The organism is Kitasatospora sp. NPDC096140 (assembly GCF_040303045.1).
In the GTDB taxonomy this organism is placed as follows: Bacteria; Actinomycetota; Actinomycetes; order Streptomycetales; family Streptomycetaceae; genus Kitasatospora.
This window is the reverse complement of sequence record NZ_JBEOUW010000001.1, coordinates 227,309-283,469: the sequence shown is the minus strand read 5'-3', so window position 1 is coordinate 283,469 and position 56,161 is coordinate 227,309. Positions and strand designations below refer to the sequence as shown.

Annotated in this window: 52 protein-coding genes (2 of these 52 cut by a window edge); 31 read left to right on the top strand and 21 right to left on the bottom strand. The window is 73.7% G+C overall.

The genetic code is table 11. From position 1 onward, the window contains the following. A protein-coding gene (locus ABT048_RS01215) for an FAD-binding oxidoreductase (RefSeq protein ID WP_350519178.1) crosses the window boundary here: on the bottom strand, window positions 1-23 show its start. It extends 1,546 nt beyond the left edge of the window; the window shows 23 of its 1,569 coding nt (coding positions 1-23); it begins with the start codon at window positions 21-23; its stop codon lies off the left edge, out of view. 74 nt (window positions 24-97) lie between these two features. Here ABT048_RS01215 and ABT048_RS01210 point away from each other — a divergent pair, with 74 nt between their 5' ends. Together ABT048_RS01210 and ABT048_RS01205 are read left to right on the top strand one after the other, a co-directional pair. Beyond that, window positions 98-772 carry a TetR/AcrR family transcriptional regulator gene (locus ABT048_RS01210; RefSeq protein WP_350519177.1) on the top strand — a complete coding sequence of 225 codons (675 nt, stop codon included), beginning with the start codon at window positions 98-100 and terminating at the stop codon, window positions 770-772. After that, window positions 769-2,325 (top strand): glycerol-3-phosphate dehydrogenase/oxidase, encoded by a 1,557-nt coding sequence (locus ABT048_RS01205; protein ID WP_350519176.1) that lies wholly within the window; start codon window positions 769-771, stop codon window positions 2,323-2,325. The genes ABT048_RS01210 and ABT048_RS01205 overlap by 4 nt, the downstream gene beginning before the upstream one ends. Here the strand turns inward: ABT048_RS01205 and ABT048_RS01200 are convergent. The 3 genes from ABT048_RS01200 to ABT048_RS01190 all read right to left on the bottom strand — a co-directional run bounded on the left by ABT048_RS01200 (window position 2,313) and on the right by ABT048_RS01190 (window position 3,620). Then, complete coding sequence (locus tag ABT048_RS01200; RefSeq protein ID WP_350519175.1) at window positions 2,313-2,744, bottom strand: hypothetical protein; 432 nt, start codon at window positions 2,742-2,744, stop codon at window positions 2,313-2,315. The two genes, ABT048_RS01205 and ABT048_RS01200, sit on opposite strands and share 13 nt — an antisense overlap. An 86-nt stretch (window positions 2,745-2,830) precedes the next feature. Continuing rightward, complete coding sequence (locus ABT048_RS01195; protein WP_350519174.1) at window positions 2,831-3,268, bottom strand: MarR family winged helix-turn-helix transcriptional regulator; 438 nt, start codon at window positions 3,266-3,268, stop codon at window positions 2,831-2,833. A 58-nt stretch (window positions 3,269-3,326) separates the two neighbouring features. Then, window positions 3,327-3,620, bottom strand: coding sequence for a hypothetical protein (locus ABT048_RS01190; protein ID WP_350519173.1), 294 nt, complete (start codon window positions 3,618-3,620; stop codon window positions 3,327-3,329). Window positions 3,621-4,151: 531 nt separating this feature from the next. On the opposite strand from ABT048_RS01190, the gene ABT048_RS01185 reads away from it, so the two are divergent. After that, complete coding sequence (locus tag ABT048_RS01185) at window positions 4,152-4,727, top strand: TerD family protein (protein WP_350519172.1); 576 nt, start codon at window positions 4,152-4,154, stop codon at window positions 4,725-4,727. Window positions 4,728-4,784: 57 nt separating this feature from the next. On the opposite strand, the gene ABT048_RS01180 is transcribed toward ABT048_RS01185, so the two are convergent. Further along, the gene (locus ABT048_RS01180) at window positions 4,785-6,086 is read right to left on the bottom strand and encodes an FAD binding domain-containing protein (protein WP_350519171.1); all 1,302 of its coding nucleotides are present in this window, start codon (window positions 6,084-6,086) and stop codon (window positions 4,785-4,787) included. A 157-nt stretch (window positions 6,087-6,243) separates the two neighbouring features. Between ABT048_RS01180 and ABT048_RS01175 the strand changes: the two genes are divergently transcribed. The 3 genes from ABT048_RS01175 (at window position 6,244) to ABT048_RS01165 (ending at window position 10,098) form a co-directional block, all read left to right on the top strand. Beyond that, entirely contained in the window at window positions 6,244-8,286 is a 2,043-nt protein-coding gene (locus tag ABT048_RS01175; protein ID WP_350519170.1) for an oxidoreductase, read from the top strand. A gap of 318 nt (window positions 8,287-8,604) precedes the next feature. Further along, entirely contained in the window at window positions 8,605-9,144 is a 540-nt protein-coding gene (locus ABT048_RS01170; protein ID WP_350519169.1) for a PadR family transcriptional regulator, read from the top strand. Between the two features lie 201 nt (window positions 9,145-9,345). Beyond that, window positions 9,346-10,098, top strand: a complete 753-nt coding sequence (locus tag ABT048_RS01165) for a hypothetical protein (RefSeq protein WP_350519168.1) — start codon at window positions 9,346-9,348, stop codon at window positions 10,096-10,098. 492 nt (window positions 10,099-10,590) lie between these two features. Here ABT048_RS01165 and ABT048_RS01160 read toward each other — a convergent pair whose 3' ends face one another. Beyond that, on the bottom strand, window positions 10,591-10,989 hold the full coding sequence (locus tag ABT048_RS01160) for a YybH family protein (protein WP_350519167.1): 399 nt from the start codon (window positions 10,987-10,989) through the stop codon (window positions 10,591-10,593). 138 nt (window positions 10,990-11,127) lie between these two features. Between ABT048_RS01160 and ABT048_RS01155 the strand changes: the two genes are divergently transcribed. After that, on the top strand, window positions 11,128-11,421 hold the full coding sequence (locus ABT048_RS01155) for a winged helix-turn-helix transcriptional regulator (protein WP_350519166.1): 294 nt from the start codon (window positions 11,128-11,130) through the stop codon (window positions 11,419-11,421). Between the two features lie 109 nt (window positions 11,422-11,530). Here the strand turns inward: ABT048_RS01155 and ABT048_RS01150 are convergent, their stop codons facing one another. After that, a complete protein-coding gene (locus ABT048_RS01150; protein WP_350519165.1) occupies window positions 11,531-12,823 on the bottom strand; it encodes an alpha/beta hydrolase family protein in 1,293 nt (430 codons plus the stop codon). A gap of 154 nt (window positions 12,824-12,977) precedes the next feature. After that, window positions 12,978-13,937, bottom strand: coding sequence for a phosphatidylinositol-specific phospholipase C (locus ABT048_RS01145; RefSeq protein ID WP_350519164.1), 960 nt, complete (start codon window positions 13,935-13,937; stop codon window positions 12,978-12,980). Between the two features lie 488 nt (window positions 13,938-14,425). Here ABT048_RS01145 and ABT048_RS01140 point away from each other — a divergent pair, with 488 nt between their 5' ends. Further along, complete coding sequence (locus tag ABT048_RS01140; RefSeq protein ID WP_350519163.1) at window positions 14,426-15,154, top strand: hypothetical protein; 729 nt, start codon at window positions 14,426-14,428, stop codon at window positions 15,152-15,154. 66 nt (window positions 15,155-15,220) lie between these two features. Here the strand turns inward: ABT048_RS01140 and ABT048_RS01135 are convergent, their stop codons facing one another. Beyond that, the gene (locus tag ABT048_RS01135) at window positions 15,221-15,748 is read right to left on the bottom strand and encodes a peptidylprolyl isomerase (protein WP_350519162.1); all 528 of its coding nucleotides are present in this window, start codon (window positions 15,746-15,748) and stop codon (window positions 15,221-15,223) included. 345 nt (window positions 15,749-16,093) lie between these two features. Here ABT048_RS01135 and ABT048_RS01130 point away from each other — a divergent pair, with 345 nt between their 5' ends. Beyond that, window positions 16,094-17,905, top strand: a complete 1,812-nt coding sequence (locus ABT048_RS01130) for a CocE/NonD family hydrolase C-terminal non-catalytic domain-containing protein (RefSeq protein ID WP_350519161.1) — start codon at window positions 16,094-16,096, stop codon at window positions 17,903-17,905. A gap of 242 nt (window positions 17,906-18,147) precedes the next feature. After that, entirely contained in the window at window positions 18,148-19,146 is a 999-nt protein-coding gene (locus ABT048_RS01125) for a ScbA/BarX family gamma-butyrolactone biosynthesis protein (protein WP_350519160.1), read from the top strand. A gap of 139 nt (window positions 19,147-19,285) precedes the next feature. Here the strand turns inward: ABT048_RS01125 and ABT048_RS01120 are convergent, their stop codons facing one another. Together ABT048_RS01120 and ABT048_RS01115 are read right to left on the bottom strand one after the other, a co-directional pair. Continuing rightward, a complete protein-coding gene (locus ABT048_RS01120) occupies window positions 19,286-19,522 on the bottom strand; it encodes a helix-turn-helix domain-containing protein (RefSeq protein WP_350519159.1) in 237 nt (78 codons plus the stop codon). A 328-nt stretch (window positions 19,523-19,850) separates the two neighbouring features. Further along, complete coding sequence (locus tag ABT048_RS01115; protein ID WP_350519158.1) at window positions 19,851-23,018, bottom strand: putative bifunctional diguanylate cyclase/phosphodiesterase; 3,168 nt, start codon at window positions 23,016-23,018, stop codon at window positions 19,851-19,853. Between the two features lie 327 nt (window positions 23,019-23,345). Here ABT048_RS01115 and ABT048_RS01110 point away from each other — a divergent pair, with 327 nt between their 5' ends. The 8 genes from ABT048_RS01110 to ABT048_RS01075 all read left to right on the top strand — a co-directional run bounded on the left by ABT048_RS01110 (window position 23,346) and on the right by ABT048_RS01075 (window position 34,423). After that, window positions 23,346-26,819 (top strand): amino acid adenylation domain-containing protein, encoded by a 3,474-nt coding sequence (locus tag ABT048_RS01110; protein WP_350519157.1) that lies wholly within the window; start codon window positions 23,346-23,348, stop codon window positions 26,817-26,819. After that, complete coding sequence (locus ABT048_RS01105) at window positions 26,816-27,820, top strand: leucyl/phenylalanyl-tRNA--protein transferase (protein WP_350519156.1); 1,005 nt, start codon at window positions 26,816-26,818, stop codon at window positions 27,818-27,820. The genes ABT048_RS01110 and ABT048_RS01105 overlap by 4 nt, the downstream gene beginning before the upstream one ends. 78 nt (window positions 27,821-27,898) lie before the next feature. Further along, window positions 27,899-29,491 carry a hypothetical protein gene (locus tag ABT048_RS01100; RefSeq protein WP_350519155.1) on the top strand — a complete coding sequence of 531 codons (1,593 nt, stop codon included), beginning with the start codon at window positions 27,899-27,901 and terminating at the stop codon, window positions 29,489-29,491. 532 nt (window positions 29,492-30,023) lie between these two features. Then, on the top strand, window positions 30,024-31,166 hold the full coding sequence (locus ABT048_RS01095) for a hypothetical protein (protein ID WP_350519154.1): 1,143 nt from the start codon (window positions 30,024-30,026) through the stop codon (window positions 31,164-31,166). 136 nt (window positions 31,167-31,302) lie between these two features. After that, window positions 31,303-31,725, top strand: a complete 423-nt coding sequence (locus ABT048_RS01090) for a hypothetical protein (protein WP_350519153.1) — start codon at window positions 31,303-31,305, stop codon at window positions 31,723-31,725. Window positions 31,726-31,861: 136 nt separating this feature from the next. Then, on the top strand, window positions 31,862-32,557 hold the full coding sequence (locus ABT048_RS01085) for a DUF1707 SHOCT-like domain-containing protein (RefSeq protein ID WP_350519152.1): 696 nt from the start codon (window positions 31,862-31,864) through the stop codon (window positions 32,555-32,557). Between the two features lie 71 nt (window positions 32,558-32,628). Then, a complete protein-coding gene (locus ABT048_RS01080) occupies window positions 32,629-33,441 on the top strand; it encodes an HAD hydrolase family protein (RefSeq protein ID WP_350519151.1) in 813 nt (270 codons plus the stop codon). Between the two features lie 208 nt (window positions 33,442-33,649). Beyond that, on the top strand, window positions 33,650-34,423 hold the full coding sequence (locus tag ABT048_RS01075) for a serine hydrolase (RefSeq protein WP_350519150.1): 774 nt from the start codon (window positions 33,650-33,652) through the stop codon (window positions 34,421-34,423). Window positions 34,424-34,430: 7 nt separating this feature from the next. Here the strand turns inward: ABT048_RS01075 and ABT048_RS01070 are convergent, their stop codons facing one another. Then, window positions 34,431-34,898, bottom strand: a complete 468-nt coding sequence (locus ABT048_RS01070) for a nuclear transport factor 2 family protein (RefSeq protein WP_350519149.1) — start codon at window positions 34,896-34,898, stop codon at window positions 34,431-34,433. Window positions 34,899-35,145: 247 nt separating this feature from the next. Here ABT048_RS01070 and ABT048_RS01065 point away from each other — a divergent pair, with 247 nt between their 5' ends. The 3 genes from ABT048_RS01065 to ABT048_RS01055 all read left to right on the top strand — a co-directional run bounded on the left by ABT048_RS01065 (window position 35,146) and on the right by ABT048_RS01055 (window position 36,985). Continuing rightward, window positions 35,146-35,553: a VOC family protein gene (locus ABT048_RS01065; protein ID WP_350519148.1), complete on the top strand. Its 408-nt coding sequence runs from the start codon at window positions 35,146-35,148 to the stop codon at window positions 35,551-35,553. Window positions 35,554-35,792: 239 nt separating this feature from the next. Next, window positions 35,793-36,191 (top strand): hypothetical protein, encoded by a 399-nt coding sequence (locus ABT048_RS01060; protein WP_350519147.1) that lies wholly within the window; start codon window positions 35,793-35,795, stop codon window positions 36,189-36,191. Beyond that, entirely contained in the window at window positions 36,188-36,985 is a 798-nt protein-coding gene (locus ABT048_RS01055) for a hypothetical protein (protein ID WP_350519146.1), read from the top strand. The genes ABT048_RS01060 and ABT048_RS01055 overlap by 4 nt, the downstream gene beginning before the upstream one ends. A 1-nt stretch (window position 36,986) precedes the next feature. Here ABT048_RS01055 and ABT048_RS01050 read toward each other — a convergent pair whose 3' ends face one another. From ABT048_RS01050 to ABT048_RS01025, 6 genes are all read right to left on the bottom strand, one after another. Then, window positions 36,987-38,120, bottom strand: a complete 1,134-nt coding sequence (locus tag ABT048_RS01050) for an FAD-dependent monooxygenase (protein WP_350519145.1) — start codon at window positions 38,118-38,120, stop codon at window positions 36,987-36,989. 132 nt (window positions 38,121-38,252) lie between these two features. Next, a complete protein-coding gene (locus ABT048_RS01045) occupies window positions 38,253-38,858 on the bottom strand; it encodes a GTP-binding protein (protein ID WP_350519144.1) in 606 nt (201 codons plus the stop codon). 2 nt (window positions 38,859-38,860) lie between these two features. Then, window positions 38,861-39,226: a DUF742 domain-containing protein gene (locus ABT048_RS01040; RefSeq protein WP_350519283.1), complete on the bottom strand. Its 366-nt coding sequence runs from the start codon at window positions 39,224-39,226 to the stop codon at window positions 38,861-38,863. Window positions 39,227-39,348: 122 nt separating this feature from the next. Next, the gene (locus tag ABT048_RS01035) at window positions 39,349-39,813 is read right to left on the bottom strand and encodes a roadblock/LC7 domain-containing protein (protein ID WP_350519143.1); all 465 of its coding nucleotides are present in this window, start codon (window positions 39,811-39,813) and stop codon (window positions 39,349-39,351) included. Further along, on the bottom strand, window positions 39,813-42,836 hold the full coding sequence (locus ABT048_RS01030; protein ID WP_350519142.1) for a sensor histidine kinase: 3,024 nt from the start codon (window positions 42,834-42,836) through the stop codon (window positions 39,813-39,815). The genes ABT048_RS01035 and ABT048_RS01030 overlap by 1 nt, the downstream gene beginning before the upstream one ends. A 258-nt stretch (window positions 42,837-43,094) precedes the next feature. After that, window positions 43,095-43,778: a FadR/GntR family transcriptional regulator gene (locus tag ABT048_RS01025; RefSeq protein ID WP_350519141.1), complete on the bottom strand. Its 684-nt coding sequence runs from the start codon at window positions 43,776-43,778 to the stop codon at window positions 43,095-43,097. Between the two features lie 180 nt (window positions 43,779-43,958). On the opposite strand from ABT048_RS01025, the gene ABT048_RS01020 reads away from it, so the two are divergent. Both ABT048_RS01020 and ABT048_RS01015 read left to right on the top strand, forming a co-directional pair. Next, window positions 43,959-45,755 carry a 2-isopropylmalate synthase gene (locus tag ABT048_RS01020; protein ID WP_350519140.1) on the top strand — a complete coding sequence of 599 codons (1,797 nt, stop codon included), beginning with the start codon at window positions 43,959-43,961 and terminating at the stop codon, window positions 45,753-45,755. A 210-nt stretch (window positions 45,756-45,965) separates the two neighbouring features. Beyond that, a complete protein-coding gene (locus tag ABT048_RS01015; RefSeq protein ID WP_350519139.1) occupies window positions 45,966-46,448 on the top strand; it encodes a YbaK/EbsC family protein in 483 nt (160 codons plus the stop codon). Window positions 46,449-46,537: 89 nt separating this feature from the next. Here the strand turns inward: ABT048_RS01015 and ABT048_RS01010 are convergent, their stop codons facing one another. Then, on the bottom strand, window positions 46,538-47,350 hold the full coding sequence (locus ABT048_RS01010; RefSeq protein ID WP_350519138.1) for a DUF4037 domain-containing protein: 813 nt from the start codon (window positions 47,348-47,350) through the stop codon (window positions 46,538-46,540). 213 nt (window positions 47,351-47,563) lie between these two features. Here ABT048_RS01010 and ABT048_RS01005 point away from each other — a divergent pair, with 213 nt between their 5' ends. Next, a complete protein-coding gene (locus ABT048_RS01005; protein WP_350519137.1) occupies window positions 47,564-48,781 on the top strand; it encodes a glycosyltransferase in 1,218 nt (405 codons plus the stop codon). Between the two features lie 158 nt (window positions 48,782-48,939). Here the strand turns inward: ABT048_RS01005 and ABT048_RS01000 are convergent, their stop codons facing one another. Together ABT048_RS01000 and ABT048_RS00995 are read right to left on the bottom strand one after the other, a co-directional pair. Next, entirely contained in the window at window positions 48,940-49,842 is a 903-nt protein-coding gene (locus ABT048_RS01000; RefSeq protein WP_350519136.1) for a hypothetical protein, read from the bottom strand. Continuing rightward, window positions 49,839-50,372 carry a SigE family RNA polymerase sigma factor gene (locus ABT048_RS00995; RefSeq protein ID WP_350519135.1) on the bottom strand — a complete coding sequence of 178 codons (534 nt, stop codon included), beginning with the start codon at window positions 50,370-50,372 and terminating at the stop codon, window positions 49,839-49,841. The genes ABT048_RS01000 and ABT048_RS00995 overlap by 4 nt, the downstream gene beginning before the upstream one ends. Window positions 50,373-50,752: 380 nt before the next feature. On the opposite strand from ABT048_RS00995, the gene ABT048_RS00990 reads away from it, so the two are divergent. The 7 genes from ABT048_RS00990 to ureC all read left to right on the top strand — a co-directional run. Continuing rightward, window positions 50,753-51,511 (top strand): alpha/beta fold hydrolase, encoded by a 759-nt coding sequence (locus tag ABT048_RS00990; RefSeq protein ID WP_350519134.1) that lies wholly within the window; start codon window positions 50,753-50,755, stop codon window positions 51,509-51,511. Window positions 51,512-51,731: 220 nt separating this feature from the next. Further along, window positions 51,732-52,466 (top strand): dienelactone hydrolase family protein, encoded by a 735-nt coding sequence (locus ABT048_RS00985; RefSeq protein ID WP_350519133.1) that lies wholly within the window; start codon window positions 51,732-51,734, stop codon window positions 52,464-52,466. 209 nt (window positions 52,467-52,675) lie between these two features. Continuing rightward, on the top strand, window positions 52,676-53,647 hold the full coding sequence (locus ABT048_RS00980; RefSeq protein WP_502893949.1) for an urea transporter: 972 nt from the start codon (window positions 52,676-52,678) through the stop codon (window positions 53,645-53,647). A gap of 57 nt (window positions 53,648-53,704) precedes the next feature. Further along, window positions 53,705-54,010 (top strand): urease subunit gamma, encoded by a 306-nt coding sequence (locus ABT048_RS00975; RefSeq protein ID WP_350519132.1) that lies wholly within the window; start codon window positions 53,705-53,707, stop codon window positions 54,008-54,010. A 3-nt stretch (window positions 54,011-54,013) separates the two neighbouring features. Beyond that, window positions 54,014-54,973, top strand: coding sequence for a sirohydrochlorin chelatase (locus ABT048_RS00970; RefSeq protein WP_350519131.1), 960 nt, complete (start codon window positions 54,014-54,016; stop codon window positions 54,971-54,973). 23 nt (window positions 54,974-54,996) lie between these two features. Then, window positions 54,997-55,554, top strand: coding sequence for an urease subunit beta (locus tag ABT048_RS00965; RefSeq protein ID WP_350519130.1), 558 nt, complete (start codon window positions 54,997-54,999; stop codon window positions 55,552-55,554). After that, window positions 55,554-56,161 carry the 5' portion of an urease subunit alpha gene (gene ureC, locus ABT048_RS00960; RefSeq protein WP_350519129.1) on the top strand. 1,117 nt of this gene lie beyond the right edge of the window, so the window shows 608 of its 1,725 coding nt (coding positions 1-608); the start codon lies at window positions 55,554-55,556; the stop codon falls past the right edge of the window. The genes ABT048_RS00965 and ureC overlap by 1 nt, the downstream gene beginning before the upstream one ends.

The window sequence follows — 56,161 nt, the reverse complement described above, 5'->3', positions numbered from 1 at the left end:
TCGCCCCAGGCGTTCCACTTCATCGGGGGGAGCGGAAGCGCGGCGCCCGCCGGTTCCGCTTGCGTCTCAGGTGCCATGCGTTACAGTTTCACACATCATGTCAAGTAGTAACGCCGAGTCGGCGACCCCAGGCGAGCAGCCCCGCAGCGCGGAAACCACGCAGCCCGGCAGCACGGAGGCCGTGCCGTCGCGCAGTGCGGAAGCCGGGCAGCCCCGCAGCACCGACGACGCGATCCTGGACGCCGCCGCCGACCTGCTGGTCCACCTCGGCATGCGCCGCACGCAACTGGCCGAGATCGCGCGCCGCGCCGGGGTCAGCCGGCCGACGGTCTACCGGCGCTGGCCGGACGTCCGGGCGGTGATCGGCGCGCTGCTCACCCGGGAGATCCTGGCCACCCTGCAGGACACCACGCTGGACGTGGCGGACCGGGAGACCTTCGTGGACCGGGTCGTCGAGGTCTCCGTCCGGCTGCGCGACCACCGGGTGCTCGGCGCGCTGCTCCGCTCCGACGACTCCGACCTCCTGCTCGAATACGTCGTCGAGCGGCTCGGTGCCAGCCAGCGAGGACTGCTGGAAGCACTGCGCAACGGCATCGAGCAGGGCCAGGCGCACGGCTCGATCCGGGCCGGGGAGCCGCTCGAACTGGCCGCCATGGTCCTGCTGATCGCCCAGTCCACCGTCCAGTCGCACCGCATGGTCGCCGCCCTGCTCCCCGAGGCGGCCTGGCGGCGCGAACTGGCCAGAGCGTTGAACGGATACCTCGCACCATGACGACGCCCGCCGGCCCCTTCGCGGGGACGAGCCGACTCAACGCCGTACGCCGCCAGCTGGAGTTCGAGGCGCTCGGCGACGACCCGCACATCGACCTGCTGGTGATCGGCGGCGGTGTCACCGGCGCGGGGGTGGCCCTGGACGCCGCCTCGCGCGGCCTGCGCACCGTGCTGGTCGAGTCCCGCGACCTGGCCTTCGGCACCAGCCGCTGGAGCTCCAAGCTGGTGCACGGCGGACTGCGCTACCTCGCCTCCGGCCGGATCAAGGTGGCCCGGGAGAGCGCGGTCGAGCGCGGCGTGCTGATGACCAGCACCGCCCCGCACCTGATCCGCGCACTGCCCCAACTGGTGCCGCTGCTCCCGGACCTGCTGCGCCCCGGGCAGGGCGCGCTGATCCGCGCCGGCTTCCACGCCGGCGACGCGCTGCGGGTCAGCGCCGGCACCCCGGGCACGCTGCTGCCCCGGGTGCGCCGGATCGACGCCGCCCGCACCCGGCAGCTGGTGCCGGGCGTCCGCACCGCCGGCCTGCGCGGCGCGCTCGTCGCACACGACGGCCAACTCGTCGACGACGCCAGGCTGGTGGTCGCCCTGGCGCGCACCGCCGCGCAGTACGGTGCGACCGTGCTGACCAGGGCGCGGGCCGAGGCGGTGACCGGCTCCTCCGCCCGGCTGGTCGACACGCTGACCGGGCAGGCGCTGGACGTCCGGGCGGGCGCGGTCGTCAACGCCACCGGCGTGTGGGCGGGCGAGGTGGACACCTCGATCACGCTGCGTCCCAGCCGCGGCACCCATGTCCTGGTGGACGCGGCGGCGCTGGGGAACCCGACCGCGGCGCTGACCGTGCCGGTGCCCGGCTCGACCAGCCGCTTCGTCTTCGCGCTGCCGCAGCAGCTCGGCAGGGTCGCGATCGGCCTGACCGACGAGGACGCCCCGGGCCCGGTCCCGGACGAGCCGCAGCCCACCGAGGCCGAGCTGACCTTCCTCCTCGACACCGTCAACGCCGCCCTCGCCACCGCTCTGACCAGGGCGGACGTGCGCGGCGCGTACGCCGGGCTGCGTCCGCTGATCGACACCGGGGGCGGCAGCACCGCCGACATCTCGCGCGAGCACGCGGTGCTGGAGTCCCCGTCCGGGATGGTCACCGTGGTCGGCGGCAAGCTCACCACCTACCGCCGGATGGCCGAGGACGCGGTGGACGCCGCCGTCCGGCTGCGCGGCCTGCCCGCCCGCACCTGCTGGACCACCCGGTTGCCGCTGGTCGGCGCCCCCGGGCACCGGGACAGCCGGCCGCTGCCCGCGCGGGGGGCGCCCGCCTCGCTGCTGGCCCGCCACGGCGGTGCCGCCCACGAGGTGCTGGCCGCGGGCGAGTCGGCGCCGGTGGCCGAGGGCCTGGACGTGACGCGCGCCGAGATCGCGTACGCGGTCACCCACGAGGGCGCGCTGGACGTCGCCGACGTGCTCGACCGCCGCACCCGGATCGGGCTGGTCGCCCAGGACGCCGAGCGGGCGCGGAAGGCGGTCGAGGAGATCCTGACGGAGTGTCAGGAGCGCTGATCGGCCTGCGGGATGGGCGCCAGGTCCGGTTCCACCCAGGTGGTCCGGGCCTGCGTGCCCGCGAGCGTCCCGGGCCGGTAGTGGCGGGCGAGCAGCTCCTTGTCGAGCAGCTCCGGGTGGCGGGCTGCGAACTCCTCGAAGTCCGTTGCGTCATCCGCGTGGTGGGCCACCAGCTCGACCCAGGCCCGGGTCATGGTGACGTGGAACTTCTGCGGGGCCCCTGCGTCGGTGGCGGTGCGCCGGATGCCGTCGGCGATCAGGTCGAGGGCGGCGGTGGCGCCGTGCCGGCGTACGGCGAGCCAGGTGAGCCGGACGTGCTGGCGGTGGCCGAAGCGCTCGGCGCCGGTCATCGCCTCGCGCAGCAACGCGCCGAACGGGTCGGGTTCGGTGGTGCCGGTGGTGCCGGTTGTGCTGTTCATGCCGTTCGTTCCGGTCGTGTCGGTCCCGCCGGTCGTGCCGGTCATGCTGTTCGCGTCGTTCGTTCCGGGGGCGGGGATGGGGGGCGTCATGCGGGAGCCTTCGTCAGGGCCTGCAGCACGGCGTGGAAGCCGTCCAGCTGGGCGGGGGAGAGGTCACCGAGTGCTCGGCGTTCGAGGTCGGTCATGGTTCGCCGGATGGTGTCGGCGGTGAGCCGGCCGGTGGCGGTGAGTTCGATCAGCACCGAGCGGCGGTCCCCGGCGCGGACGCCGCGGGTGATGTGGCCGCGGCGCTCCAGCCGGTCCAGGATGCCGGTCAGCGTGGTCGGCCGGGTGCCGACGGCGGCGCCGAGCTCGGAGACCGTCCGGCCGCGTCCGTCGGCGAGGTTGGCCAGCGCGTTGATCTCGGAGGCGGTCAGGTCGAGGTCGACCAGCTCGGCGGCGAGCAGCTGCAGCGTGGCGTGCGTCGCACGCTGGAGGGCCAGCAGGGCGGACCGGTCGGGGGTGGCTGCGTTCTCGGGTGTCACGCATTCGGACAATACGGTTTCGTAGTATCCGTGGGCAAACCGGTCCCCGCGAGGGGCTTCAGCGGGCCGTGCGCTCCGGCATCGGGAGCTCGGCGCCGGCGAGCGCCAGGACGCAGGAGAGCGGGTGCTCGGCCTTGCCGGTGCGGTCCAGGGTGACCGCGAGCGGCCGGGGCGGTTCATCGGCGAGCTGGGAGGAGAGGGTCAGCGGGTAGCTGCCGTGCCCGTGGACGCGGTGGAAGGCGCACTCCTTGCCGTCCACCAGCAGCTCGGTCTCGGTGATCCAGCCGGAGCGGACGTTGACGGTGACGGAGTGCCCGCCCTGGTCGACGTGGAAGCTGTGCCGCTGGCGCATGGATACCTCCCGCGGGGGCGCCGCAGCCGGGGCCGGGGTGGGGCCCGGGGGCCCGGAACCCGGAACCGGCGGTCCACCGTCAGTCTAGGTCGGCGGCACCACCCGGGCGCCCCGGCCGCTCCCGACCCGGCCCGGCTCGGCCTGGCGCGGCCCGTCCCGTCCCGTCCGGCGTGGCCGGCGGTACGGTTTCCGGGGTGCGGAGGGGAGGGGTGCGGGATGCGTCCGTACGAGTACGGGGACGATCTGGCGGGCGAGGAGTGCGTCCTGGCGCTGCACCGGGTGGCGGTGAGGGCCAGGACCGGGCGTCGCGCGGGCCCGGCGGCGGCGCCCGGGCCGAGGGCGGCGGCGTGCGGATCTCGATCGAGGGGCCGGTGTGACGCCGACGGAATCTCGGGCGGGGGTGATCGGTTCCCGTCGGGGCCCTGGAACGACCCCTGAGGAATTCCCGGGGTGGAGCCCGCCTTCAGACGGATTCTCGTGATCTCTACAGTGTTGTAGATTCGTCCGCAGGGAGAGATCGAGGAGGGCATTGTGGGAGTTTCGCTGGCCAAGGGCGGCAACGTCTCGCTGAGCAAGGAGGCGCCCGGTCTGAGCGCCGTGATCGTGGGCCTCGGCTGGGACGTTCGCACCACCACCGGGGCCGACTACGACCTGGACGCCAGTGCGCTGTTGTGCAACGCGCTCGGCAAGGTGATCTCGGACCAGCACTTCGTGTTCTTCAACAACCTTCGCAGTCCCGAGGGTTCGGTCGAGCACAGCGGTGACAACCTGACCGGTGGCGGCGACGGCGACGACGAGCAGATCAAGGTCGACCTGGACCGGGTGCCGGCCGACGTGGCCAAGGTGGTCTTCCCGGTGTCGATCTACGACGCCGACGCCCGGCTGCAGAACTTCGGCCAGGTCCGCAACGCGTTCATCCGGATCGTCAACCAGGCCAACGGCCAGGAGGTCGCGCGCTACGACCTGACCGAGGACGCCTCCACCGAGACCGCGATGGTCTTCGGTGAGCTGTACCGCAACGGCGCCGAGTGGAAGTTCCGCGCCATCGGCCAGGGTTACGCCTCCGGTCTGCGCGGCATCGCGACCGACTACGGCGTCAACGTCTGATCCTCGCAGCGGAGTCGGCGGTTCCGGCGGCTTCGGTGGAGTCGGCGGTCTCGGCGGTCACGGGGAAGGCTCGGTCCGACCGAGCGCGTGGCCGCCGAAGCCGCCGCTCCCGGTGAGTTGGTGCTGCCACCACGCGGTCATCGCGGGCTCGTCCATCGTCGACCAGTCCGGCGCCGCGGTGACCTGTGCCCGGCCGAGCGTCCGGCCCAGGTCCACCAACTCCCGCCCGACCGCGCTCCGTTCGCGGTCGTACGCGGCCAGCAGGGAGGACCAGGAGCCGGCGGCCCGGCCGGCCTGCTCGAAGGCGTGCGCATCCTGCAGGGCCTTCACCGCGCCGCTGGTGTTGTGCGGCCGGACCACCGTGGCCGCGTCCCCGCCGATCAGCAACCGTCCGGCCGTGCGGCGCGGGGCCGCCAGGTCGTAGACGGGCTGCAGAAAGGTCCGTTCGGGCGGGGTGAGGGTGACCAGCCCGGCCCAGTACGGCGGCAGGTGCCGCTCGGCGAGCTGTCGCAGCTCGTCCAGCCGCCCGTCGGTGAGCGCGCCGGCCGGGATGCTGGTCGGGCCGTCCAGGCGCAGCCAGTCCGGGGTCGGCGCGTAGAAGACCCAGTTGACCTGGGTGCGGCCGGGCTCCAGTCCGGGGATGCGGTAGATCACGACCTGCCCGCCGTGGTAGCAGACGGTGATGCACTCCTCCTCCGGCCAGACCGCCGCCCCGCCGGGCAGCTCGTCCAGCAGCGCGCTGTCGTAGCTGCCGCGCCAGCACACGTACCCGGCGTACTCGGGCGCGGCCTGCGGGCAGACGGCCTCGCGGACCACCGAGCGGTAGCCGTCCGCGCCGATCACCAGGTCGTGGGACTGGCGGCCGCCGTCGGCGTCCTCGGTCCAGGCAGCCTGCTCGTCGCCGCCGACCGCGGTGACGGTGGTGCCCAGCCGGTACTCGACCCGTTCGGGCGTCCGCTCGCGCAGGGCCTGCCACAGGACGGCCCAGTGGTGGGAGTGGAAGGGGAACGGCTGGTCCCAGAGCACCCGGCCGCGCCCGTGCGGGCCGTCGCCCTCGCCGGCCGGTCCGCGGGTGGTCCAGCGGCGGACGGTGAGGCGGTGGCGGCGGGTGTCCGCGGCGAGGTGCCCGGCGCGGACCAGCTCGTCGAAGCGGTCGTTGTGGGTGCAGATGCCCACACCGCGGTCCTCCAGTCGGCCCGGGCTGCGCTCCAGCACCACGACCCGTTCCGCGCCCAGCCGGGCGGCCGCCCCGGCGAACGCGCTCCCGGCGATGCTGCCCCCGACCACGGCCACCGAGCCACCGCGCACGGCTGCCCCCTCTCCCGAGCCTGCGACGTCCGGGACGTCCGCGACCTCCACGACACGACGATACGCGGGCGCCCCGCCGTCCGCCCGGCGTTCGGCCGCTTCGGGTGCGGGGCGCCGCCCTCGCTTTATGCAACTAGTTGCATAGTGCTCGACCCGTCCCCTACCCTGCGGTAACCACGACACCCAGCCCGCGCCCCAGGAGACGTCGATGAGCGCCACCCCCGGCAGCAGCCGCTACCCGCACCTGCTCAGCCCGCTCGACCTCGGCTTCACCACCCTGCCCAACCGCGTGATCATGGGCTCGATGCACGTCGGCCTCGAAGAAGCCCCCGACGGCTACCAGCGGATGGCCGCCTTCTACGCCGAACGCGCCCGCGGCGGCGTCGGGCTCATCGTCACCGGCGGCATCGCCCCCAACGAGGCCGGACGCCCCTGGGAGGGCGGCGCGATGCTGACCACCGAGGAGGAGGCCGACAAGCACCGCGAGGTCACCGACGCGGTGCACGCCGCCGGCGGGAAGATCGCCCTGCAGATCCTGCACTTCGGCCGCTACGCCTACCACCGCGACCTGGTCGCCCCCAGCGCGATCCAGGCCCCGATCAGCCCCTTCGTCCCCAACGAACTCACCGCCGAGCAGGTCGAGCAGACCGTCGAGGACTTCGCCCGCTGCGCCGAACTCGCCCGCCGCGCCGGGTACGACGGCGTCGAGATCATGGGCTCCGAGGGCTACCTGATCAACGAGTTCATCGTCGCCGCGACCAACCACCGCGAGGACGAGTGGGGCGGCTCCTACGAGCGGCGGATGCGCTTCCCGGTGGAGATCGTCCGCCGGGTCCGCGAGCGGGTCGGCGAGGACTTCATCATCGTCTACCGCCTCTCCATGCTCGACCTGGTACCGGGCGGCTCCACCCTGGACGAGGTCGTGGAGCTCGCGCAGGCCGTCGAGGCCGCCGGGGCGAGCATCATCAACACCGGCATCGGCTGGCACGAGGCCCGCATCCCGACCATCGCCACCTCGGTGCCGCGCGGCGCCTTCGCCTGGGTGACGAAGAAGGTCATGGGCAAGGTCGGCATCCCGCTGGTCACCACCAACCGCATCAACACCCCCGAGATCGCCGAGCGCCTGCTCGCCGAGGGCAACGCCGACCTGGTCTCGATGGCCCGCCCGCTGCTCGCCGACGCCGACTTCGTCGCCAAGGCGCGCGACGACCGCGCCGACGCCATCAACACCTGCATCGGCTGCAACCAGGCCTGCCTGGACCACACCTTCAACCTCCAGATCACCTCCTGCCTGGTCAACCCGCGCGCCTGCCACGAGACCGAACTCGTCCTCGCACCGACCCGGCTGCGCAAGCGCGTCGGCGTCGTCGGCGCCGGCCCGGCCGGCCTCGCCTTCGCCGTCTCCGCCGCCGAGCGCGGCCACGACGTCACGCTCTACGACGCCGCCGAGGCGGTCGGCGGACAGCTCGACGTGGCCCGGCGCATCCCCGGCAAGGAGGAGTTCGAGGAGACCCTGCGCTACTACCGCACCCGCCTCGCCGAGCTGGACGTCACGCTGCGCCTCGGGGCCACCGCCACCGCCGGGCAACTGGCCGAGGAAGGCTACGACGAACTCGTCATCGCCACCGGCGTCACCCCGCGGACCCCCGCCGACATCCCCGGGATCGACCACCCCAGCGTGGTCGGCTACCTCGACGTGCTGCGCGACGGCGCGCCCGTCGGCGAGCGGGTCGCCATCCTCGGTGCGGGCGGCATCGGCTTCGACGTGGCCGAGTTCCTCACCGACCAGGGCGACCAGGCCAGCCTCAACCCGCCGGTGTTCCAGGCCAAGTGGGGCATCGACGCGGAGTACCGCGAGCGCGGCGGCCTGCGCGCCCCCGAGCGTCCCAAGCCCCCGCGCAGCGTCCACCTGCTGCAGCGCAAGACCACCAAGGTCGGCGCCGGACTCGGCAAGACCACCGGCTGGATCCACCGCACCGAGCTCAAGCACCGCGGCGTCGTGATGGTCCCCGGCGTGACGTACGACCTGATCGACGACGCCGGCCTGCACATCACCGTGGACGGCGAGCGCCAGCTGCTGCCCGTCGACACCGTGGTGCTCTGCACCGGGCAGGAGCCGCGCCGCGACCTGTACGAGGCGCTGCGCGAGCGCGGCCTGGCGATGCACCTGATCGGCGGCGCCGACGTCGCCGCCGAGCTGGACGCCAAGCGGGCCATCAAGCAGGGCACCGAGCTGGCCGCCTCGCTCTGAGCGGCTGCACTCCACGGGGTCGCGCGCATGAGACCTGCTCATGCGCGCGGCCTTGCGGTCTGCTCATGGGATCGGCCATGAGGCCTGCTCATGCGTGCGGCCATGAGAGCTGCTCATGGGCGCGCCCATGAGACTTGTTCATGCGTGCGGCCATGAGACCTTCTCATGAGGGGTGGGTCATGAGACCTGCTCATGACTTCGCCCCATGAGGCCCGCTCATGGCCTGGGCTCCATGAGACCCGCTCATGGGCCTCGCTTCATGAGGCCCGCTCATGGCCTGGCCATCCGACCTGCTCATGCGCCTCTAGGATCGTCGGCATGTCGCTTCCGCACGCCATCCTCACCGCCCTGCTGGAGAAGCCGTCCTCGGGGCTGGAGCTGACCAGGCGGTTCGACAAGTCGATCGGCTTCTTCTGGCCCGCCACCCACCAGCAGATCTACCGCGAGCTGGGCCGGCTGGAGGCCTCCGGTCACATCCGGGCCCTCCAGCCGGACGGGCCGGTGCGCGGGCAGAAGAAGGAGTACGAGGTCCTGCCGGAGGGCCGTGCCGAACTGGCCCGCTGGACGGCCGAGGGCGCCCCGCCGCGCGCCGTCCGGGAGCCGCTGCTGCTGCGTCTCCGGGCCGCGGCGGTGGTCGGCACGGACGGTCTGGCGGCCGAGCTGGAACGCCACCTGGCGCTTCACCGCGCGCAGTTGGCCGACTACCTGGAGATCGAACGGCGCGACTTCCCGGCTGAGAAGGAGAACGGCGAGAACCGGCTCCAGCACGCGGTGCTGCGGGCCGGGATCGGGCTGGAGACCTTCTGGGTGGAGTGGCTCGCCGAGACCCTCGAATCCCTCTCCCCGAACCACGCCTGAGCCGCGCCCGAGCCGGTCCCGTAGCAAGCCCGAACCGTGCCCGAGCCGGTCCCGGACCGCCCCCGGCTGAGGTCGGCGCAGCGCCGTTCCTGCGCTCGCGCCCGTCCTGACCTGCGGCGATGCCCTCCCCGCGCGCCGCTCCCGACCCCCGGTGGGACACTGGTTGCCTGTCCCTGCCCGAACTCTCGACCGGGGGCCTGCATGTCTCTTCCCAGGCCGCTCCACGCCGTCATCGCCGCAGCCGTCGTCGCGGCGGTCGCACTCGGCCCGACGCAGCTGGCGTCGGCCGCGCCCGCCCAGGACCTGCCCTCCGCCGATCAGCTGAAGTCGGCCCTGCTCACCGCGGCCGACCTCGGTCCCGACTTCACCGAGGTGCCCGCCACCGAGAGCCCCAGTCCGGGTGAGAACCCGAGCCCGGTCAGCGGCTGTGACGCGCTCAGCGCCCTGATCAACATGCACGCCACCCAGCCCGGCCTCGCGAACTCGCGCGCCGAGACCGAACTCGACGGCCCGGACGGCAACCCGATGGTCACCGAGGCCCTTGCCGCAGAGGCGTCCGACCAGCTCACCTCGGACTTCAACTCGGCGGCCGACGCCCTCCGGAGCTGTCACACCATCACCTTCAACGCCGGCACCGAGGACACCGTGACCTTCACCGTCACCCCGGTCACGCTCGGCGACCGGCAGGATGCCCCGGCGGTCCGCCTCGACGGCACCCTGGCCGGTGTCCAACTCAACGCCTTCGTCGGCATCGAGCGCTTCGGCACGGTCGCCATGGCCTTCGGCTACTTCCAGCGTGACGGAGCTGACGCGCAGACGGCCTCGATGCAGTACCGCACCGCCGTCTCCAAGGTCGAGCGCACGCTCGGCACCACCGCCGGCAGCACCACCCCGCCCACCGCCGTCGCCACCACGACCGCCACCGCCACCGCCACCCAGAACATGCGGGTCTGAACCAAGGTCAGAACCGAGGCCAAGGCCAGGGCCAGGACCAAGGCCGGATCCTCGGCGGCGGCGCCGTTCGCCGGCACCTGGCGGCACGGTTCGGTCGAGGACGCCGGGTACGGCGTGTTCGTCCGGCTGTCCTCCGCGGACGGCGCCCTGAGGTGCGGGAAGTACTTCCAGTACGGCAGGACGCCGACCCGTTGCAGCGCCGCTTCCCGGAGCTGGGCGAGCTGCCGGCGGCGCGGTGGATCGGTGCCACCCCGGGGAGCCCCGATCCCCGCCCGGCGGGACCGGCACCTGGAAGGAGGAGCGCATCGGCTGCCGCGTCCCGTCGGCGCTCGCGGACGAGCTGGGTGAGCCCAGGGGCTGACTGCACAGCGAGGTGTTCGACCGGTCGGTCACCGGGGACCACTACCAGGGCGGTTTCTCCTTCGGCCGGCGGGCCGGCCTGGTCTGCTTCTGCACGGTCAACCCGAAGGAGCGGGCCGGCTGATCCCGCGCTCAGGGCCCCGCCGTGCCGAACGGGTTGTCGATCACGTAGCGCCAGTGGCCGGAGGCGTCACGCCGGGCGACGTCGGTGGCGGTGCCGGTGAGGTGGACGGCGGTGCCGTCCGGGGCGGTGCCGGTGATCTCCCAGTCGACGATGAGCAGGGCGATGTCGTCGGCGACGTAGGTGTGCCGGGGGCGGACGGTGATCGGCAGCCCGAGGGTGAGGAACTCCGCGTTGGCGCGGTGGAGTTCGGCTCCGGTGGTCGCGCTCCCCGGGGACGGGACGAAGACGGCGCCGGGTTCGTAGACCTGCGCGAGGAGGGCAGGGTCACCGGAGTTGAAGGCAGCGGCGAAGACGGCCGGGTGTTGTGCCGGGTCGGTGCTCACGGGGAGGCTGGTGGGGTGAGTCATGTGAGCAGTGAAGACGGGTGCGCCGTAGGTCACCAAACGGGAAGTGACGGTGACGGACGGGTCGAAGGCCGCGACTGGGACGGGGAGTTGGTACCGGATGAGCGCGGCCGTACCGCGCGGCCCGAGACGGACTGTCCGGTGGAGGTGGCGCTGGCCGCGGTGGCGGGCCGGTGGACGACGCTGGTACTGAGGGAGCTGATGCACGGCCCCGCCTCGTACGGGGAGCTGCGGGCGCGGCTTCCGGAGATCAGCTCGAAGGTGCTCGCCGAGCGCCTGCAGGCCCTGGTCGAGCGGGAGTTGGCGGTCCGCGAACGGTTGGCGGGCTTCCCGGTGCGGACCTCGTACCGGTTGACGCCCGCCGGGCGGGCGCTCCGCCCGCTGCTGGTCGAGCTGTACCGCACGGGTGCGCGACTGGTGGACGCACGCAGGTGAGCGGGGCGGCCGGACCCCTGTCATGACAGTGCCGTCGCTCCCACCCTCCCGCTGCACCCCGTTCCGTCCCCCGCGTCCGGGTTTCGGCCGCCCGCCGCCGTACCGGGCCCTACGGGTGGAAGACGACCTCCGGGAAGGCCTTCGACGGCCCGTCGAGCAGGTGGCGGCCGCGGTGGCGCAGGTGGAGGTCGAAGAAGGCGAGAGGGTAGGCCTGCTGGATGAGGATGCCGCGGTCGGGGTCGAGGGTGCCGACCTGGGACTGGATCTGCTCCTCGGTCATGCCGAGGAGCTTGCCCGCCTGCGGGATCAGCGTCATGTTGTCGCCGTACGAGCCGTGGACGGCGCCGGTGGCCTGGACGTCGAGGCGCCAGCCGCGCAGGTGGCCCCAGAATGTCTCGGCGGCGGGGTTGCCGGCCCGGGCCCAGACGGCGGTCATCAGCATGAAGGGCCGGTCGAGGTCGGCGCTCGGGGGCGGGTTGGAGATCATCGGCCCGTCGAGGGCGAGCCCGGCGCGGATGCGCCGGTCGGCGGCCATGGCGAGGGCGGTGGCGGTGCCGCCCTTCGACCAGCCGAACGCGCCGACGGTGTTGGGGTCGAGGCCGCCGAGCAGGCCGGCCGGCAGGGTGCGGCGGTCGACGTCGGGGTTGCGGCCGGCGGCGAGGTCGTCGACGCGGTCGAGCAGGAAGCGCAGGTCGGCGGCGTAGTCCCTGGGGTATGCCGCGACGCGGTCGTCCGGCGTGAGGACGGTGCCGTCGGGGAACTCGGTGAACCCGTCGTGCGTGTGGTCGACGGTGACGACGGCGTAGCCGTGGCTGGCGAGCTCCTGGCAGACGACCGTGTGGTCGGCGCGGTGGCTTCCCGAGCCGTGCGAGAAGACGACGACGGGCAGCCGGTGGCCGGTCCGGTGGACGGGCGCGCCCTGGTGGCCGGACGTGAGCGGGGCGAGGGAGAGGTCGAGCGGGAAGCCGGCATCGTCGAGGAAGGCCTTCAGGGCGCCCGCGGTCATCCAGGGGGCGAGCGGGTACGCGTCGGCGTCGGCGCTCCGGGCCGGGTACCAGACGGTGGCCATCAGTTCGCGGAAGCGGCCCGGCCCGGCGATCGGGTCCGGGCGGGCGGTGTCGCGCAGGTGGAGCGGCACCGTGCCCACCGGGCAGGGTCCGGTGGGCACGGGCAGGGTGAGCCGTGAGGGCGCGGCGGGGCCCGTGCCGGTGGCGCCCGCGGATCGGCCCGGGGCGCCCCAGGCGGTGCCGGCGAGACCGATCGGCGCGGCGGCGCCCATCGCCAGCGCGGCGCCCAGGATGCGGCGGCGGGTCGGTCCGGGAGAGCTTCCGGAAGCTCCGCCAGCGGGGCCGGCGGAGCTTCCGGTGGGTCCGCTGGGGCTTGCGAACGGCGTGGTGTCCATGCCCCGAACGCTGTCACGCGGGGCGGGCGGGCGGCATTGGCCTGCCGACTGATCTACCGTCACCCGGAACTGGCCCACGGGTTTACGCCTCGGGGCTGATGCGCACCGCGCGGCGGTGGCCCCGGCCGGGAGCGAGGAGGAGGGCGCTGGGCCGCTAGACGACGTTCTTGTCGATCAGCATCTGCAGCACGTTGACGTGGAAGTCCGGGAAGTCCATCGGCACGATGCCGAAGCGGGCGCGCTGCTGGGTGCGGGCGTTCAGGTACGGGTAGACGGAGCGGTCCATGATGCTCTGCGAGCTGGTCTTGGGCCAGTAACCACCGGCGTAGCTGAGGAAGTTGACGAACATCTTCGGGTAGCTCGGGTTGCCGAAGGCCTTGTCGAACTGGGCGACGATGTACCGGCCCTTCGTGCCCAGCGGGTCGAGGCCGCCGATCTGCCAGGCGTCCTGGGTGTCGAAGTACTCGTTCTGGCCGCTGGACCAGTTGATCAGGCCCCAGGGATTGGCGAAGTCCGCGAGCAGGACGACCTTGCCGCGGGCGGCGTCGAGCGTCGGCCAGCCGTAGAAGTGGAACAGGCTCCGGTAGCCGAACGCGTCGAAGTAGTGGTTGACCCGCCGCATGAACTCGTCGTCACCGAGGGCCTGTCCGCCCGCCCGCTCGTTGCGCAGGCGCATCACGATGGTCTCGCCGGGGTGTGCCTGGAGGAAGGTGCGGCAGCGGTCGAGCACGTCCTGCAACCGGAGGTGCTGGTAGGCGTCGGAGTGGTAGATCCCCAGCTCGTCGGGCGCTCCCTGCAGGCCGTTGCAGCGGATGTCGAGGAAGCGGACGCCTTCTTCCAACTGCTGTGGGATGCCCCAGTTCTGGGTGTGCGACCACTCCGTGCCGTAGGCCGGGTTCTCGCAGCACGAGTCGTGGGTGCCGGGGATGGTGAGGTCGAGCAGGGAGAGGCTCCCGTTCAGGCGGCCCATCCAGCTGTCCGTCGGCAGCCCGCGCGGGGTGGTCCGGACGGCGGCCCGGGCGGTGGACGGCGGCAGGGCGAGCCCGCTGCCCAGGACGGCCGCTCCGCCGGCTCCCGCGCCCCACTTGAGAAGATCACGACGTGCGATGCCCATGAGGTGGCTCCTTCGGCGTTCCGGTCGGCTGGGAGGTGCACGGTGCCTTCAGCCCGAACGCGGCCCCGGCGTCGGCGGGTTCACCGTCCGGGGAGCGGTGCGGTTCGGTCTCCGTTCCGTCTGTCCTACCCGGATCGCCGTCTGACGAACTGCTGTCAAGCTCGACGGTAAGTCGCGTGCTGTGAGCGGGGGTTGGGCATGGATTCGGGGGAAGCGTCGAAGTCGCGGTCGGAGCCGGCGCCCGGGTGGGTGGCGCCGGGCAGGCGGTGGTGGGGATCGCCGACTCGACGGGACCTTCCAATGGACGTTCGCCGAGTCGACGGCGGACTCGACGAGAGGCTCGGGCGGGGATGCGCCGACGTCGCTGCCGGGGAGCTCGTACTACTCCGCCGTCTCCTGCGCAGTGAGCGGGAGGGGGCCTGGTCGGCGCAGTGACGGCCGGCAACCGCTGTCGGCCGCTGTCGGTGGGGGCGGGCAGAATGCCGCCCGTGATTCATGACTACCGACCGGGGGACGTGCTGCGGCTGGAGTGCGACTTCACCGAGACGACGGTCACCGCGGTCTCCCGCTACCACGTCTCGGTGCGGTGCCCGTGGTTGGCGGCGGACCCGCAGGCCGAGGGCATCTGCTGGAACGGTGACCGTGCGATGCCGCTGCCCGCCGCCCGGGAGTGGGAGGTCTTCCGGACGGAGCCGGCGGAGACGGAGCTCAGGCCGGGTGACACGTGCCGGGTGGGGATGCCCCCGACCGTGGTGCACGTCCAGTCGGTGGAGTACTACGATCCGCCGCTGGTCACCGGCCTGCTGCCGCGGCCCGCGTGCTACGTCGAGGTGCTGCGGCAGGGTGAGGTGTACGAACCCGGCTTGGAGGATCAGGGCTACGCGTTCGATCCGGCCGGTGGTGAGCCGATCGGCATCGAACTGCTCTTCCGCCCGTACGCGTTCCTCGAACCGGGTGACGAGGTCGCCGACCGGGACGGGCGGGCCTGGCGCTTCGACGGGGCGTGGGACTGGCACGCCTTCGACGGGGAGGTGTCGGGTGCGCCGGTCTGGCCGCTGGCGCTGCTGTTCCGTGGCGGTGAGCCGGCGGCCGATGGGGCTGAGGGGGTCGACGGGGCTGCGGAAGTCGCGCGGGCGACGGCGACCGGCAGTCACGCGGAGGAGCGGGAACGGTGGACCGGGCTGGCGCTCGCGCAGCCGGCCGCTGACCAGCCGTAGTGGGGTGGGAGTGGGAAGTCGGCGGGACCGACTTCCCACTCCGAGGGGCGGGCGGGCCCGTGCGGGTCAGCGGGTCTCGATGACGACCGACTCGATGACGAGGTCCTTGACCGGCCGGTCGTTGCGCGGGTCGGTCTCCGTCGTGGCGATGGCGTCGACGACCCGCTGGCTCGCCTCGTCGGCGACCTCGCCGAAGATGGTGTGCTTACCGGTGAGCCAGGCCGTCGGCCCGACGGTGATGAAGAACTGGGAGCCGTTGGTGCCGGGCCCGGCGTTGGCCATGGCCAGCAGGTAGGGCTTGGTGAACGCAAGGTCCGGGTGGAACTCGTCGGCGAACTCGTACCCGGGCCCGCCGGTGCCGTTGCCCAGGGGGTCACCGCCCTGGATCATGAAGCCCTCGATGACCCGGTGGAAGACCGTGCCGTCGTACAGCTTCGCGTTGCTCGGCCGGCCGGTGTTCGGGTCGATCCACTGCCGTTCGCCGGTGGCGAGTTCCACGAAGTTCTTGACGGTCTTCGGGGCGTGGTTCGGCAGCAGCCGGATCACGATGTCGCCCTGGTTGCTCTTCAGCGTCGCGTACAGCTCTTCTGCCATGGCAAGTCCTTCGGTGCGTCCTACTGGCGCGGTCAGTCTTCCGGCCGGGACGAACCAATCCGGGGCGGCAACACGGCATCTCACCCGCATGAGTGACGCGGCAGAAGGAGTGGGAAATCGGCCCACTCCTCGTCCCTGCACGCGCTGGGTGTGAGTGTGCCGGGCTTCAGGTGGCAGCGGCGGTGTCGGATTCGACGGCGGTGTCGAATCCGGGAAGCGTGGGCTCAAGTTCACTCGTACGGGTTGTATCTGATGTGTCGTCAGCCGCTCTCCGGCGCCTTGTGACCAGGATGCAGGACGGCGCCCGACAGGGCGTGCTCCTACCTCATGACAAGGGTGGTTCGTATGACCTCTGCCAGCGGCGACTCCAGCGCTTCGGTCACTGACGCGACACTCAACGACATCGCCACCAACGGCATCTGGGCGGGCGCCGGTCTCAACCCGAGCCCGGCGGTGCTCGCCGTGGCGCAGGCCCTGCTCGCGGCGGTCCGGGGCGAGGCGGGGGCGGCACTTCCGTCCGAGCTGGCGGACTTGGCGTCGAGGGTCCGTGGTCGCGCCACCTTCGACGTCCTGCGCATCGACGGCGAGCGCGGGACACAGCTGTCGGCGTTCACCATCAAGCTGAACGGGGACGAACCGCGTCCGCTCGTGGTCGTTCCCGCGGGCTGGAACCCGTACGGCTGGCTGCCGTTCATGTACGCCTACCTCTCGCTGGCGGCGCGCGGCTACCACGTCCTGGCCTACACCCCGCGGGGCATCGGCCTCCCGGGGTGGATCTCCACCTCGGAGGGGCACATCGACGTCGCCGGGCCCAAGGACTGGCTCGACGGCTCGAAGGTGCTCGACTACGCGCAGCCGTACTTCGCGCCGAGCAGGATCGGCTTCCTCGGCGAGTCGTACGGCTCGGGGATCAGCCAGCTGGTGGCCGCGCACGACGAGGCCGACCGCGTCGACGTCGTGGTCGCGCTGAGCACCTGGGGCAACCTGGCCACCGCGCTGTACGACAACGGGACCCGCCACACCGCGGCCGTGGACGCGCTGATCGCCTTCACCGGCGGCACGTTGGAGGAGAAGTTCGACGAGGAGTCCCGGAAGATCCTCAAGGACTTCGAGGACGGCGTGAACCTCGACGCCGTCGTCGCCTGGGGCACGGAGCGCGCCCCGGAGTCGTACGTCGACATCACCAACGCGCGGGGCATCCCGACGTTCATCTCGAACACCTGGCACGAGAGCCTGTTCCCGGCCGGTCAGACGATCCGGACGTTCGAGAAGCTCACCGTGCCCAAGCACCTGAACATGTGGATCGGTGACCACGGCGCCCCCGAGGGCCCGGGCCTGGCCGGCCTGATCGGCGGTGTGCCGTTCCCCGGGCTGAAGGAGCCGATGCAGGAGGCCAACGCCTGGCTGGACCACTACCTGCTCGACGCCGCGAACGAGGTGCCGACCTGGCGGGAGGTGAACAACCAGGTCATGTTCACCTACGAGACCACCAAGGTGGTCGGCCAGCTCGACCGGATCACCGTGCCGGCTCGTCGTGAGCAGAGCCCGTCCTGGGGCGACGTCACCACCGGTACCGACTCCTGGTACCTCACCGGGGCCGCCGACGGCGGTGACGGCGAGCTGTCCGACAAGCAGTCCTCCGGCTGGAGCCGGGACTTCACGGCCGGCCACGAGACGGCCGCCACCGCGATGGACGACATCATGAAGACCGGTCAGAAGGAGTGGTTCGGCAACCCCAAGTCCTACGACCCGGACGGGTTCGAGCGGCCTCGGCTGCTGATGTGGTCCACCGAGGCGCTGACCGGGACCGGTGGTGTGGCGCGCCGGATCCGGGGCGCCGCGAAGGTGCGGCTCACCGTCCGCAACACCGAGGGGCCGGCCACGCTGGTGGCGTACCTCTTCGACGTCGCCCCCGACGGCACGGCGCGCATCATCACCCACGAGCCGTACACCGCCGCCGACCTGGCGCCCGCCGAGGACCGGACGGTCGGCTGGACGCTCCAGCCCGCCGCCTACGACCTGCCGGACGGCCACCGCCTCGCCCTGGTGGTCAACAGCTGCGACAAGCTGTACGCCTTCTCCGGCACGAAGGACAGCACGACCACCGTCTCCTCGCCGCGCGGGGAGGAGGCCGTCCTGGAGCTGCCGCTCGGCTGATCCCGGCCGCACCTCGTGCGAACGGCCCGTCGCGCCCGCGGCGGGCCCTTGCCGTGTCCGCCGCCGGGCTGCTGACCTGGGCAATCCCCGTAATAAGGAGCATTCGGGCGCTCCGTGCACGTGATCGCCCCCGCGTGGCCAGTGCGACAGTAGTAGCTTCGCGGGGAACGGAGGTACGCTCACGCCCGCACCTCGGATCGGAGGGGTACGCACACGCAGGAGTGCTAGGGGGAAGCTCAGCCATGTCCGTAATCCTTGATCGTGCTCTGACCTACTCGAACACCGTCCCGCGCGGCACGGTCCACCGGGCCGCCATCTGTGAGGTCTTCCTCACCGACTCCGTGCAGGTCTCCGGCGAGGAGTTCCTCGTCGCCGCGCAGCTGCCGCGCGTCCACAGCTACTACAGCGACCACGGCAGCGCGCCCGCCACGTACGACTCGATGCTGCTCATCGAGGTCTTCCGTCAGGCGTCGATCTACGTCGACCACACCTTCCTCGGTGCGCCGCTCGACAACAAGTTCGTCTTCATCAGCGGGGAGCTGGAGGTCACCGACCCGGCGGCGCTGGTCATCGGTGCCCGCCCCGGGCACGCCGAGCTCCGTGTCCGGGTGGCCGGGCTGAAGCAGCGGGGCGGCGTCGTCACCGGCAGCACCCTCGACCTGGTCATGTCGGTCGACGGTCGGGAGGCCGCGTCGATGCGCACCTTCGCGCAGTGGATGCCGGTCGCGGCCTGGGACCGGATACGCCGCAGCGGCCGCGCCGCGCTCGACCTCGCCCCGGCCCGGCCGCACCGGACCGGCGGCCGGGTCGCCGCGGTCACCGTCGGCCGCACCGTCGTGCAGAACGTCGTGCTCGCCGGGGCGGAGGTGGGCGACCGCGAGGTCCGCACCCGGGTCGTGGTCGACCAGGACAACCCGGCGTTCTTCGACCACCCGCTGGACCACATCCCGGGCGCGGTGATCTTCGAGGGGTTCCGGCAGTCGGCCATGTACGCGGCTCATGAGCTGTTCGGGTGGTCGCCGCGCGGCCTGCTGCTCTCCAGGGTGCAGACGGAGTTCACGCGCTTCGGCGAGTTCGAGCTGCCGACCGACTGCGTGGTGCGGGTCGTCGACCCGCCCGCGGCGGACACCGTCGCGTTCGAGATCGCCATGGTGCAGGAGCACGAGCAGATCGCCCGCGCCCGGGTGCACCTGACCCGGACCGGTCAGGACTTCGGCGACCTGCAGAATCGTTTCGCCTAGGGTGAGGCCAGCGCGCGGCCGGCAACTGAGGACCGGCATCGCCCCTCCTCACGCTCCGGGCCGCGGTTCGCCGAACCACGTGCGCAGCGCGTCGGCCAGTGGGCCCCCGTCCTGATCCGCCCGACCCCCTGACGTGAGTTCAGGGGGTCGGCCTGAGCCCCGCGGAGAGGGCCGTCAGCAGCGGCAGGGTGGGCATGGCGTGGCCGAGTTCCACGGCGCGGACCTGACGCTCGGAGAGGCCGGAGCGCTCGGCGAGGTCGGGGACGGAGAGGCCCAGGGCGGTGCGGCGCTCGCGGACGGCGTCGGCCAGCACGGCGGCCGGGTCGCCGTCGGGGTGGGCGGGGAAGTCCTCGATCAGGGGGCGCGCGTGGTCCACCGAAACTCCTCGTCGGCGAGTGGGGGCCGCACAGTCTGGCACGCGGTCGGAAAGCCTGTGGGGCAAGCGGAGGTCAAGTTTCCTTGACCGCCGCTTGGTTGCGGATCGCTCGCGGGCTCACGCGCGGACCGCCGGCGAGCACGCGCGCATCGCGGGCGGGCCCACGCGCGCGGACCACCGGCGGGCTCGCGCACGCGGGCCAACGACGGGCTCACGCACGCCCATCGCCGACGGGCTCGCGCACCCGCACGCCTGTCGCCGGCAGGCACCCGTACCCGCACCCGTACCCGCACCCGGACCCGCCCCGCAGGCCTACCGCCGCCGGTGCTCACGCGCCCGTCACGCCGGCCCGCAGGGCGGTGCTGCGCACGAGGGAGCGAGCGTGCGGGGAGTCCATGGGGTGGGCGAAGAGGTAGCCCTGGCCGAGCGGGCAGCCCATGGCGGCGAGCAGGTCGCGCTGTTCGGGGTGCTCGATGCCCTCGGCGATGACCTGGACGCCGAGGGTGTCGGCGATCCGGGCGATGCCCTCGACCAGGGCGTACTGCTGCCGGGAGTGGCCGAGACCGTCGATGAAGGACTTGTCGATCTTGAGGAGGGAGATCGGGAACTCGCGGAGGTAGGAGAGGGAGGAGTAGCCGGTGCCGAAGTCGTCGATGGCGATGCCGACGCCGAGGCCGGACAGTGTGGCCATGTCGGCGTGGATGCGGTCGTCGCGGCGCATCAGGACGGATTCGGTGAGCTCCAGGACGAGGGTGTGCGGGTCGATGCCGGAGGTGGCGATGGCCTGGCGGACGACGTCGACGAAGCCGGCGTCGCGGAACTGCCGGGCGGAGACGTTGACGTTGACGCGCAGCGGGGGACGGCCTCCCGCGGTGCGGGTGGTGGAGCTCGCGGCGTGCCAGGCGGCGGCCTCCTGGGCGGCGCGTTCCAGGACCCAGGCGCCGAGCGGGACGATCTGGCCGCTCTCCTCGGCGAGGGCGATGAACTCGTCGGGCAGCACCATGCCGCGCCGGTGGTGCGGCCAGCGGACCAGGGCCTCGAAGGCCACCAGGTCGCCGGTGCGCAGGTCGACGATCGGCTGGTAGTACAGCTGGAACGCCGATTCCGCGATCGCGGAATCGAGGTGCTCGTTCAGCTCGTGCCGTTCCACCAGCCCCGCCTGCAGGGCCGGCCGGTAGTGGCACCACTGGCGGCGGCCGGCCGCCTTGGCCGAGTAGAGCGCGAGGTCGGCGTGGGTGAGGAGTTCGGCGGAGTCGACGCTGTCCTCGGTGGTCGCCACGCCGATGCTGGCGCTGACCCGGACCGCGCCCGCCTTGAGCTTGAACGGCTCGTTGAAGACCTCCAGCACGCCGGCCGCGATGGTGTCCACGTCGGCCGGCGCCAGCGCGTCCTCCACCAGCACCGCGAACTCGTCGCCACCGAGCCGGGCCGCGGTGTCGGAGGAGCGCAGCGCGGTGGAGATCCGCAGCGAGACCGCGACCAGCAGTTCGTCGCCGACCGCGTGCCCCTGGGTGTCGTTGACCACCTTGAAGTCGTCCAGGTCGATGAAGAGCACCCCGGTGACGGACCCGCTGCGTTCGCCGCGCGACAGCGCGTGGCCGACCCGGTCCTGGAACAGCACGCGGTTGGCGAGGCCGGTGAGGGAGTCGTGGAACGCCCGGTGGGTCAGCTCGCGCTCCATCTGCCGCTGCTCGGTGACGTCGCGCAGGGTGAGCACCAGGGCGCCGACGGTCGGGTCCGCGCGCAGGTCGTTGAAGCGCACCTCGGCCTCGATCGGGGTGCGGTCCTGGCGCAGCAGCCGCCAGTGCTCGCGGGGCTGCTCGCCGGCGGACGGGGACGGGGTGTCGCGCATCCGGGAGAGCGCCTTGCCGACCGCCCGGCTGTCCTCGGGCGGGACGAGGTCGGTGAGCTGGGCGCCCTCCAGCGCGGAGTTGCCGAGCACGGCCGTCGCGGAGGGGGAGGCGTAGCGCACGCCGCCGTCGGCGTCGAGGATCAGGATGACGTCGCTGGCGTTCTGGACGAGCGTGCGGAAGTAGAGCTCGCTGTTGCGGCGGTTTACCTCCTTGCTCAGCACGACCCGCTCGACGGCGAGGGCGGCCTGCGCGGCGAGGATCTCCAGCGAGCTCCAGAGGCTGGCCAGCTCCTGCTCGGTGCCGGTGACGATGAGCGCGCCGATCAGCGGGTCGCCGAAGGGGCGCTCGGCGAGGGTGAGCGGGCAGATCAGGGCGTACGACATGCCGTCGAGGTGCCCGGTCAGCTCGCTGGCGGGCAGGTCGACGGACTCGACGGGCAGCAGCCGGCTCTCGCGGTAGGCGGCGAGGGCCAGCACCTGGTCGGAGTCGGAGGCCGTGCCCAGCCGGTGCCGGGCCGTGCCGCGCTCGGCGTGCCGGACGTGCAGCACGCCCGCCTCGGCGACGGCGAGCAGGGCGACGTGCCCCGGTTCGGCGGGCATCAGGGCGGAGGCGGCGGACTGGACGGCGTCCGCGACCTCCTCCACGCTGACGGCGGCGGTCAGCCGGCCGCCCGCCTCGCGCAGCGCCCGCTCGCGGGCGATGGCCTGTCTGCGGGCGGAGACCACGACCGCGAGGCGGGCCAGTACGAGCAGGTACAGCACCGCGGAGAAGGCGCCGATCACGCCCGCGTTGTCGGTGTTCCCGGCCAGCGCCTCGATGATCAGGATCGCCGGGGCGATCAGCGAGGCGAGGGTGAGCAGCACCAGCCGGGCGGTGCTCAGGTCCGGTTCCTGGGTGGGGACGGGCTTGGTCAGCTCGACCATCGACGGGTGCAGCGCGGCCGCGCCCCACGCGGTGTAGTAGGCGGCCCAGCCGAGTTCGACGGGCGTGCCGATGCGCCAGGTGCCGTGCAGCTGGATCAGCCCGTACAGCACGTCGGAGACGAGCAGGCCGACGGTGCCGACGGCGAGCAGCTGCAGGGAGCGGGAGCTGCCGCCGCGCGGGGTCAGCAGGCGCAGCAGCAGGGCGAGGACGACCACGTCGCCGAGGGGGTAGGCGATCGAGACGGCCCGTTGGAACCACGTGAGGTCGGGGTTCTGGGTGTACGGGACGATCAGGTAGATCCAGGAGAGCAGCGCCAGGCCGATCGTGAGGATCAGCGCGTCGAGCAGTCCGGCGCGGTCCTGACGGGCCGTGCGCCATCGGATGAAGCCGAGCAGGCCGATCGCGTACAGCACGTACTCGGCGAGGTAGAAGCCGTCCGCGATGGAGGGGAAGGGGTTGGCCAGGTGCAGGATGTCCAGCTGGATGGCCTGCACCACCTCGCCCGCGGTGAAACTCAGGTTGGCGAGCGCCAGCACGTACCAGAAGCGTGCGTGCGCGGGGCGGTTGAGGCGGACGCCGAGCACGATGGCGGCGACGCCACCGAGGCCGATGCCCGTCCACCAGATGATCCGCTGGCTGGGATTGGCGTAGTAGATGCCGGTGAACAGCACCATCCAGAGCAGGTAACAGACCATCAGGCGTTGTCGCCGGCGTGTCAACGAGGCTACCTCCTCCGCGACGTCACCCCGCCGGTCGGGCGGGGGAGTTCGGGCGAGGGCGGGATCCGGGGGCTCCGGGTGTCACCGGGGTCTCCGGACGGGGACTCCGCGCGAGGGCCGGTGCCCGGGGCGGGCGTGCGGCCGTGTTCGGGGCGGCCGCTTCCTCGCGCGCGTGTGCGGCGCCCGGTCGGTGTGCGACCGGACGTTCTCAATGTGCCGTGAGTGCGTATAGTCGGAAATGTCGCACTCCCAAGCATTCTGCCGCCACAGCACGAGGTCAAGCCGGTGGATGACGCAGCAGACAGCGCACAGGGCGTACCAACGGATGTGAGCTCCGGACATCACGCCGTGGTCCGCAACGACAACGGTCAGTACGCGCTCTGGCCCGCGGACTTGACCGTTCCGGCCGGGTGGCGGCAGGTGTACGGGCCGGCCGCGCGGGCCGACTGCCGGGCCTGGGTGGAGCGGGAGTGGCGGCCGGCCGGGCTGGGGTTCGCCGGCCCCGCGAGCCCCCGCCGGGCCTCGGCCGGGTTCGCCGACACGGTGCACGGACTGTTCCGCACGCGGGCGGCGCACGACCCGCAGGCACTCGCGGTGATCGCCGAGGACGCCACGCTGAGTTACCGCGAACTCGACCTGCGCAGCGACCGGTTGGCAGCCCGGCTGCGGGCGCACGGGACCGGGCCCGAGCAGGTCGTCCCGGTCTGCCTGGAGCGCGGGGGCGAGCTGGTGACCGCCTGGCTGGGCGTGCTCAAGGCGGGCGGGGCCTTCCTGCCGCTGGACCCGGCGCACCCGGAACAGCGGCTGGCGGGACTGGTCGAGGACTCCGGAGCGCGGGTGGTGGTCACCGACGGTCACAGCTTCCCCGGGGTCGCGGTGGTGCGGGTGGACGACCGGAGCGGCCCCGGAGGGGGCGAGCCCGGGGGCCGGTCCGCGCGAGCGGAGTCCCGGCCGGGCGAGGGCGCCGGCCCCGGAGAGTACCGGCTGGACGACGGCGCCGGGCCGGACGACCTGGCGTACCTGATCTACACCTCCGGCACGACCGGCCGCCCCAAAGGCGTTCCGGTCACCCACCGTGCGCTGGTGTTCACCCTCGACCGGATCGTCCACGCCTACCGGCTGTCGCCCGGCGAACGCGTCCTGCAACTGGCCGCGCTGGGCTCCGACACCGCACTGGAACAGCTGCTGGGCACGCTGCTGGCCGGCGCCACGGTCGTCCTGGGCGGCGGGAGCGGGGGCGGCGGCACCTGGGCGCCCACCGAACTGGTCGGCCGGCTGCCCGGGCTCGGCCTCGCCGTCGCCGACTTCACCCCCGCCTACTGGCACCACGTGCTCGACCTGCTCCCACCCGGCGGTCCCGGCCCCGACGGGCTGCGCCTGGTGCTGGTCGGCGGGGACGTCGTGCACACCGGCGACTGCCGCAGCGGCCTGGAGCGGCTGCCGGGCGTGCAGCTGCTCAATGCGTACGGGGTCACCGAGGCGGCCGTCACCTCCACGCTCTGCGAGGTCACGACGGAGCTGCTGGACGGCGGCGGAGCCGGCGGGAGCCCGGCCGCCGCCCCGGTGCCGATCGGGCGGCCGCTGCCGGGCGTGCGGGTGCACGTGCTGGACGCGCAGCTGCGCCCGGTCCGGCCCGGCGAGAAGGGGCAGATCCACCTCGGCGGGCCCGGCCTCGCCCGTGGCTACTGGCGGCAGGCCGGGCTCACCGCGGAGTCCTTCCTGCCCGACCCCTACGCGCCGCTGCCCGGCGAGCGGATGTACCGCACCGGCGACGCCGGGCGCTGGCGGGCGGACGGGCAGTTGGAGATCCTCGGCCGCTTCGACGACCAGGTGAAGGTGCGCGGCCACCGGGTCGACCCGGCGGAGATCGAGGCGGTGCTGGCCGCGCACCCCGACGTCCGGCAGGCCCGGGTCGCGGCGGACGGGTCGGCGGCGGACGGCAGCCGGGTGCTCACCGCGTACTACACGCTCGCGGCCGGGGCGGACGACGCCGCCGAGGGGATCCGGGCGTTCCTGGCCGAACGGCTGCCGGAGTACCTGGTGCCGGCCGAGTTCGTGCCGCTGGAGGCGATGCCGCTCACCCCCGCCGGGAAGATCGACCGGCGCCGGCTGCCGCACGCCCCGGTGCGGACGGCGTCCCGGGCGGCGGGCGGGGGCGCGAACACGAGCGCGGGATCCGCCGGGAACCGCGAGCAGACCGGGAACGACGAGCCGGCCGGGAGCGGGGAGCCGGGCGGGAGTGCCGGAGCGGCCGCGGCCGGCGGACCGGTGGGTGGCGGTGGCGGCGCGGTCGAGGAGGCGGTCGGGCACCTGTGGGCGGAACTGCTCGGCGTCGAGACCGTCGGCCCGGACGGCGACTTCTTCGCCCTCGGCGGCACCTCGCTGCTGGCCATGGAGATGCTGGCGCGCGCCCGGATCATGTTCGGCATCGACGTCGGCCGGGTGCGGGCGCTCACCCGGGCGCTGCTGCGCGAGCCCGTGCTACGGGCCTTCGCGAAGGCGCTGCAGGAGGCGCGCGCGGGCGCCGGGCCCGGCACGGCCGCCGGGGCCCGCACCGAAACCGGCCCCGGCGCGTACGCGGTCCGCGGCGAAACCGCGGTCGACTGGTTCGAGGAGGCCCGGCTCACCGACCCCGTCGGGCAGTCCTGGAGCCCCGCGCCCTCCCGGGCGGAACCCGCGGAGATCCTGCTCACCGGCGCCACCGGCTTCTGCGGCGCGCACATGCTGCACGCGCTGCTCGCCACCACCCGGGCCCGGATCCACTGCCTGGTCAGGGCACCCGACGAGGAGCACGCACTGGAGCGGCTACGAGCCACCCAGCAGCACTTCCTGCGGCACGACCTCGCCGACAGCCGGGTGGTGCCGCTGGTGGGCGACCTCACCGAGCCCCGGATCGGCCTGACGGACCGTCAGTTCGAGTGGATGGCGGGCAACCTGGACACGATCCACCACCTCGGCGGGCAGGTCAACTTCCTCTACCCGTACCACCAGCTGCGCGACGCCAACGTCGGCGGCACCCGGGAGGTCGTCCGGCTCGCCGGGCACAGCCGGGGCATACCCGTGCACTACCTCTCCACCCTCGCCGTGCTGGCCGGCTTCGGCGCCGCGGGCGTCGACAAGGTCACCGAGCGGACCCCGCTCGCCTACCCCGAACGGATCGGCGTCGGCTACGTCGAGAGCAAGTGGGTGGCCGAACAACTGCTGCACAACGCGGCCGCGGCCGGGCTGCCGGTCACCGTGCTGCGCACCAACGACGTCACCGGGGACCTCGCGAACGGCGTGATGAACACCGGCACCGAGCTGTGCGCGCTGATCAAGTACCTGGCGGACAGCGGCACGTGCCCGGACGTGCGGCTGCTGCTCGACTTCGTGCCGGCCGACCGCTTCAGCCTCGCCATCGCCCACATCGCCGCCCACGCACCCGCCGACGGCGAGGTCTACCACCTCACCTCCCCGCAGCCGGGCATCCTCGCCGACCTGGCGGACCGGCTGCGGGCGCGCGGCCACCGGATCAACCGGCTGTCGTACGGGGACTGGGTACAGGGGCTGGTCCGGTTCGCGGCCGGGAGGCCGACGCACCCGATCGCGCCGTTCGTCCCGCTGTTCGTGGACCGCGCGCCGGGATCGGAGCTGTCGATCAGCGAGATGTACTTCCGGCCGACGTTCCCGCTCTTCGACCGGGCGAACACGGACGCCGCGCTGACCGGGAGCGGGATCGAACTGCCCTCCGTGGACGAGGTGTTGATCGACCACTACCTGACCGAGCTGGAACGGGAGGGGTTCCTGGGGGCGGCCCGGTGAGCGGCGTCCACGAGTCGGCCGGCGGCGACGCCCCCGTTCCGGCTGCCGTCCCCGGTTCGGCGCCTGCTTTTGGTTCGGCCCCCGCCCGCGACCCGGTCTCCGCTCTCGACCCGGCCTCCGTTCTCGACGCGGCCGCTGTCCTCGACCGGGCCTCGGCCTTCGATGCCCTCGGCGCCGAACTCGCCCCCGGCGACGGCCCGGTGGCGTTCGGCGGCACCCTCGGGCCGGGGGAGCTGATGGCGGCGTACCGGCGCGGGCTGTTCCCGCTGCCGGCGGCGGACGTGTACGCGAGCGCGTACAACGAGGCGGTGTACGGGGACGCCGTCGAGGCAGGGCAGGTGCCGCTGCTGCCGGGCGGGGAGGACCCGTACGCGCTGGCGTGGTGGTCGCCCGACCCCCGGCCGGTGATCGCCGCCGACGGCGTACGGATCGGGAGCAGGCTGGCCCGGCGGCTGCGCAACCGGTCGGCGTGGTGGACGAGCGCGGACCGGGCCTTCGGCCGGGTGCTGGAAAACTGCGCCGAGCGGCGTCAACCGGCCTGGCTCACCGAGGAGTTGATGGCGGCGCTGACGCGCCTGCACGCGCTCGGGGCGGCCCACAGCGGGGAGGTGTGGGAGGGGGAGGAGTTGATCGGCGGGGTGTTCGGGGTCGCGGTCGGTGCGGTACTGAGCCTCGACTCGATGTTCCACCGCCGCCCGGACGCCGCCAGGGTCGCCGTCGCCGACCTCGGCGCCCGGTTCGGCGCGGTCGGCGGGCGGCTGCTCGACGTGCAGTGGGACGGTCCGCACGTGCGCAGCCTGGGGGCGCAGCCGCTGGCGCGCTCGCGCTACCTCGCGGAACTGGCCGGCGCGACGGGGGCGCCCGGGGCGGTTGCCGGGGGCGGGGCGGTTGCCGGGGTAGGGGAGGCTGGTGGGGCCGGGGCGGTTGGTGGGGCCGGGGCGGGCCGGCGGCCGGCGGGGTTGTTGCCGGCCGAGCCGCTCCCGGTGTCGCGCCTCGGGTGACCTGCGGTTAAACCGGCGTTGGCCGGGGGTTTGGCCTGTCTTCGACAAAGTTATTCCTCGTCAGTAACATGGCGCCGCGTGTTCAAGAGTTCGATAGGCAGGGCCGCGGGCCCCGCCGTCCTCACCCTCATCCTCGCCGGGGCCGCCGCGTGCGGGCCGACCAGCCCCGGCCCCTCCCAGACCGGCGCCGCCCCCGCGGCCGCCACCGCCGCCGACGCCGGCACGCCCGCCGCCGGGGGCAGCCCGGCCGCGGCGGCCCCAGCCGCCGGCACCCCGCGTGCCAAGGCGGCCTCGCCCGCCGCGGGCCGTCCGACCGCGGGTGCGTCGGTGCCCGTCACCGCCGCCCCGGCCGGGGACAAGCAGGCCGCGATCGGCAGCCCCGGCAAGGACGGCGCCGCCGTCACCGCGGCGACGAAGAGCCTGCAGCTGACCGCGTACGACCCGGCGGGCGGCACGGCCGTCCTGACGGCGGCCGGCGGTCCGGCCCCGACCGCTACGGCGGCCCCGACCGCCCCGACCGCCCCGACCGCCCCGACCGCCCCGACCGCCCCGGGTGCCACGGCGGCCCCGGCCTCGCCGAGCGCCGCGCCCGGCGCCGCCGCCTCGGCCGCGGCCGCCGCGGTCCAGCCCGGCCAGCTGATCGCCAGCCCGCCCACCGCCGCCGCGCCGCAGGGCGCACTGGTCGCCGTCACCGGCGTCCACCCCGGTGCGGGCAACACCGTCAACCTGACCACCCGTCCGGCCACCATCGCCGAACTGCTGGGTGGCACCGAGGCCGACGGCAACGTGCCCGTCGACCCGCACGGCATCACGGTCACCCCGCTGGTCAAGGACCTCAAGGCGACCGTCGGCGCCGACCTGAACGGCGTGAAGGCCGACGCCTCCGGCACCCTGGAGGTGAACGTCAAGGCCCCCGTGCCGCTGCCCGAGGGCGCCAGCCTGGACGCCTCCGGCTCGCTCCAGCTCCACCCGGCCGTCCACTTCGCCTACCACGGCGCCGCCGCGGGCAGCCCGCGCACCGCGTCGATCGGCTTCGACCTGGGCGCCCACGCCGAGTGGAAGGTCACCGGCGACGTCGCCCGCAACACCGGCGCGGCGCCCATCCGGGTGCCCTTCGCCAAGCTGCAGGCCAGCCCCGTCCTGACCGTCGCCGGCCTGCCGGTGGTCGTCAACCTCGGCCTGACCTGCTACCTGGAGGTCAGCGCCGACGGTCAGGTCCACCTGGAGGCCGAGCAGGACGCCGTCGGAACCTGGGCCGTGCGCGCCGACTACACCGGCGGCAAGGGCTGGACCCCGGTCACCAACGCCGACACCAAGGTCACTCCGGTGCACGTGCGGCTCAACGGCAAGGCCGGTGTGCGGGCCGCGCTCGGCGCCGAGATCAGCGTCGGCCTGTACGACACCGTCGGCGTGGAGACCACCGTCGCCCCCTACCTGAAGGCCCAGGCCGAGGGCTCGCTGATCGCCGATTCCTCCGGCAACCCGCCGCAGGTGCAGGGCAGTTGGTCGCTGGTCGGCGGCGTCGACCTGAACGGGGCGCTCACCGCGCACCTGAAGGTCTTCGGCACCCCGATCATCGAGGGCAAGCTGCCGCTGCCGCCGTTCCACCGCGAATGGCCGCTGATCGGCGGCTCCGCGACCCTTCCGGCGCCGAAGCCCAGCGCCAGCTGACGCAGCGTCATGTCACCTGTGCCCCCTGGCCGGTCCCCGGCCAGGGGGCCTCTTCGCTCCGTGCCGGTTGTCGGGATGCGCTCCCGCCTGCCGCCTGCCGCCTGCCGCCTGCCGCCTGCCGCGGGGCCGACGGCCGACCGGCCGACCGGCCGACGGTGCTCCGACCCACCGGCGTAGTCGCGTGGGGCTCTTCCCATCGCCACCGTCCACCTGCATCCTGATGGCCGCAACGGTCTGACGGGGTGGGGATGGGCGAGCGGGGCGAACGGGGCGAGCGGTGCCGGGTCGAGAACGTGATCGACAACGGGACGTTCCACGGTCCCGTCGTCCAGGCCGGGAAGGTGTGGATGCTGTTCGGCTCCGGGCAGGGGCCGTTGGTGGTCCTGGCGACGGTGATGGCGCTGATCGCCGCCGTCACCACCTACCTGGTGCTGGGCCGGGACGACGGCGCCGATCCGACCCTCACCGCCCGCTACGACGCGGCCCGGACGGAGACGGCGGCGATGATGCTGCCCCGGCCGTTCGGTCCGCCGTGCCGGCCTCGGTCTCCGGCTGCCCGGCCACCTGGGCCTGGCTGCACACGCAGGGCGGCCTCGACGTGGGCACCTCGCACCTGGTGGTCGAGGCGACCGGCGGCCGCGGACACACCGTCGCCATCCGGTCCCTGAAGGCCACCGTCGTCGGCACGGCGCAGGACCCGCCGGCCGGAACCATCGCCTACTGCCCACCGCAGGGGTTGGGTGCCGCGCTGGAGCTGGGCATCGACCTGGACTCCGCCGACCGCGTCGCCCTGATCGGCACGGCCACGGGCGAGACCTCGTACGCGCCGTTCTTCAGGGACAAGTACCTGTACCTGGAGGACCGGAAGCCCGAGGAGGTGGAACTCGGCGTCCTCGCGACGAGCAAGAGCTACGAGTACGTCCTCACCGTCGAGGGCTCGATGGACGGCAAGCCCCGGACCTGGACCCTCAAGGACGGCGACCGGCCGTTCCGGGTCACCGGAATCCGCACCGACCTCCCCTCCGACCTGCGCGGCGACGCCACGGTCTGGGTCACCGAGTACGGCGTGCACGTCCCCCCGCCCTTCCGCTGCAACCCGTGCTCCAACGACGGCGCGCCGGTTGCGGGCACCTCGGTGCCCGCGGCGCCGAAGGGATCGGCGCCGTCGCCGGGCTCGCCGCCCCCGTGGGCCGCTCCGGCCGGACGCCCGAGCGCGCCCGCACCCCCGCTGACCGTGGTCCCGCAGGACCCGGAGTCCGTCGCCCTCGCCTGGATCGTCACCGCCAACAGCTTCGACGTGCGGCGCGGCGACACCGGGCTGGGCGCCGTCCTGCCCCGACTGCGGCCGTACATGACGCCGAGGGCGGCGCAGGAGGCACAGGCGGAGGCGGCCGGCGGCCCGAAGCCCGACAACCCGGACTGGCCGCCGGAGGTGATCGCCCGCCGAGGCTGGTCGGCGGTCTCCTCCGCCTCGGCGGCCCTGGTGGTGGCGGACAGGCACCTCACCGGGCAGCAGCCGGGGCAGAGCGCGACCGTGCGCATGGCGGTGGAGGTCACCTACCGGGCCGACGACGGGTGGTCGCGGAGCGGCCCGGGTCTGTTCGTCGGACAGCTGATCCTGCAGCGGCAGTCCGACGGCACCTACCTGGTGGACGCCTTCCGGCGCGGCGCGTAGGTCGTGCGCCCGGGCCCCGCTCCGGTTCCCGGCCGTCTGCTGTCGCGCACCGTCCGGCGGCCCGCCGTGCCGGTCGGGCCCGTCGGGTCTGTCGGACCGGTCGGACCGGTCGGACCGGTCGGGCAGAATCGGCGGCATGAGCTACCACTACGAGGTCGTCCTCGGCTGCTTCCTGCGGGACGACACCCCCGGTGAGGTCCTGGACGCCCTGCGGTGGCACCTCGGCCTCGCCGACGAGCGCCCGGCCGGGCTCGACCCGGAGGAGCACGAGTACCGGATGCTCGACCCGGATCCGGAAAGCCGCCTGCCCGGAGGGGACTTCGCGGCCCTGCGGCTCCAGGGCCGGGGCTTCACCGCCGACGGTCCGCAGGAAGCCTGGGGCCTGTTCAGCCGCAACCTCTGGCTCGACGACATGATGGGCGACCTCGCCACCCTCCTGGACCTGATCGCGCCGCACGTCCGGGAACCCGGCCACGGCGGCCACGTCCGCGAGGAGTTCGACACCGAGCCGAACGCCATCACCTTCCGGGACGGCACGTACGGGCCGCTGACGTTCTGAGCCCGTCCGTGCCGGTGTCGGGTCGGCGCGGGTGCTGACCGGCTCCGAATGATCCGTCAAGTGCTCGGCGCAGGAGAACAGTTCGCTCCCTGCTCGGGGTGTGGGACGGGCTGGTCGGGTCGTAAGGTACGTGACCATGAGCATCGAGGAGCTGGGCGGCCGAGTCGAGCGGGATCCGAGTCTGCTGCGGGCCTCGCACGCGGACCGGGACCGGATGGTGGAGATCCTGCGGGACGCGGCGGCGGACGGCCGGTTGGACGCCGAGGAGCTGGAGGAGCGGCTGGAGCGCGCGCTCACCGCGCGCACCTTCGCGGACCTGGCGCCGCTGACGGAGGACCTGCCGGTCGCGCCGCTCGTCCCGCCGACGGTGCCAGCCCGGCTCTTCGCCGTGCCGGACCACGCTTCGCTTCCCGCGGCGGCGGCGCCGGCGGCGATGGCGGCGACGCCGGCGTCCGTGCCGGCCACGGCGGGCGGGGACGCGGAGCGGTGGCAGGTGACCGGTCACCGGTTGCGCCGGGAGGGTGCGTGGGTGGTGCCGCGCACCATCGAGCTGGAGGTGTACGGGGGTTCGGCGCGGCTGGACTACACCCTGGCGCGGCTGCCCGGGGGCGGGCACAGTTCGATCCGCATCGATCTGCACGGAGGGAACGTGCGGCTGCTGCTGCCGCCGGGCGTCGCGGTGGACCTGAGCGGTATCACGACGTTCGGCGGCAAGGTCCGCGACCACGCCTCCCGGCACGCGCCGCCGGGGGTGACGGTGACGCACGTGATCACCGTGACGGGGTCGACGTACGGCGGGAACCTGCGGGTGGACGCCTTGCGCGCCAAGTAGTCGATGGCGGGCCGGAGGCCATGAGTTCGCCTCATCCGTCGTGTACGGCGCAGGCTGGATATCATCACCCGATGATCACTTCCAGCGCTCGTACCACGGTCTTCGACATCGACGGCACGCTCTGCTTCGACGGCCGGTCCATCGACGGCCGGATCATCGCCGCCGTCGAGGCCTGCGAGCGGGCCGGCCACCAGCTGGTCTTCGCCTCCGCCCGGCCGGTCCGGGACCTCCTGCCCGTCCTCGACGGGGCCTTCCCCTCCGCCGTGCTGATCGGCGGGAACGGCAGCCTGGTCTCGGTGGACGGCCGGGTACGGGCGCGGGCGACGTTCGGCGGCGGCGAACTCGCGGACCTGCTGGCGGAGGTCGAGCGGTACCGGGCTGAGTACCTCGCCGACGGACCCTGGGACTACGCCTACACCGGGCCGGCCGACCACCCGATCCGCAGCCGCGTCGACCAGGGCAACCTCGCCCGCAAGGTCGAACTCGCCGACCTCCCGGCCGTGGTGAAGTTCCTCGTCGTCGGCGCGACCGACCTGCTGGCCCTGGCCGAAGCGGGCCGCGCCCTCGGGATGACCGTCAACCACCACCTCGACGAGGCGATCATCGACTTCGCCCCCGGTGCCACGACAAAGTGGGAGGCATTGGCCTCGCTGGGGATCGACGCGTACAACGCCTTCGGCAACGACATCAACGACCTCGACCTGCTGCGCCACGCACGCCACTCGGTGCGGGTGGGCGCCCACCCCGGCCTGGACGGCATCGCCCGGGTCACCGTCGCGCCCGATCCGGAGGCCGTCGCCGCCGAGATCTCCCGCCTGGCGGCAGCCGCACCCGTGCACTCGGCGGCTGACAAGATCCGGCAGTTCGAGGACCCGGGCCGCTGACCCGACCACCGGGCCGGCTCCGTCGACGTCGGCCCGCGTATGAGTTCGTCGCATGTCAGTCGGCCGATGAGTCCGGCTCATGTCCTCCTGCTCATGAGGCCGGCTCATGTCGGGACTCATGAGCGCGCCTCATGTCGGCTCTCCCATGAGCCCGGCTCATGTCGCGAGGGCGGCGGAGGTCCGGCGGAATCTCCCCTACCCTTCCTCCATGCTGTCTGTGGTGGTGGCCCCCTGGGCGGGCGAGGCAGAGCCGGTGTTCGTGCGCAACCCGGACGTCCTGCACGACGCGGCGAGCACGATGAAGGTCGCCGTGCTCGCAGCGCTCTGTCGCGGTGGGGTGAACCTCGGCGCCGAGGTTCCGGTGGTGAACCGTTTCACGTCTGCTGTCGGCGGCGAGTTCCGCAACGACCCGGAGTACGACAGCGACCCGCTTCCCTGGGAGTTGCTGGGCGCGCACGTTCCGCTCAGCCTGCTCGCCGAGCGGATGATCACCCATTCCTCCAATCTCGCGACCAACCTCTGCCTGGCCCGCACCACCCCGCAGTCCATCGCCGAGGTGTGGCGCCGCGCCGGAGCCACCCGCAGCTCCACCCCGCGCGGAATCGAGGACTACGCGGCGCGGGCCGCAGGCGTCAACAACCTGGTCAGCGCCCGTGACCTCGTTCGGCTGTTGCACTCCCTCGCCGGCGAGCCCGAACTCCTCGCTCTCCTCGAAGACAACGACTTCCGGGTGGACCTCGCGGCCGGCCTCCCCCCGAGCACCCGGATCGCCTTCAAGAACGGCTGGATCCCCGGAGCCCGCCACTGCGTCGGCCTCGTCCACCCCTACGACTGCCCGCCCTACCTGCTCGCCGTCTGCTACACCGGACCGCTCGCCAACGGTGCCGACCGGGCCGATCCGGCTGCCCGCCTGCTGGCACGGATCTCGGCGGCGGTGTGGCGTCGGCGCCATGAGATCCGCTCATCCCCGCGCGGAGCATGACGAACGGTCATGCCGTGGCGCGGCGCAGGTGGCGGCTCATGTCGCCGACCAGGGTGATACGGACCCGGCGCTCCGTGAACCGCCACCGGCCGTCCCGGCGTTCGAACCGGTCGTGGTAGCGACCGGCGGCGATGGTCTGCAGCGGGAAGTCGGGCAGGGCCTGCAGCACGGTGACGTACGAACGCGCGACCGCCGTGCCCGCCGGTTCGTCCACCTCGACGGCGGTGTTGGTGGTGACGTGGTGGGTGCGCGGAGTGCCGTCGGCGTAGACGATGAGGGTGTCCCGGAACAGCCGCTCGATCGCCTCGCTCCCGCGCACCGGTGCGCCGCTGCCGGTGAAGGCGGCGTCGGCGAGGAGGGCACCCAGGCCCGCGAAGTCGCCGTCGTCGACGAGTTCGGCGTAGCGGGCGATCAGGTTCTCGACGGCGCGGTGGCTCGCCGCCGGATCGGTGGACGGGTCGGTGGGTGCGGACATCGGTCCTCCTCGGGCGGGACGGGTGGCACGAGCGGGTGGTGCGAGCGGGTGGTGCGAGCGGACGGTACGAGTGGGTGGCACGAGCGGGTGGTGTCGGCGAGTGGGACCACCCTCCCGTGCACAGGACACCAGGCACATCGGTCATCCGACTGTCGACCATCGGTGGGAGAACCGTTCCGCCCGTCACACTTCCCGCCCGGGATCCGTCGGTGAAGCAACACACACCGACACACGGAAGGACGGCGCGATGCTGGCCACCGTCATGTACGTCACGCTCTACGTCACCGACCAGGACCGCGCGCTGAGGTTCTACACGGAGCAACTGGGCCTGGAGAAGCGCATCGACTTCCCGGCTCCGGGCGGACGGTTCCTCACCGTCGGCGCCCCCGGCAGCCCGGTGGAGATCGTCCTGTGGGCGCTCACCGCGGCAGCGGGCCGGCCGGTGGAGGTGGGTCCGAGTGGCGCGCCCGGTCCGGTCATCCTCGAATCGGACGATCTGCGGGCGGACTTCGAGGTCTTCCGCGAGCGCGGTGTGGTCTTCGACGCGGACGAGCCGGAGGAGTACGGGTTCGGCCTGCGCATCGAGGCCGTGGACCCGGACGGCAACCGCATCTCGCTGCGCGAACGCGGCCGGGCGGGCCGCGGCGACGGCTGACGAACGGAGTGGGAAGTCGGCCGGCCCGACTTCCCGCTCCGCCGTCCCGGGCCATCGCGGGTCCGGTCCCGACGCCACCGGAAAGCCCGCGGGTTCGGTAAGCCGGTTACTGGTAGACCGGTAGCCGGCAAACCGGTAACGGTGAACCGGCAACCGATAACCGGTAAACCCTCCGTCGAATCCGTGGACGATCTGCGAGACTCATGGGCCGGCGACCACGATGCGTGGAGGGGCGGCGAGTGGACCTGGTGTCGGCAGCCGGATGGGGAGCAGTCGGCGGGCTGATCGCGGAGTTGTGCATCGGCTTCCAACGCGTGCTGACCTGGCAGCGCAAGCGGCACGCGGCACGGGCGGCGGGCCGCAGACTCCCGCCGTTCAAGAGGTACTTCGATCCGGTGGCGGATCCGCTGGCGGCCGCGCTGCGCGGGCTGATCGGGGCCGGGGCCGGTCTGCTGGTGCACGGTCAGGTGAACGGGTTCCTGCCGATCGTGGCGACCGGCTACGCGGGGATGGAGTTCCTGCAACGGCTGCCGTTGCTCTTCGGGCACGGGCTCACGGAGAGCGAGGAGCCGGAGCGGCCCGCCGCCGGCGCCGACGGTCAGGAACCGCAGAAGGCCGTGGAGCGGAGGACCCCGTGATCGGCTCGCTGACGACACGCTGTCTGGCCGCGCTGGCCGGCCGGGGCGTCGGCGTGCCCGAACGGCGGTGGCAGGGCTACTCGCTGGGCCGGCGGCTGCGGGCCTCGCTGTTCAACCTGCCGTTGGGCCCGCTGGCTTCGGCGCCGCCGCAGGCCCGTCCGAGGAAGGAGCGTCCGCAGGCGCCGACGCTGGCGGACCTCGCGGACCGGTGGATCCTGCGGACACCGGCGCAGCGCCTGGCGCACCGCGGACTGCTCTGCGACGTCCTTGCGTCGGTCCGGCTGCTGGTGAACGAGGCGACGTTGCTGATCGGTCCGGCGGTCGCGGGAGGGGACGAGCGGGTCGTGGACTTCGGTCTGCACGCCCGCACGATGCTGCGACGGATCCTCGATCCGGACCTTCCCGCGGGGGAGGGCGCCGCCCTGCTGGAGCGCTTCACGCTCGACGCGCAGGAGATCCTCCGGCGCCGCGGCGTTCCCTGGGGCGTCGTCAACGACCTGTGGTTCGAGCCGGTGGCGGACCGGGCGCGGGCAACGGTGCGGGAGTTCGCCCGGGGGGCCGCCCTCCTGGCGTCGGTGGCCGACGAGTTCCTCGGGGCGGACCTGCGGGCGATGGGGGCGCTGGACCACGTCCGGCTCGAAGGCGTCCGGTGGGACGCCGACACCCGGTGGCCGCCGGGGTGGGCCGGGCGGATGCGCGGGGCGTCGGAGGAGGACCGGCCGGGCTCGGGCGTGTTCGTCGTGGTGGCCGAGCCTTCGGGGGAGCCGGCCATGGCGCCGGACTCCCCCGACTGACTCAGTACGGCTGGACGAGGACGTGCGCCGCGCCCGGGATGCCGACCTTCAGCAGCTCGTCCTCCTCGGCCGTGGTCGGGGTGCCGGTCTCCTGCTTGAGGATCGCCCGGGACAGGGCCTGCACCCACATGGCGCGCGGGCGGCGCCTGGCCTCCCACGCGGTGAGCGCGGACGGGACGTCGTCCGCCGCGTCCAGGCTCTGGGCGAGCACCAGAGCGTCCTCGACGGCCATCGCGGCGCCCTGGGCCAGGTGCGGGGTGGAGGCGTGGGCGGCGTCGCCCGCCAGCACGATCCGGCCGACGTGCCAGGGCTCCTCGACGGTGACCTGGGAGATCCGCGAGTGGACCACCGCGGCCGGGTCGGTGACCTGCGCGAGGGCTTCGGCGATCGGGCCGCCGAAGCCCGCCAGGCGCTCGCGCAGCTGCTCGTGGGCGTGCTCCGGGTCCGGGCGGAAGTCCTCGGCCTCGGCGAACACCGAGCCCAGGTACATCAGTTCCGCGCTGATCGGGGTGAGCAGCGCCTTCGCGTCGAGGTTGCCGGAGGACATCACCACGCCCTGCACCTCGGGCGATCGCGGCAGCGTGACGCGCCAGTTGGCGAAGCCGGTGTACTCGGGCGCGTACGCCTCGCCGTACAGGTGCCGGCGCAGCGGGGAGCCGATGCCGTCGAAGCCGACGACCAGGTCGTAGCGGCCGGTGTGGCCGTCGGTGAGGGCGACGTCGACGCCGTCGCCGTCGTCCGCGATCGAGGCGATGGTGGTGCCGAAGCGGACGGTGGCGCCGGCCCCGGCGGCCGCGTCGGCGAGGACGCGGGCGAGCGCGGGGCGCGGGATGCCGTTGTTGGAGGGGGCGTCGCCCATCCGGGGCTGCGGGATCGTGGCGAGGGTGGTGCCGGCCGGGTCGCAGATGGTCAGCACCTCCCAGGCGAAGCCGGCGGCCAGGCATTCGTCCAGGACGCCGATCTCACGCATCACGTGCAGCGCGTTGGAGGGCTGGATGATGCCGACGCCGAGCGCCTCCGGCTGCTCGCGCAGCTCGGCGACGTCGACGTGGTGGCCGCGTCGGGCGAGGGCGGTGGCGAGTGTCAGGCCGCCGATGCCGCCGCCGTGGACGAGGACGCGCAGGGGTGTGGTCATGGTGGTGCTCCCAGAGAAGTGCGGTTCAACCGGGGGACGGGTGAGGCTGGGAAGTGGCCCGGGCCGGGGATGTCCGGGTGGGGCCAGGTCGGGCCGGGCCGGGCCAGGTCGGGTCGGGTCGGGGAGGGGGGATCAGCCGGCGGGGGAGGCGGCGGCGAGTTCCATCAGGTGGTCGACCAGGGCGAGCAGCAGGTCCCGGCCGAAGGCGCGCTCGCGGACGTCGCCGAGCAGCATCGGGACCTGCGGGTCGAGGTCGAGCGCGGCCCGGATCTCGTCGGGGGTGCGGGTGTTGGTGTTGTGGAAGCAGTTGATCGCGACCACGAACGGGATGCCCCGGCTCTCGAAGAAGTCGATGGAGGCGAAGCTGGTGTCCAGCCGGCGGGTGTCGGCGATGACGATCCCGCCGAGCGCCCCGTTGACCAGGTCGTTCCACATGAACCAGAACCGCTCCTGGCCGGGCGTGCCGAACAGGTAGAGGACCAGCTCGGGGCTGACGGTGATCCGGCCGAAGTCCAGGGCGACGGTGGTGGTGTCCTTCTGGTCGACGCCGGACAGGTCGTCGACGCCGATGCTGGCCCGGGTCAGGTACTCCTCGGTGCGCAGCGGGGTGACCTCGCTGACCGAGCCGACCAGGGTGGTCTTGCCGACGCCGAAGCCGCCCGCGATGAGGATCTTGACGGCGGCCGGGGCGGTGGCGGCGGTGGTGGGCCCGCCGGTGGCGGAGCGGGGTGTTGCCATGTTCAGAGTCTCCGGAGTCCTTCGCGTACGGCCGTGAGCAGGCCGAGGTCCACGCCCCCGGCGGCGCGGGCCACCGAGAGCGGCGCCCGGGCCTTCAGCAGGCCCTGGGCGACCAGGTCGCCCAGCAGGATCTTGGTGACCGAGACCGGGAGGTCCAGGCCGGCCGCCACCTCGGCGACGGCTGCCGGGCGCCGGCAGCGTTCGAGGATCATGCGGTGCTCGGGCTGGAGGCCGCGGGCACCGGTGCGGCTGCCCCGCGCCGGGGCCGCGGCGGCCTCCTCCCCGACCGTGGTGAGCACGGTGATCAGGGTGAGGTCGTCCCGTTCGGGCGCGGTCCGGCCGCGGGTGATGGTGTACGGGCGCACCATGGTGCCCGTCCCGTCCTCCGCGTCCTCGTCCTCCAGCTCGCTCCAGTGCGGCGGCGCGTCGCGCCGCCGACCGTCGTCGCGGCCGTCCCCCCAGGCGTCGTTCCCGGCCGGGCCCACCCGCGTCAGCCCCGGTTCCGGGCGGCGAAGACGTCGAACCCGGCGGGCGCGGCGGGGGCGCCGGAGGGGCTGTCGGTGCGGGCCGGGGTGGTGAGCTTCTGGCCGACCTGCTGCACCAGGGTGTGCATCGCGACGGACATCACCTCGGCGTCCACCTCCTGGGAGGCGATCACGGCCAGGTGGGTGCCCTGGGCGGCGGCGATGACGAACAGCCAGCACTCGGCGAGCTCGACGATCACCTGGTGCACCGGCCCGCCGTCGAAGAGCACCCCGACGCCGCGGGCCAGGCTCTGCTGGCCGGTGGCGACGGCGGCCAGGCGCTCGGCGTCGGCCCGTTCGATGGTGCGGGAGTGGCTGACCACGAGGCCGTCGTCGGAGAGCAGGACGGCGTTCCTGGTCCCGGGTACGGAGTCGACGAGTCCGTCCAGCAGCCAGTCCAGGTCCTGGTGGGTGGCGATCGTGCGGTTCATCACTGGTCATCCGTTCGTGTGGTTCGGGGGTCCGCGGCGGGCACGGCCCAGGGGGAGGGGCCGGGCGCGGGCGCGGGAGCCGGGGGGCCGGCGGGGGCGGGGGGAGCCGACGGGACGTGGACGGCGGGCAGCCGGTGCTCGCCGCTGTCCTGGGCCCGGGCGGCACGGGACTGGCGCTGGAAGGCGCCGATCGCCGCACCCGATCGCCGCACCGGGCGGTCGGAGCGCTGGAACGGGCCCGCGGGCGGCGGTGCGGCGCCCTCGGCCGGGCGCTCGACCCACTGCGGGTGGGCCGGCGGCACCCGCAGCTCGGCGGCCAGACTGGCCTGCCGGACGCGCTGCGGCAGCGGGGGCTGCCCGCCCTCGGCGGGGCTGTACGGCACCGAGGTGGGGTACTCGCGGGTGCCGCGGCGCTCGGCCAGCCGGTAGTGGTCGGCCGGCCGGTACTGCTCGTCGGCGTACGGGGCCTCGGCCTCGGTGACCAGGGCGTAGGCGATGTCCGGGTAGGCCGGGGTCTCGTGGGCGGTGGTCGGCTCGGCCGGGGAGCTGTGCTCGATCGGCTGCTCGGCCCGGCGGGGGTGCCGCCCGGTCGGTTGGGCGGGGTGCTGCACGGGGGTGTGCGGCCGGCCCTGCGGGAGAGCGGGGTGGGTCTCCTGGAGCGGTGCCGGCAGGTACGGGGGCTCCTGGGCCGGCGCCTGCGGCACCTCCTGCGGCCAGTCCTGCACCGGCTCCATTCCCTGCGCCGGCTCCACTCCCTGCGCCGCCGGCACCTCCGGCGTCGGCAGCACCTGGGCCACCGGCGCCCGCCCGGGCACCGGCAGCGGCACCGGCGCCGCCTGCGGCGCGAAGTCGCCCGGCCCGAAAGCCTCCACCGGCGCGACCGGCGGCCCGGCCGGGGCCTGGGCGGGTGCCTCGTCGGAGGCCGAGCGCACCGCCCGGCGCGAGCGCCGGACCAGCGGGATCGGCTCGGCGGGCGTGCCCACGGCGCCGTCCGGCAGCCCGGTGTCGCCCTCGATGACCAGCTCGTCCGGGACGAGCACGACCACCCGGGTGCCACCGAAGGCCGACGGGCGGAACTCGATCCTCAGTCCGTGCAGCGCGGCGAGCCGGGCCACCACGTGGAAACCGAGGCGGATGTCGTCGGCCCGGGCCAGCACGTCGGTGTGCGGCGGGCGGCTCATCAGCTCGTTGGCCGCGTCGTACTGCTCCGGGTCCATGCCGAGGCCGCGGTCCTCGATCTCGATCGCGAGCCCGCGGCCGACCATCGCGGCCCGGACCTCGACCGGCGTGGGCGGCTTGGAGAAGGTGGTGGCGTTCTCCATCAGCTCGGCGAGCACGTGGGCGACCGGGCCGACGGCCCGCTCGGACAGCCACGGGTGGCCCTCGACGTCGAGCACGATCCGGCGGTAGTCCTGCACCTCGCCCTGCGCGGCGCGCAGCACGTCCAGCAGCGGGACGGGCTTGCGCCAGCGCCGCTGCGGCTGCCCGCCGGCCATGATCACGAGGTTCTCCTCGTAGCGGCGCAGACGGGCGGTCAGGTGGTCGAGGTCGAACAGGCCCTCCAGGACCTCCGGGTCCTCGTGCTTGCGCTCCAGCTCGTCCAGCTTGCGCAGCTGGCGGCCGATCAGCAGCTGGGTGCGGCGGGCGATGCGCTGGAGCAGCCGCTCGAAGCCGCGGTGCTGCTCGGCCTGGCCGACGGCGGCCTGCAGGGCGGAGGAGCGGGCCAGGTTGAGCGCCTGGCCGAGGCGGGCCAGCTCGTCGGTGCCGTTGCCGTGCGGGCCGGCGCTGATGGTGCGGGTCTCGGCCTCGACGTCCACCTGTTCGCCGCGGCCGAGGCGTTCGACCACCTCGGGCAGGGTGCGCTGCATCTCCTCGGCTTGGCTGTGCAGTTCCTCGATGCGACGGCGCAGCGAGCGGCTGATCCGCCAGGAGGCGATGACCACCGCGACGACCGTGATCAGGCCGACGACGGTGGTGAGCACGACCCGGGTCAGCAGGCCCAGGATCGCTCCCTTGCCGACGTCGACGACGCCGCTGGTGCGGGTCTCCATCGCCTTGACCAGCGGCGGGTTGAGCTGGTCGACGGCCTGGCGCCACTGGTCCTGGGCGGCCGGCAGCTTGACGGTGCCGTTGGAGTCGGCGGCGGTGGGCCTGGTGAGCTGCTGCTCGACGGCGGCCTTGGCCTGCCAGGCCGGGCTGTTCATCAGGTCGTGCCAGGCGGGTGCCTCGGCGTCGGGGACGTACGGGACGACCTGGACGGTGAGCAGGTGGTCCTGCGCGCCGATGGCCTGCTGGACCGCCTGGTAGTCGGCGGTGCTGAGGCGGCCGGCGGGCCAGCCGCGGGCCAGGATGGCGTCCTCGCGGGCGAGCATCTCCTTCGCCCAGAAGGCGTTGACGAGGGTCTTGGAGATCCAGGTGACCTCGCCGGTGTCGACGTGGCTGAGCGCGGTGAACAGCCGGAGGTCCACCGCGATCAGGTCGGTGTAGTAGGCGTAGACGGTCTGCTGGTCGATGGCGCCGCGGTCCACGGCGGCGCGCTGCTCGGCCAGCTTGCCCATGGCCTGGCGGGCCTCGGCGACGGCGGTGCGCACCTCCTCGGGGGCGCTGTCGGCGGTCTCGCCGGACAGGACCTGGAACTGGCGCACGGCGTCGTCGGTCGCCTGCCGCTGGCGGCGCAGCTGGTCGGTGCCGGCGCCGGGGCGGGCGAGCGCCTCGGCGCTGAGCCGGCGCTCCTCCTGGAGGTTGTAGTAGACGATGTTCGACGGCTGGCCGGCCTTCTTGGCCAGGAGGCCCTGGTCGGCCAGCCGTTGGAAGTCGAAGACGGTCTCGCCGCTGGTGACCGCCCAGAGGAGGACGAGGGCGAGGCTGGGGACGACGGCCAGGACGAGCAGCGCCGCCCGCAGGGACAGGCGTGGACGCCTGCGGGGGCCCTTCGGCGTCGGGGGCCGCCGATTCGCACGCGCGCGCAGAGCAGACTCCTTGGGGCTGGCGGCCGGCCGGTGAGGGGCGGGCCGTCCGGGCACGGGCTTTTTGACGAAGCGATATTAGTCATACCGTGTGATTGGAGTGAAAGCCCGTTCGCTGCCTGAGCGGTGCTTGCACACGCCGTGGGCACAATGTCATCCAGCCGTTGACTGTCTGTATGCGGAGCAGGCTGTCCCGGACTTGCTTGACACAGTGTCAACGAGCCGCGCGGCCGGTGGATGGCCGACGTGTGAAAACTGTGTGACGCCGCCCCAGGGGCCTGCTATGGGAGGCTCACCACGGCCCGGGTGCGGCGCTCAGCCCGCCAGGAGACGGGAGCGGGTGGCCTCCAACTCGGCCGCCAGGACCCGCCCGGCGGCCTCCGGCGAGCCGTCGCGGACGGCGCGGACGAGGGCCGCGTGCGCGTCGTAGCCCTGGTTCGGATCCTCGGCCCGGATGTCGAACAGGCCGACCAGGGACACCAGTTGCTCCCGCAGGACCGGGGCGAACTGGGCGAAGAGGTCATCCAGGACGGGGTTGTGGGCAGCCGCCACGACGGCCGTGTGCAGGGCGATGTCGGCGTCCACGAAGGCGGTGTCGTCGGCCGCGCCCGCCGCCCGGCGGGCCGCCAGGGCGGCGTCGAGGGCGGCGAGGTCCGCCTCCGTGCGGCGGGTGGCCGCGAGGCGGGCGGCCTGCACCTCGACCATCGTCCGCACCTCGTAGACGTGCGCCAGCTCGGCGCGGCGCAGCCGGGCGGACCAGTCCCCGGCGGGGCGGTCGGCGGTGACGAACACCCCGGAGCCCTGGCGGCTCTGCACCATCGCGGCCGCGGCGAGCGTGCGCAGCGCCTCCCGCACCGTCGAACGGCCGACGCCCAGCTCCTTGGCCAGCGCCACCTCGCCCGGCAGCTTCCCGCCGACCGGCCACCGGCCGGTCCGGATCTGCTCCTCGATCCGCGCGGCGGCCTGTTCGGCGAGGGGGGAGGGGCGGAGCGGGGTCATCGGGCTCACCTGTCAGGTTGTCTGAGGACTTCTGTCATGGTTACTCTACCCGGCATGCAGCCGTGGATCCTGCCCCTGGGGGGCCTTCTTCTTGGTGGCCGCAGCGGGGCGTGACCGGACCGGCACCCCGCTGCGGGGCGCCGACCTGCCGGTCACCGGTACGCGTCATGAGGAACTCGCATGATCTTCCCGACCCTGCACGCCCCCGCCGGGCCCGTCCCGGCCGACGCCCCCGCCTGGAACCCGCAACGCGGCGGCGCCATGCCCTCCCACCGCTACCTCCCCGCCCACCGGCGGGTCCACGTCCCCGCCCTGCTGCGGCGCTGGCCCGGCCGGCGAATCGAACGGGCTCCGCTGTGGGTGCCCGTCGACCTGCGGGACGGCAACCAGGCGCTCGCCGAACCGATGGACCCGGCACGCAAGCAGCGCATGTTCGACCTCTTCCTGGCCATGGGCTTCAAGGAGATCGAGGTCGGCTACCCCTCCGCCAGCCGGACCGACTTCGACTTCGTCCGGCAGCTGGCCACCACCCCCGGCGCCGTCCCCGAGGACGTCACGGTCGTCGTCTTCACCGCCGCCCGGGCCGACCTGATCGAGCGCACCTTCGAAGCCGTGGCTGGCCTGCCGCGCGTCGTCGTCCACCTCTACACCGCGACCGCGCCGCTGTGGCGGGACGTCGTCCTCGGCAAGGAACGGGCACAGCTGCGTGCACTCGTCACCGAGGCCGCCACGCACATGGCCCGGCTGGGAGACGGCCGGGACGGCCTGCGGTTCCAGTTCTCGCCCGAGGTGTTCAACCTGACCGAGCCCGACTACGCCCTGGAGGTGTGCAACGGGCTGACCCGGCTGTGGGACGCGTGCCCGGACCGCCCGGTCGTCCACAATCTGCCGGCGACGGTCGAGATCGCCACCCCGAACGTCTACGCCGACCAGATCGAGTACATGGACCGCCACCTGGAGCGGCGCGACTCGGTGATCCTCTCCGTCCACCCGCACAACGACCGGGGCACCGGCGTCGCCTGCGCCGAACTCGCCGTCCTGGCCGGCGCACAGCGGATCGAGGGCTGCCTGTTCGGCAACGGCGAGCGCACCGGCAACGTCGACCTGGTCACCCTGGCGCTCAACCTGCACACCCAGGGCGTCGACCCGATGCTCGACCTGTCCGACATCGACGGGATCCGGCGCACCGTCGAACACTGCAACCGGCTGCCCGTCCACGAGCGGCACCCCTACGCCGGGGACCTGGTGCACACCGCCTTCTCCGGCACCCACCAGGACGCCATCAGGAAGGGCTTCGCGCAGCACGCCAGGACCGCCGCCGAGCTGGGCGTCACCGAACGGGAAGCACCCTGGTCGGTGCCCTACCTGCCGATCGACCCGGCCGACCTCGGCCGGGACTACGAGGCGGTGATCCGGGTCAACAGCCAGTCCGGCAAGGGCGGGATCGCCTACCTGCTGCAGGCCGGCGAGGGGCTGGAGCTGCCCCGGCGGCTGCAGATCGAGTTCGCGCGGGTCGTGCAGCGGGCGACGGACGACAGCGGGAGGGAGATGACAGGCGAGGAACTGTACGGGCTGTTCCGGGCGGAGTACCTCGACGAGGGATCCTCGCGGTCCTGGCGGGTCGGCGACGACTGGGCCGAGGTCGACGGACGGCGGGGCACCGGCGCCGGGCCGCTGGACGCGGTCGCGAACGCGGTGGGGGCGGAGATCCTCTCCTTCAGCGAGCACGCGGTGCGCTCCGGGCCGGACGCCGTCGCCTACGTCCAGGCGCGGATCGGCGGAGCCGGCGGCCCGGTCGTCTGGGGAGCAGGCCGGGACACCTCCGTCCTCACTGCGGGCGTACGGGCGGTCCTGAGCGCAGCCGGTCGGGCGGGGGCCGGTTCCGGTTCCGGCTCCGGTCCTGGCGCCGGTTCCGGGTTCGGCCCTGGCGTCGAGGCGGGGGAGGACATGAGTGGGGCTCATGGGGTGACGTCATGAGCGGCACTCATGGGATCGAGGCCGAGGGCCATGAGGGGAAATCATGGCGCGGAGTCATGAGAGGGACTCATGAGGTCGAGGTCATGAGCGGAACTCATGGCGCCGGAGTCATGAGAGGACCTCATGGGGCTCAGCACGGCGCACGTCATGAGCGCACGTCATGAGCGCACGTCATGAGCATCGATCATGAGCGAGAGGCATGATGGGCCGATGACGTCCCCTTCTCTTCCCACTCGAAGCCAGGCGGTCGCCGAGGCGCTGGCAGCGGCCGGCATCGCCGGTGAGATCGTCGTCCTGCCGGACTCCGCCCGTACGGCGGCGGAGGCCGCGACGGCCCTCGGCTGCGAGGTCGGGGCCATCGCGAACAGTCTGGTGTTCCTGTGCGACGGCGCGCCGCTGCTGGTGATGACCAGCGGGGCCCACCGGGTCGACACCGCCTACCTGGCCGCCCGGTTGGGCTCGGGCGAGATCGTCCGGGCGAACGCAGGCCGGGTCCGCGAGGCCACCGGCCAGGCCATCGGCGGGGTCGCCCCGACCGGCCACCCGGCCCCGCTGCGCACGGTGGTCGACACCGCGCTCCAGCAGCACGAGGTGCTGTGGGCGGCCGCCGGGCACCCGCACACGGTGGTTCCGATGTCGTACGAGGAACTGCTGCGGGTGACGGCCGGCACCGCCTCACCCGTCACGCGGTGAGCGGCCGAGCTCGGGCGGGACGAGCCCAGGGGCGGGCAGGGATTGCCGGCCGGCCCCGCCCGCCGCCCGGCCGGGAGCCCGGGGCGGGCTCAGCGGTCGAGCGCGGTGACGGTCTCCCGGGTCAGTTCCCGCGCCCGCGCGACCGTCGCCGCCAGGTCGTCCGGCGATCCGCCGGGCGCGGCCAGGAGGGTGCGGACCCGTCGGCCGAAGTCCCGGGGCGCCGTGGGAAGTCGGTCGGCGGCGGCCAGGGCGCCCTTCTCGTTGAGGCACCAGCGGCGGTCATGGGCGTGGAGCGCCTGCACCAGGACGCCGAACGCCCGGGACAGGCAGAGCGAGACGTACAGGGTGTCCGCGCGGGAGGCGCCCTTCGCGGCGAGGTCCAGCAGGAACCCGGCCTCCCAGGCCGCCTCCGTCAGGGCCGTGCGGAGCGGCTCGGGATAGGCCGCGGTCAGGTGCTTCAGCCTCGTCAACTCGCCGGTGGGATCGGCGAGCACCTGCCCGCAGGCCACCTCGCCGGCGTAGCAGGGCGACCAGAATCCGAGCGGATGCCCCGCCTGCACCCCCACCTCGTAGCGCCCCTCGCAGCAGTCCGCCCACACCCGCTCGACACGGTCCAGGTCCCGCAGGATCCAGTCCACGGCGACCCCGTCGACCCGCAGCCACGCACCGCCGTTCACCCACGGACCCCACCCGCCCGGTCCGGCCACCTCCGTTCCGGGCCCGGCCAGCGCGCGCAGCGCCGCCAGGTCGAGTCCGTCGCCCCGGCCCCGGTAGTACACGCCCAGATCCCAGTCCGAGCCCGCGTCGTGTTCCCCCCGCGCCCGGCTGCCCCCGAGCATCACGCCCACCACGCCCGGCACGGTGGTCAGTTGCTCGGCCATGCCCTCGATGATCGTTCGCATGGACAGAGTTTGACAGCCCGTCAGAAGGGCTGCGCGCCTGCGCGGCCGCGAGGCCCGGAAGAGGGGGGAGGGGAAGGGAGGGGCCGAGGAGGTGCACTCACTCCTCGCCACTCTCAACGTATAGCGCACGGGGGGCCTTGCCGCAAGGCCCCGGTGGTGCCGCAGAATCACCGACTCAAGGGCGGGAATGGCGAATCACAGGAGAGTCACGACGTGCGAGTGGTGTTGTCGACGTACGGGTCGCGCGGGGACGTCGAGCCGCTGGCGGCGCTGGCGCTGCAGTTGAAGGCGTCGGGCGCCGAGGTGCGGGTGTGCGCCCCGCCGGACGAGGAGTTCGCGGCGCGACTGGCCGAGGCCGGGGTCGACCTGGTGCCGGTCGGGCAGGCGGTGCGCTCGCTGGTGAGCGGGCCGCCGCCGGCGCCGTCGGAGCTCCCCGCGCGGGCGGCCCGGCTGGTCGAGCAGTTCCACGGGGCGGTGCTCGCAGCGGCCGAACCGGGCGGCGTGGTGGTGGCGACCGGGCTGTTCCCGGCCGTGGCCGGCGCGCAGGCGGCGGCCGAGCAACTGGGCGCCCACTTCGTGTGCGTCGCCCTGCAGCCGACCATGCTGCCCTCCCCGCACCACCGGCCGTTCGAGTACCCGATGCAGCCGTACCCGGCGGGGGTGACCGACAACCGGGAGCTGTGGGAGCTCAACATCGGCGCGATGAACGCGCTGTTCGGCGAACCGGTCAACACCCACCGGGCGGCCGTCGGGCTTCCGGTCGTCGACAACGTCCGCGACCACGTCCTCACCGACCGCCCCTGGCTGGCCACCGACCCGACGCTCGACCCGTGGCGGCTCCCGGCCGACCGCGACGTGGTGCAGACCGGCGCGTGGATCCTGCCGGACGACCGCCCGCTGTCCGCGGACCTGGAGGCCTTCCTGACGGCCGGTGAGGCGCCGGTGTACGTCGGCTTCGGCAGCATGCCGCTGCGCGACGCGGCGGGCGCCGCCCGGGTGGCCGTCGACGCCGTCCGCGCCCAGGGCCGCCGGGTCCTGCTCGGGCGCGGCTGGGCCCGACTGGCCGAGGCCGACGGCGCGGACGACTGCTTCGCCGTCGGCGAGGTCAACCAGCAGGCGCTGTTCCGCCGGGTCGCCGCCGTCGTCCACCACGGCGGCGCGGGCACCACCACCACGGCCGCCCGGGCCGGTGTGCCCCAGGTCCTCGTTCCGCAGATCGTCGACCAGCCCTACTGGGCCGCGCGGGTCGCCGAGTTGGGCATCGGCGTCGCCCACGACGGGCCGACCCCGACGACCGACACCCTGTCCGCCGCCCTCCGGCAGGCCCTCACCCCGGAGACCGCCCGCCGGGCCGCGGCCCTCGCGGGCGACATCCGCACGGACGGGGCGGCGTCGGCGGCGAAGCTGCTGCTGGAAGCCGCGGCGGGCTGACGGCGGCCGGTCCGGGGCAGGCCGAGCCCGTGCACGCCCCGCCCCCACCGGGCCGCTCCCACCCCGCCGAGCACGCCCCCCGCCGGCCCGCCCCCGTCCGCACCGGCCCGCCGAGCGTCACCCCGCCGGGAGACCGGCTCCGAAGATCACCCGGCCGGTCAGAACGACGCCTCGGTGAGGTACTTGGCGTCGTTGCTCGGGAGTTGCTTGCCGTTCTTGTCGAAGAACTGCCACGACTTTGCGCGCATCGTGCCCGGACGGGCGACCGCCAGGCGTCGGGTGGGGGAGTCGCCGACGGTGACCGGCTGGGGCTCGGTGGTCGTGCCGTCCGTCCAGGTCACCACCACCCGGCCGACGTCGGGGCCGACGGAGATCAGCACCACGTCCACGGGGGGCACGATGCCGTCCTTGGTGCTGCGGCCGACCAGGCCGCCGCCGACGTCGGTCGCGGCGCGCGGATCGAGCTTGCCCGGGGACGGCGTGGTGCCCTCCGAGTCGTGCTGCAGGCGCACCCCGTCCACGACCAGGTAGGTGTTGACGACGTCGGCGTCCGGGTCCCAGTAGTGGGCGACGAAGTCCTCCGTCGGCTTGGAGACGGCCGGGTCGAAGGGGGCGCGCTCCTGCCACACCGCGAGCGCCTGCTCGTACGCCCGCTCCTTCGGCGCCACCGGCCAGAGGGCCTGCCAGAGCTCCCAGGTCCTGCCGTTGGAGACGCCCTGCCCGATCCGGACCCGGACCGGCGTGAACGGGTCGCGCACCGCGGGTCCGGCCGTGGCGGCCGTCGGGGCGGGCGTCGGCGCGGCGGATGCCGCGCCGGACCCGGCCGGGGCGAGCCGGCCGACCGCCGGATCCGGGCGCAGCTCCGCCAGCGCCCCGCCCGTCAGCGCCAGCACCGAGGCCAGCGCCACCGCCCCGACCACCGCGCGGCGGCGGTGCCGCAGGCGGCGGCCGCCCGCCAGGATGTCCGCCACCGGTACCGGGCCGACCTTCGCGCCCGCCGCCGCCTCGGCCATGCCGAGCCCGATCCACGGGTCCTTGTCGGCGGTCACGTCCCTGCTCATACCGTTCCTCCGATGTGTGTCGTGTCCTTCAGCGCCACCAGCTCGGTGGCCTGCCGCAGCCGCGCGATGCCCTTCGCCGCGTGGCTGCGCACCGCGCCCACCGAGCACCCCATGGCGGCCGCGGTCTGGCTGTCGCTGAGGTCCTCCCAGTGCCGCAGCACCACCGCCTCCCGCTGGCGCGGCGGCAGGGCCGCCAGCGCCGTCAGCAGCGGCCCGCGCTGGTCGGACCGGGCGAACCCGTCCTCCGGACCGGCCGTGTCCGGCACGGCGTCCACCAGCAGCTCCGGCGGGCGGCGCCGCCAGCGGCGGGCGTGCTGGTTGACCAGGATCCGCCGCACGTAGGCGTACGGATCGTCCGCCCGCCGCACCTTCGACCAGGCCGCGCAGGCCTTCTCCGCGGCGGACTGCACCAGGTCCTCCGCCGCGTACTGCTCGCCGGCCAGCAGGTACGCGGTGCGGACCAGCCGCGGCCAGACCGCGACGATGAACGTCTGGAACTCGTCGTCCCGCCCGCTCTTCGTTTCTCCCATGAGCACCTCCTCACCCACCCGGAGCCCACGGGCGGCCGGAAACGCTTACTCCGACGCGGGCCCCCTCGTCCGGTGTCACGGGCGGTGGGTGCGGTGGGGATCGGTGGGGATCGGTGGGGCGGGAGGGCGGCGGAGTGGGGGCCGGGGGAGGCGGTGGATGCGGGCGCGGCCGGAAACGCTTACTCCGGCGCGGGCCCCTCATCCAGGGGCACGGACGGTGGGTGCGGTGGGGATCGGTGGGGCGGGAGGGTGGGCGGAGCGGTGGCCCGCACCTGGGCCCGGGGGATCTGGGGGGATCCGGCGGATTCGTGCGGCCGGGTTCGTCGTGAGCTGCGGAAGTCGCTTGGGGAACCGGCGGTTGGGCGGTTAGCATCCGCCCGATGATCATTTCTCATGACGTAGCAGGCAGTGGGCCCGCCGTGGTGCTGCTGCACTCCTCGGTGTGCGACCGACGGATGTGGGACGCGCAGTGGCAGCCGCTGCTCGACGCCGGGTACCGGGTGGTGCGGGCGGACTTCCACGGGTTCGGCGAGTCGCCGCTCTCGGAGGCCCCGTACAGCGACTCCCGGGACGTCCTGGCGCTCCTGGACCACCTGGGCATCGAGTCCGCCGCCCTGGTCGGCGCCTCGCACGGCGGGCGGATCGCCCTGACGGTGGCCGCGCTGCGGCCGCAGGCCGTCACCGCGCTGGCGCTGCTGGCGGCGGGCATGCCCGGGCACGAGCCCAGCGAGACCCTGCGGGCGTTCGGCGACCGCGAGGAGGAGCTGATCGAGGCCGGTGACATCGACGGCGCCGTCGCGCTGAACGTCGACACCTGGCTGGGCCCGGAGGCGACCGCGGAGGTGCGCGAGGGCGTCCGGCTGATGCAGCGGCACGCGTTCGACGTGCAGATGGAGGCGACGGTCGGCCCGGACAAGGAGGAGGTCGACCTTTCGTCGGTCACCGTCCCGGCCCTGGCCGTCGGTGGCGCGCACGACCTGCCGGACTTCCGGGAGATCGCCGAGACCCTCGCGGCCGTCCTGCCGAACGCCCGGCACCTGGAGCTGCCGTGGGCCGGTCACCTGCCGAGCCTGGAGCGCCCGGAGGAGACCACCGCGCTGCTGCTGGACTTCCTGAAGGAGCACGCGGCGGCCCGCTAGCGGCCGGTCCGCACCGAGCGCGAGCACGGGGACGTGGGGGAGGGGACGTCGGCGGATCCGACGTCCCCTCCCCGCTGTTCGCTGCCGTCCGCCGCTGTTCGCTCCTCTCCCCGCCATCCGCTGCCGTACCCGCCGTTCGCCGCCCGGCGGTGGGGTCCGTGCGGTGGCGGACTGGGGCATTGACCGGACTCGAACGCGTGTCGGGGGCCATGATGGCGGGGTGGACTTCACCTCGGAGATCGACACGGACGGCGTCTCGGAACGCGGCTTCACCCTCGACGGCGTGCCCGGTGTGCTCTGGCAGCCGGCCGGACCGCCGCTCGGCGGGCGGCCGCTGGTGCTGCTGGGGCACGGTGGCGGCGGGAGCAGCCGGACGGTCGAGGAGCGGGCCCGGCGGTGCGTCGTGCGGTACGGCTACGCCGCGGTGGCGCTCGACGCGCCGGGGCACGGGGAGCGGCCGCGCAGCGCGCAGGACGAGCGGTTCGTCACGGAGATCGGGGAGTTGCTGGCGGCCCGGCGGCCGATCAGCGCGTGGGTGGCGCGGCACACGGCGGCCCTCGCGGAGCGGGCGGTGCCGGAGTGGGTGGCCGTGCTGGACGCCCTGCAGGGGCCGGACGCCTCGTACGGGCCGGTCGGGTTCTGGGGGCTGTCGCTGGGGAGCGTGGTCGGGATCCCGCTCGCGGCGGCCGAACCCCGCATCACCGCCGCGGTGTTCGGGCTGACGGGGCACACGGCGCAGACCGAGGCGGCGGAGCGGGTGGGTGTGCCGCTGGAGTTCGTCCTGCAGTGGGACGACGAGCTGGTCCCGCGGGAGGGGGCGCTGGCGCTGTTCGGCGCGTTCGGCTCGCGCGAGAAGACGCTGCACGCCAATCCCGGCGGCCATCTGGAGGTGCCGGACTTCGAGGTGGAGGCCTCGGAGGGGTTCCTGGTCCGGCATTTGGGCATCCCTGAGTAAAACTTCGCAAAGAATTCCCCCCTCCGGGGACGCCGACCCCCACCTCCTTCAACAAAATGTTGCAGTTCAACGGCCCTGCGGTCACGCTTCGTCGATTTGACGTAACGGTCCGTATGTGACCGACTTCGCAATCCGTAGGAGTACGGTTCCGGAGGAATCGCCGGGGGCTTCTCCAAACCCACCGGCCGTACCGGGAATTGGTGCGAAGCATGGGTCAGTACGAGGGTGGGGAGAGCGCGGTCGCGCCGGCTCGTCCGATATCCGTCAGGTTGGTCGCCGAAGTCCTGCGCGGCGTCGCTCAGGTCGATTTCATGCCGTCCGCCGTGTGCGGACTCCTCTTCGTGGCCGCACTGTTCGCGGCCGGCCCGCAGTTCGGGCTCTACGGTCTGCTCGGCACCGCCGTCTCGACCGCCGTCGCGTACGGGCTGGGGCTCGACCGGCGCGCCGTCCGGGCCGGGCTGCACGGGTACAACGGGTGCCTGGTGGCGCTGGGTTGCGCCGTCCTCCTCGGGGCCGGGCACCCGGCGACGGTCGCGGTGGCGGTGCTCGGCTCGGCCGTCGCCGTGGTGGTCACGGCGGGGCTCGGGACGGTCCTGGAGGCGTGGCGGCTCCCGGCGCTGACCGCGCCGTTCTGCCTGGTCGCGACGGGCCTCACGGTCGCTGCCCCCGGGTTCCGGCGGCTGTGGCGCGGCGCCGAGGCGCCCGCCGCCCTGCCCGCGGCCGCCGTCGGGGAGACCGGGCTGGGCTGGGACGAGCTCTGGCGCGGCTTCTTCGCGAACATCGGTCAGATCTTCTTCATGCCCCAGTGGTACGTCGGCCTGCTGTTCCTGGCCGGCCTCTTCGCCGCGAGCCGTCTCGCGGGCCTGATGGCCTGTGCGGGCAGCGCCACCGGTCTGCTCACCGCCTGGGGTCTCGGTGCGCCCGCCGAGGCGGTCGGGCAGGGGCTGCTCGGCTACAGCGGCGTGCTGGTGGCGCTCGCGCTGTGCGGGGTCTTCGTCGCCCCGAGCCGCTGGAGCGCGGGCTACGCCCTGCTCGGTGCGGCCACCGCCACCGTCCTGACCCCGGCGCTCGCGGCGATCTGCGCGCCCTTCGGCGGCCACGCCTTCACCTGGCCGTTCGTGCTGACCACGATGCTGTTCCTGGCGGCCGTGCCGGCCGTTCCCCGCCTGCGCCGGGTCTGATTGTCCGTCCAACTCCCTTGCATTTCATCGGATCCTCGGAAAGGAAGAGTGATTCCCGTGAATCTCTCGCCCCGTGAGATGGACAAGCTGTACATCTACGTCGTCGCCGATCTGGCCCGCAAACGCCGGGGCCGCGGCGTCAAGCTGAACTACAGCGAGGCCTGCGCACTCATCAGCGAAGCCATCATGGAAGGCGCCCGGGACGGCCGCACCGTCGCCGAATGCATGGAGATCGGCAAGCAGGTCGTCGGCAACGCCGACGTCATGCCCGGCGTGCGCGAGATGCTGCCGCTGCTCCAGGTCGAGGCCGCGTTCCTGGACGGCACCAAGCTCGTCTCCTGCCACGACCCGGTGGGTGCCTGAGCCATGACGCGACCGCAGTCCGCCACGGTGGTGCTGGCCGGCGGGCACGAGAGCGACGGCGGCCGGGACCTCGCCCCGCTGGTGGCGGCCGACCCCGCCGTCCACGCCGCCGCCCCGGCGGGCCGCCCGCTCGCCGAGGCCGTCCGCCGCGCGCTGGCCGCCGACGACCGGCCGGTCTGCGTCGTGCCGATGACGCTCGGCCGCGACCCCCGGCTGGTGGCCGACAGCGCCCGGGCACTGCGCTGGCTCGCCGCCGGCGAGGGCCGCGGCCGGCTCGCGCTGGCCGCGCCCTTCGGCGCCGCCGAGCACCTCATCGGCTGGCTGCGGGCCGCCGCCCGCACCGCCCCCGACGGCGCCCTGCTGGTCACCGCCCCGACGGCCGGTCCCTTCGAGGACGCCGAACTGTTCCGGATCGCCCGACTGGTCCGCCAGTACGGACAGCACCGCTGGGTGGAGGTCGCCTTCGAGGGCGGTGACCCCGACCCGGCCGAGGGCGCCGAACGCTGCCGCCTGCTCGGCGCCCGCGAGGTGACGGCCGTTCCGGCCTCCTTCGGCCCGGCCCTGCGTGCCGCGCTGCCCGGCGTCCGGGACGGCACGCGGGACGGCGCCGGGGTGGGCTCGCGGGACGGCGCCGGGGTGGGCTCGCGGGACGGCGCAGGGAAGGGCTCGCGGGACGGCACGCGCGACGGCGAGCCCGCCGTCGCGCCCGCCGGCATCCGCGACGGAGGCCCGCTGCTGCGCCCGTCGGCGATCGCCGGCGTGATCGCGGCGCGGACGGCGGCCGCACTGCACACGCTCGGGCACGGGGAGGACGGCATCCGGGCCGGCCTCGACGCGGAGCACGGGCACGGCTACCCGCACAGCCACGGACCGGGCGCGGCCCACCACCCCCACGGCCACCCGCACCCCGGTCAGCACCCCCACCGGCACCACCCCCACGCACCCGCACACACCCCCCACTGAACCGGCAGAGAGGAAGGCCAGCCATGTCTGGTGGCGCCGCATACCTGTACGGCGACGACCCGGTGGAGATCAACGCCGGCCGCGCCAAGGCCACCATCACGGTCAGCAACACCGGAGACCGGGCGATCCAGGTCGGTTCCCACTACCACTTCTTCGAGGCCAACCGCGCGCTCGACTTCGACCGAAACGCCGCCTTCGGCAAGCACCTGGACATCCCGGCCGGCACCGCCGTCCGCTTCGAGCCCGGCGACACCAAGGACGTCACGCTCGCCGAGTTCGGCGGCCACCGCCGTCTGGTCGGCTTCAGCAACCTGGTGGACGGCGGCATCACCGCGCCCGCCACCCGGGCCCGCGCCATCGACCGGGCGCTCGCCCTCGGCTTCAAGGGCACCAACCTCGACCTCAAGGAGGACCGGCCCCGGGACCCCCACCCGGACCTCCACACGGCGATCCACCCGGACCTCCACCCGAACTCCCACGCGGAGATCCACCCGGACCTCCACGCGGAGATCCACCCGAAGGTCCACGCGAAGGTCCACCCGGAGACGCACCCGGCGACCCACCAGGAAGGCGCCCGCTGATGGCCATCCTCTCCCGCAGGCAGTACACCGACCTGTTCGGCCCCACCGTCGGCGACCGCTTCCACCTCGCCGACACCAACCTGGTGGTCGAGGTCGAGCAGGACTTCAACCAGGGCCACTACGGCGACGAGGCCGTCTACGGCGGCGGCAAGGGCATCCGCGACGGCATGGCCCAGGACCCCGCCGCCACCTCCGTCCAGGGCGCGCTCGACCTGGTCATCACCAACGTCGTCGTCATGGACGCGGTGCTCGGCGTGGTCAAGGGCGACATCGGCGTCAAGGGCGGCTTCATCACCGCCGTCGGCAAGGCCGGGAACCCGCACACCCAGAGCGGCGTGCACCCCGAGCTGGTGATCGGCCCCGGCACCGAGGTGATCTCCGGCGAGCACCTGATCGCCACCGCGGGCGGCATCGACACCCACATCCACTTCATCTCCCCGCAGCAGGTGCAGGAGGCGCTGAGCAACGGCATCACCACCCTGATCGGCGGCGGCACCGGTCCCTCCGACGGCACCAACGGCACCACCTGCACCCCCGGTCCGTGGAACATCGGCCGGATGTACCAGGCCGTCGAGGACCTGCCGGTCAACGTCGGGCTGCTCGGCAA

Bases quoted from the DNA above. Each gene is read 5' to 3' on its own strand.
- ABT048_RS01040 (WP_350519283.1), bottom strand. From the start codon at position 39,226: ATGGTGCGCCCGTACACCATCACCCGCGGCCGGACCGCGCCCGAACGG.
- ABT048_RS01070 (WP_350519149.1), bottom strand. From the start codon at position 34,898: ATGTCCGCACCCACCGACCCGTCCACCGATCCGGCGGCGAGCCACCGC.
- ABT048_RS01035 (WP_350519143.1), bottom strand. From the start codon at position 39,813: ATGAACCGCACGATCGCCACCCACCAGGACCTGGACTGGCTGCTGGAC.
- ABT048_RS01175 (WP_350519170.1), top strand. From the start codon at position 6,244: ATGAGCGCCACCCCCGGCAGCAGCCGCTACCCGCACCTGCTCAGCCCG.
- ABT048_RS01075 (WP_350519150.1), top strand. From the start codon at position 33,650: ATGCTGTCTGTGGTGGTGGCCCCCTGGGCGGGCGAGGCAGAGCCGGTG.
- ABT048_RS01065 (WP_350519148.1), top strand. From the start codon at position 35,146: ATGCTGGCCACCGTCATGTACGTCACGCTCTACGTCACCGACCAGGAC.
- ABT048_RS01085 (WP_350519152.1), top strand. From the start codon at position 31,862: ATGAGCATCGAGGAGCTGGGCGGCCGAGTCGAGCGGGATCCGAGTCTG.
- ABT048_RS01080 (WP_350519151.1), top strand. From the start codon at position 32,629: ATGATCACTTCCAGCGCTCGTACCACGGTCTTCGACATCGACGGCACG.
- ABT048_RS00970 (WP_350519131.1), top strand. From the start codon at position 54,014: ATGACGCGACCGCAGTCCGCCACGGTGGTGCTGGCCGGCGGGCACGAG.
- ABT048_RS00980 (WP_502893949.1), top strand. From the start codon at position 52,676: ATGGGTCAGTACGAGGGTGGGGAGAGCGCGGTCGCGCCGGCTCGTCCG.
- ABT048_RS01050 (WP_350519145.1), bottom strand. From the start codon at position 38,120: ATGACCACACCCCTGCGCGTCCTCGTCCACGGCGGCGGCATCGGCGGC.
- ABT048_RS01165 (WP_350519168.1), top strand. From the start codon at position 9,346: ATGTCTCTTCCCAGGCCGCTCCACGCCGTCATCGCCGCAGCCGTCGTC.
- ABT048_RS01125 (WP_350519160.1), top strand. From the start codon at position 18,148: ATGTCCGTAATCCTTGATCGTGCTCTGACCTACTCGAACACCGTCCCG.
- ABT048_RS01025 (WP_350519141.1), bottom strand. From the start codon at position 43,778: ATGACCCCGCTCCGCCCCTCCCCCCTCGCCGAACAGGCCGCCGCGCGG.
- ABT048_RS00995 (WP_350519135.1), bottom strand. From the start codon at position 50,372: ATGGGAGAAACGAAGAGCGGGCGGGACGACGAGTTCCAGACGTTCATC.
- ABT048_RS00990 (WP_350519134.1), top strand. From the start codon at position 50,753: ATGATCATTTCTCATGACGTAGCAGGCAGTGGGCCCGCCGTGGTGCTG.
- ABT048_RS01130 (WP_350519161.1), top strand. From the start codon at position 16,094: ATGACCTCTGCCAGCGGCGACTCCAGCGCTTCGGTCACTGACGCGACA.
- ABT048_RS01045 (WP_350519144.1), bottom strand. From the start codon at position 38,858: ATGGCAACACCCCGCTCCGCCACCGGCGGGCCCACCACCGCCGCCACC.
- ABT048_RS01000 (WP_350519136.1), bottom strand. From the start codon at position 49,842: ATGAGCAGGGACGTGACCGCCGACAAGGACCCGTGGATCGGGCTCGGC.
- ABT048_RS01010 (WP_350519138.1), bottom strand. From the start codon at position 47,350: ATGCGAACGATCATCGAGGGCATGGCCGAGCAACTGACCACCGTGCCG.
- ABT048_RS01135 (WP_350519162.1), bottom strand. From the start codon at position 15,748: ATGGCAGAAGAGCTGTACGCGACGCTGAAGAGCAACCAGGGCGACATC.
- ABT048_RS01170 (WP_350519169.1), top strand. From the start codon at position 8,605: ATGTCGCTTCCGCACGCCATCCTCACCGCCCTGCTGGAGAAGCCGTCC.
- ABT048_RS00965 (WP_350519130.1), top strand. From the start codon at position 54,997: ATGTCTGGTGGCGCCGCATACCTGTACGGCGACGACCCGGTGGAGATC.
- ABT048_RS01015 (WP_350519139.1), top strand. From the start codon at position 45,966: ATGACGTCCCCTTCTCTTCCCACTCGAAGCCAGGCGGTCGCCGAGGCG.
- ABT048_RS01150 (WP_350519165.1), bottom strand. From the start codon at position 12,823: ATGGACACCACGCCGTTCGCAAGCCCCAGCGGACCCACCGGAAGCTCC.
- ABT048_RS01190 (WP_350519173.1), bottom strand. From the start codon at position 3,620: ATGCGCCAGCGGCACAGCTTCCACGTCGACCAGGGCGGGCACTCCGTC.
- ABT048_RS01090 (WP_350519153.1), top strand. From the start codon at position 31,303: ATGAGCTACCACTACGAGGTCGTCCTCGGCTGCTTCCTGCGGGACGAC.
- ABT048_RS01145 (WP_350519164.1), bottom strand. From the start codon at position 13,937: ATGGGCATCGCACGTCGTGATCTTCTCAAGTGGGGCGCGGGAGCCGGC.
- ABT048_RS01160 (WP_350519167.1), bottom strand. From the start codon at position 10,989: ATGACTCACCCCACCAGCCTCCCCGTGAGCACCGACCCGGCACAACAC.
- ABT048_RS01200 (WP_350519175.1), bottom strand. From the start codon at position 2,744: ATGAACAGCACAACCGGCACCACCGGCACCACCGAACCCGACCCGTTC.
- ABT048_RS01205 (WP_350519176.1), top strand. From the start codon at position 769: ATGACGACGCCCGCCGGCCCCTTCGCGGGGACGAGCCGACTCAACGCC.
- ABT048_RS01020 (WP_350519140.1), top strand. From the start codon at position 43,959: ATGATCTTCCCGACCCTGCACGCCCCCGCCGGGCCCGTCCCGGCCGAC.
- ABT048_RS01210 (WP_350519177.1), top strand. From the start codon at position 98: ATGTCAAGTAGTAACGCCGAGTCGGCGACCCCAGGCGAGCAGCCCCGC.